Annotated in this window: 58 protein-coding genes and 2 pseudogenes (1 of these 60 only partly in view); 26 read left to right on the top strand and 34 right to left on the bottom strand. The window is 65.5% G+C overall.

What is annotated here, in order from left to right:
- The first annotated feature begins 374 nt into the window (after positions 1–374).
- The 3 genes from IPG63_19780 (at position 375) to IPG63_19770 (ending at position 2,898) form a co-directional block, all read left to right on the top strand.
- Positions 375–791, top strand: coding sequence for a group II intron reverse transcriptase domain-containing protein (locus IPG63_19780; GenBank protein ID MBK6729397.1), 417 nt, complete (start codon positions 375–377; stop codon positions 789–791).
- 982 nt (positions 792–1,773) lie between these two features.
- A complete protein-coding gene (locus tag IPG63_19775; GenBank protein MBK6729396.1) occupies positions 1,774–2,442 on the top strand; it encodes a hypothetical protein in 669 nt (222 codons plus the stop codon).
- 69 nt (positions 2,443–2,511) lie between these two features.
- The gene (locus tag IPG63_19770; protein MBK6729395.1) at positions 2,512–2,898 is read left to right on the top strand and encodes a hypothetical protein; all 387 of its coding nucleotides are present in this window, start codon (positions 2,512–2,514) and stop codon (positions 2,896–2,898) included.
- Here the strand turns inward: IPG63_19770 and IPG63_19765 are convergent.
- Both IPG63_19765 and IPG63_19760 read right to left on the bottom strand, forming a co-directional pair.
- Positions 2,862–3,200, bottom strand: a complete 339-nt coding sequence (locus IPG63_19765; GenBank protein MBK6729394.1) for a hypothetical protein — start codon at positions 3,198–3,200, stop codon at positions 2,862–2,864. The genes IPG63_19770 and IPG63_19765 overlap by 37 nt on opposite strands.
- Before the next feature lie 39 nt (positions 3,201–3,239).
- Positions 3,240–3,836, bottom strand: a complete 597-nt coding sequence (locus tag IPG63_19760) for a succinylglutamate desuccinylase/aspartoacylase family protein (protein MBK6729393.1) — start codon at positions 3,834–3,836, stop codon at positions 3,240–3,242.
- Between the two features lie 383 nt (positions 3,837–4,219).
- Here IPG63_19760 and IPG63_19755 point away from each other — a divergent pair, with 383 nt between their 5' ends.
- Positions 4,220–4,402, top strand: coding sequence for a hypothetical protein (locus IPG63_19755; protein MBK6729392.1), 183 nt, complete (start codon positions 4,220–4,222; stop codon positions 4,400–4,402).
- A 365-nt stretch (positions 4,403–4,767) separates the two neighbouring features.
- On the opposite strand, the pseudogene gltX reads toward IPG63_19755, so the two are convergent.
- The 5 genes and pseudogenes from gltX to queA form a co-directional block, all read right to left on the bottom strand.
- Positions 4,768–6,035, bottom strand: a pseudogene (gltX, locus tag IPG63_19750) (glutamate--tRNA ligase).
- A gap of 65 nt (positions 6,036–6,100) precedes the next feature.
- A complete protein-coding gene (locus IPG63_19745) occupies positions 6,101–6,502 on the bottom strand; it encodes a PIN domain-containing protein (protein MBK6729391.1) in 402 nt (133 codons plus the stop codon).
- Positions 6,489–6,842, bottom strand: coding sequence for a type II toxin-antitoxin system VapB family antitoxin (locus tag IPG63_19740; GenBank protein ID MBK6729390.1), 354 nt, complete (start codon positions 6,840–6,842; stop codon positions 6,489–6,491). Before IPG63_19740 ends, IPG63_19745 begins: the two co-directional genes overlap by 14 nt.
- A 42-nt stretch (positions 6,843–6,884) precedes the next feature.
- Positions 6,885–7,994, bottom strand: coding sequence for a tRNA guanosine(34) transglycosylase Tgt (tgt, locus tag IPG63_19735; protein MBK6729389.1), 1,110 nt, complete (start codon positions 7,992–7,994; stop codon positions 6,885–6,887).
- Positions 7,994–9,027: pseudogene (gene queA, locus IPG63_19730) on the bottom strand (tRNA preQ1(34) S-adenosylmethionine ribosyltransferase-isomerase QueA). The gene tgt and the pseudogene queA overlap by 1 nt, the downstream one beginning before the upstream one ends.
- Before the next feature lie 114 nt (positions 9,028–9,141).
- Between queA and IPG63_19725 the strand changes: the two are divergent.
- From IPG63_19725 to IPG63_19705, 5 genes are all read left to right on the top strand, one after another.
- On the top strand, positions 9,142–9,369 hold the full coding sequence (locus IPG63_19725; GenBank protein ID MBK6729388.1) for an AbrB/MazE/SpoVT family DNA-binding domain-containing protein: 228 nt from the start codon (positions 9,142–9,144) through the stop codon (positions 9,367–9,369).
- Between the two features lie 2 nt (positions 9,370–9,371).
- Positions 9,372–9,779, top strand: a complete 408-nt coding sequence (locus tag IPG63_19720; protein MBK6729387.1) for a type II toxin-antitoxin system VapC family toxin — start codon at positions 9,372–9,374, stop codon at positions 9,777–9,779.
- Positions 9,780–9,786: 7 nt separating this feature from the next.
- Positions 9,787–10,815 carry a quinone-dependent dihydroorotate dehydrogenase gene (locus IPG63_19715; protein ID MBK6729386.1) on the top strand — a complete coding sequence of 343 codons (1,029 nt, stop codon included), beginning with the start codon at positions 9,787–9,789 and terminating at the stop codon, positions 10,813–10,815.
- The gene (murB, locus tag IPG63_19710; protein ID MBK6729385.1) at positions 10,815–11,831 is read left to right on the top strand and encodes a UDP-N-acetylmuramate dehydrogenase; all 1,017 of its coding nucleotides are present in this window, start codon (positions 10,815–10,817) and stop codon (positions 11,829–11,831) included. Before IPG63_19715 ends, murB begins: the two co-directional genes overlap by 1 nt.
- A gap of 69 nt (positions 11,832–11,900) precedes the next feature.
- Positions 11,901–12,455 carry a Uma2 family endonuclease gene (locus tag IPG63_19705; protein MBK6729384.1) on the top strand — a complete coding sequence of 185 codons (555 nt, stop codon included), beginning with the start codon at positions 11,901–11,903 and terminating at the stop codon, positions 12,453–12,455.
- An 18-nt stretch (positions 12,456–12,473) separates the two neighbouring features.
- Here the strand turns inward: IPG63_19705 and IPG63_19700 are convergent, their stop codons facing one another.
- Both IPG63_19700 and IPG63_19695 read right to left on the bottom strand, forming a co-directional pair.
- Positions 12,474–12,911 carry an Hpt domain-containing protein gene (locus tag IPG63_19700; GenBank protein MBK6729383.1) on the bottom strand — a complete coding sequence of 146 codons (438 nt, stop codon included), beginning with the start codon at positions 12,909–12,911 and terminating at the stop codon, positions 12,474–12,476.
- A 57-nt stretch (positions 12,912–12,968) separates the two neighbouring features.
- Positions 12,969–13,283, bottom strand: a complete 315-nt coding sequence (locus tag IPG63_19695; GenBank protein MBK6729382.1) for a hypothetical protein — start codon at positions 13,281–13,283, stop codon at positions 12,969–12,971.
- On the opposite strand from IPG63_19695, the gene IPG63_19690 reads away from it, so the two are divergent.
- Both IPG63_19690 and IPG63_19685 read left to right on the top strand, forming a co-directional pair.
- The gene (locus tag IPG63_19690) at positions 13,273–13,737 is read left to right on the top strand and encodes a hypothetical protein (protein MBK6729381.1); all 465 of its coding nucleotides are present in this window, start codon (positions 13,273–13,275) and stop codon (positions 13,735–13,737) included. The genes IPG63_19695 and IPG63_19690 overlap by 11 nt on opposite strands.
- Positions 13,738–13,863: 126 nt before the next feature.
- On the top strand, positions 13,864–14,220 hold the full coding sequence (locus IPG63_19685; protein ID MBK6729380.1) for an HU family DNA-binding protein: 357 nt from the start codon (positions 13,864–13,866) through the stop codon (positions 14,218–14,220).
- Between the two features lie 79 nt (positions 14,221–14,299).
- On the opposite strand, the gene IPG63_19680 is transcribed toward IPG63_19685, so the two are convergent.
- Genes IPG63_19680 through efp form a run of 6 tightly spaced genes read right to left on the bottom strand, consistent with a single transcriptional unit; the run spans position 14,300 to position 19,336 of the window.
- Positions 14,300–15,274 (bottom strand): GTP cyclohydrolase I FolE2, encoded by a 975-nt coding sequence (locus IPG63_19680; GenBank protein MBK6729379.1) that lies wholly within the window; start codon positions 15,272–15,274, stop codon positions 14,300–14,302.
- 35 nt (positions 15,275–15,309) lie between these two features.
- On the bottom strand, positions 15,310–16,068 hold the full coding sequence (locus tag IPG63_19675) for a hypothetical protein (GenBank protein ID MBK6729378.1): 759 nt from the start codon (positions 16,066–16,068) through the stop codon (positions 15,310–15,312).
- Between the two features lie 4 nt (positions 16,069–16,072).
- Positions 16,073–16,729, bottom strand: a complete 657-nt coding sequence (locus IPG63_19670; protein MBK6729377.1) for an HAD-IA family hydrolase — start codon at positions 16,727–16,729, stop codon at positions 16,073–16,075.
- Positions 16,719–17,423 carry a bifunctional 2-polyprenyl-6-hydroxyphenol methylase/3-demethylubiquinol 3-O-methyltransferase UbiG gene (gene ubiG / locus IPG63_19665; protein MBK6729376.1) on the bottom strand — a complete coding sequence of 235 codons (705 nt, stop codon included), beginning with the start codon at positions 17,421–17,423 and terminating at the stop codon, positions 16,719–16,721. Before ubiG ends, IPG63_19670 begins: the two co-directional genes overlap by 11 nt.
- A 1-nt stretch (position 17,424) precedes the next feature.
- Positions 17,425–18,750: a TRZ/ATZ family hydrolase gene (locus IPG63_19660; protein MBK6729375.1), complete on the bottom strand. Its 1,326-nt coding sequence runs from the start codon at positions 18,748–18,750 to the stop codon at positions 17,425–17,427.
- A 19-nt stretch (positions 18,751–18,769) separates the two neighbouring features.
- Positions 18,770–19,336, bottom strand: a complete 567-nt coding sequence (gene efp / locus IPG63_19655) for an elongation factor P (GenBank protein ID MBK6729374.1) — start codon at positions 19,334–19,336, stop codon at positions 18,770–18,772.
- A 103-nt stretch (positions 19,337–19,439) separates the two neighbouring features.
- On the opposite strand from efp, the gene epmB reads away from it, so the two are divergent.
- On the top strand, positions 19,440–20,447 hold the full coding sequence (gene epmB, locus IPG63_19650; protein MBK6729373.1) for an EF-P beta-lysylation protein EpmB: 1,008 nt from the start codon (positions 19,440–19,442) through the stop codon (positions 20,445–20,447).
- Positions 20,448–20,535: 88 nt separating this feature from the next.
- Positions 20,536–22,608, top strand: a complete 2,073-nt coding sequence (locus IPG63_19645) for an EAL domain-containing protein (GenBank protein MBK6729372.1) — start codon at positions 20,536–20,538, stop codon at positions 22,606–22,608.
- An 88-nt stretch (positions 22,609–22,696) separates the two neighbouring features.
- On the opposite strand, the gene htpX is transcribed toward IPG63_19645, so the two are convergent.
- The gene (gene htpX / locus IPG63_19640) at positions 22,697–23,593 is read right to left on the bottom strand and encodes a protease HtpX (GenBank protein MBK6729371.1); all 897 of its coding nucleotides are present in this window, start codon (positions 23,591–23,593) and stop codon (positions 22,697–22,699) included.
- A 133-nt stretch (positions 23,594–23,726) separates the two neighbouring features.
- On the opposite strand from htpX, the gene gluQRS reads away from it, so the two are divergent.
- The 4 genes from gluQRS to phbB (IPG63_19620) all read left to right on the top strand — a co-directional run bounded on the left by gluQRS (position 23,727) and on the right by phbB (IPG63_19620) (position 26,789).
- Positions 23,727–24,599 (top strand): tRNA glutamyl-Q(34) synthetase GluQRS, encoded by an 873-nt coding sequence (gluQRS, locus tag IPG63_19635; GenBank protein ID MBK6729370.1) that lies wholly within the window; start codon positions 23,727–23,729, stop codon positions 24,597–24,599.
- A 41-nt stretch (positions 24,600–24,640) separates the two neighbouring features.
- Positions 24,641–25,381 carry an acetoacetyl-CoA reductase gene (phbB, locus tag IPG63_19630; GenBank protein MBK6729369.1) on the top strand — a complete coding sequence of 247 codons (741 nt, stop codon included), beginning with the start codon at positions 24,641–24,643 and terminating at the stop codon, positions 25,379–25,381.
- Between the two features lie 80 nt (positions 25,382–25,461).
- Positions 25,462–25,944 (top strand): polyhydroxyalkanoate synthesis repressor PhaR, encoded by a 483-nt coding sequence (gene phaR, locus IPG63_19625; GenBank protein ID MBK6729368.1) that lies wholly within the window; start codon positions 25,462–25,464, stop codon positions 25,942–25,944.
- Positions 25,945–26,042: 98 nt separating this feature from the next.
- The gene (gene phbB / locus IPG63_19620) at positions 26,043–26,789 is read left to right on the top strand and encodes an acetoacetyl-CoA reductase (GenBank protein ID MBK6729367.1); all 747 of its coding nucleotides are present in this window, start codon (positions 26,043–26,045) and stop codon (positions 26,787–26,789) included.
- Positions 26,790–26,798: 9 nt separating this feature from the next.
- Here the strand turns inward: phbB (IPG63_19620) and phaC are convergent, their stop codons facing one another.
- Both phaC and phaE read right to left on the bottom strand, forming a co-directional pair.
- Positions 26,799–27,866: a class III poly(R)-hydroxyalkanoic acid synthase subunit PhaC gene (gene phaC, locus IPG63_19615; GenBank protein MBK6729366.1), complete on the bottom strand. Its 1,068-nt coding sequence runs from the start codon at positions 27,864–27,866 to the stop codon at positions 26,799–26,801.
- A 15-nt stretch (positions 27,867–27,881) separates the two neighbouring features.
- The gene (phaE, locus tag IPG63_19610) at positions 27,882–28,904 is read right to left on the bottom strand and encodes a class III poly(R)-hydroxyalkanoic acid synthase subunit PhaE (protein MBK6729365.1); all 1,023 of its coding nucleotides are present in this window, start codon (positions 28,902–28,904) and stop codon (positions 27,882–27,884) included.
- A 441-nt stretch (positions 28,905–29,345) separates the two neighbouring features.
- On the opposite strand from phaE, the gene IPG63_19605 reads away from it, so the two are divergent.
- The 3 genes from IPG63_19605 (at position 29,346) to IPG63_19595 (ending at position 33,623) form a co-directional block, all read left to right on the top strand.
- Positions 29,346–29,873 carry a dihydrofolate reductase family protein gene (locus IPG63_19605; protein MBK6729364.1) on the top strand — a complete coding sequence of 176 codons (528 nt, stop codon included), beginning with the start codon at positions 29,346–29,348 and terminating at the stop codon, positions 29,871–29,873.
- Positions 29,874–29,992: 119 nt separating this feature from the next.
- Entirely contained in the window at positions 29,993–32,074 is a 2,082-nt protein-coding gene (locus IPG63_19600) for a S9 family peptidase (GenBank protein ID MBK6729363.1), read from the top strand.
- A gap of 61 nt (positions 32,075–32,135) precedes the next feature.
- The gene (locus tag IPG63_19595; protein MBK6729362.1) at positions 32,136–33,623 is read left to right on the top strand and encodes a DUF4139 domain-containing protein; all 1,488 of its coding nucleotides are present in this window, start codon (positions 32,136–32,138) and stop codon (positions 33,621–33,623) included.
- 109 nt (positions 33,624–33,732) lie between these two features.
- Here IPG63_19595 and IPG63_19590 read toward each other — a convergent pair whose 3' ends face one another.
- The 12 genes from IPG63_19590 to IPG63_19535 form a co-directional block, all read right to left on the bottom strand.
- Entirely contained in the window at positions 33,733–34,545 is an 813-nt protein-coding gene (locus IPG63_19590) for a hypothetical protein (GenBank protein MBK6729361.1), read from the bottom strand.
- Between the two features lie 44 nt (positions 34,546–34,589).
- Positions 34,590–35,387, bottom strand: a complete 798-nt coding sequence (locus IPG63_19585; protein ID MBK6729360.1) for a nuclear transport factor 2 family protein — start codon at positions 35,385–35,387, stop codon at positions 34,590–34,592.
- Between the two features lie 105 nt (positions 35,388–35,492).
- Positions 35,493–36,650, bottom strand: coding sequence for a 2-methylcitrate synthase (gene prpC / locus IPG63_19580; protein MBK6729359.1), 1,158 nt, complete (start codon positions 36,648–36,650; stop codon positions 35,493–35,495).
- Between the two features lie 77 nt (positions 36,651–36,727).
- A complete protein-coding gene (locus IPG63_19575; GenBank protein MBK6729358.1) occupies positions 36,728–37,144 on the bottom strand; it encodes a type II toxin-antitoxin system VapC family toxin in 417 nt (138 codons plus the stop codon).
- Positions 37,141–37,362, bottom strand: coding sequence for an AbrB/MazE/SpoVT family DNA-binding domain-containing protein (locus tag IPG63_19570; GenBank protein ID MBK6729357.1), 222 nt, complete (start codon positions 37,360–37,362; stop codon positions 37,141–37,143). Before IPG63_19570 ends, IPG63_19575 begins: the two co-directional genes overlap by 4 nt.
- A 133-nt stretch (positions 37,363–37,495) precedes the next feature.
- On the bottom strand, positions 37,496–38,428 hold the full coding sequence (locus tag IPG63_19565) for a hypothetical protein (GenBank protein MBK6729356.1): 933 nt from the start codon (positions 38,426–38,428) through the stop codon (positions 37,496–37,498).
- A 31-nt stretch (positions 38,429–38,459) separates the two neighbouring features.
- A complete protein-coding gene (locus IPG63_19560; GenBank protein ID MBK6729355.1) occupies positions 38,460–39,482 on the bottom strand; it encodes a hypothetical protein in 1,023 nt (340 codons plus the stop codon).
- A gap of 88 nt (positions 39,483–39,570) precedes the next feature.
- Positions 39,571–40,458: a methylisocitrate lyase gene (gene prpB / locus IPG63_19555; GenBank protein MBK6729354.1), complete on the bottom strand. Its 888-nt coding sequence runs from the start codon at positions 40,456–40,458 to the stop codon at positions 39,571–39,573.
- A 106-nt stretch (positions 40,459–40,564) separates the two neighbouring features.
- Entirely contained in the window at positions 40,565–41,548 is a 984-nt protein-coding gene (locus IPG63_19550) for a malate dehydrogenase (protein ID MBK6729353.1), read from the bottom strand.
- Between the two features lie 18 nt (positions 41,549–41,566).
- Complete coding sequence (locus IPG63_19545) at positions 41,567–41,788, bottom strand: type II toxin-antitoxin system HicA family toxin (protein ID MBK6729352.1); 222 nt, start codon at positions 41,786–41,788, stop codon at positions 41,567–41,569.
- Entirely contained in the window at positions 41,781–42,005 is a 225-nt protein-coding gene (locus IPG63_19540) for a type II toxin-antitoxin system HicB family antitoxin (protein ID MBK6729351.1), read from the bottom strand. The genes IPG63_19545 and IPG63_19540 overlap by 8 nt, the downstream gene beginning before the upstream one ends.
- A gap of 14 nt (positions 42,006–42,019) precedes the next feature.
- Positions 42,020–43,216, bottom strand: a complete 1,197-nt coding sequence (locus tag IPG63_19535; GenBank protein MBK6729350.1) for a pyridoxal phosphate-dependent aminotransferase — start codon at positions 43,214–43,216, stop codon at positions 42,020–42,022.
- Between the two features lie 59 nt (positions 43,217–43,275).
- Between IPG63_19535 and IPG63_19530 the strand changes: the two genes are divergently transcribed.
- The 3 genes from IPG63_19530 to IPG63_19520 are packed head-to-tail and all read left to right on the top strand — an operon-like array spanning position 43,276 to position 45,885.
- On the top strand, positions 43,276–44,109 hold the full coding sequence (locus IPG63_19530) for a hypothetical protein (GenBank protein ID MBK6729349.1): 834 nt from the start codon (positions 43,276–43,278) through the stop codon (positions 44,107–44,109).
- Positions 44,106–45,302, top strand: coding sequence for a M48 family metalloprotease (locus tag IPG63_19525; GenBank protein ID MBK6729348.1), 1,197 nt, complete (start codon positions 44,106–44,108; stop codon positions 45,300–45,302). Before IPG63_19530 ends, IPG63_19525 begins: the two co-directional genes overlap by 4 nt.
- Positions 45,289–45,885, top strand: a complete 597-nt coding sequence (locus IPG63_19520; GenBank protein ID MBK6729347.1) for a hypothetical protein — start codon at positions 45,289–45,291, stop codon at positions 45,883–45,885. Before IPG63_19525 ends, IPG63_19520 begins: the two co-directional genes overlap by 14 nt.
- A gap of 30 nt (positions 45,886–45,915) precedes the next feature.
- On the opposite strand, the gene IPG63_19515 is transcribed toward IPG63_19520, so the two are convergent.
- From IPG63_19515 to IPG63_19505, 3 genes are all read right to left on the bottom strand, one after another.
- Positions 45,916–46,485, bottom strand: a complete 570-nt coding sequence (locus IPG63_19515; protein MBK6729346.1) for a hypothetical protein — start codon at positions 46,483–46,485, stop codon at positions 45,916–45,918.
- A 95-nt stretch (positions 46,486–46,580) separates the two neighbouring features.
- Positions 46,581–47,099 carry a peptidylprolyl isomerase gene (locus tag IPG63_19510; protein ID MBK6729345.1) on the bottom strand — a complete coding sequence of 173 codons (519 nt, stop codon included), beginning with the start codon at positions 47,097–47,099 and terminating at the stop codon, positions 46,581–46,583.
- Between the two features lie 28 nt (positions 47,100–47,127).
- Complete coding sequence (locus IPG63_19505) at positions 47,128–47,787, bottom strand: lysoplasmalogenase (GenBank protein ID MBK6729344.1); 660 nt, start codon at positions 47,785–47,787, stop codon at positions 47,128–47,130.
- A 142-nt stretch (positions 47,788–47,929) separates the two neighbouring features.
- Here IPG63_19505 and typA point away from each other — a divergent pair, with 142 nt between their 5' ends.
- Both typA and IPG63_19495 read left to right on the top strand, forming a co-directional pair.
- Positions 47,930–49,780: a translational GTPase TypA gene (gene typA, locus IPG63_19500; GenBank protein MBK6729343.1), complete on the top strand. Its 1,851-nt coding sequence runs from the start codon at positions 47,930–47,932 to the stop codon at positions 49,778–49,780.
- Positions 49,781–49,893: 113 nt separating this feature from the next.
- Positions 49,894–50,907, top strand: a complete 1,014-nt coding sequence (locus IPG63_19495; protein ID MBK6729342.1) for a DUF3011 domain-containing protein — start codon at positions 49,894–49,896, stop codon at positions 50,905–50,907.
- Between the two features lie 69 nt (positions 50,908–50,976).
- On the opposite strand, the gene IPG63_19490 is transcribed toward IPG63_19495, so the two are convergent.
- A complete protein-coding gene (locus IPG63_19490; GenBank protein ID MBK6729341.1) occupies positions 50,977–51,879 on the bottom strand; it encodes an adenylate/guanylate cyclase domain-containing protein in 903 nt (300 codons plus the stop codon).
- A 182-nt stretch (positions 51,880–52,061) separates the two neighbouring features.
- Between IPG63_19490 and dnaB the strand changes: the two genes are divergently transcribed.
- Positions 52,062–54,048, top strand: partial view of a replicative DNA helicase gene (gene dnaB / locus IPG63_19485; GenBank protein MBK6729340.1) — the 5' portion only. It continues 878 nt past the right edge of the window; 1,987 of the gene's 2,865 nt are visible here — the first part of the coding sequence; its start codon is at positions 52,062–52,064; the stop codon falls past the right edge of the window.

The following is a 54,048-nucleotide window of genomic DNA, read 5'->3' as shown; positions in this document are numbered from 1 at the left end:
GTAGCGATGAAGTCGGCGAACAAGCTCGGGACGAGTGCGGAGTCGATGGAGCGAAGGCTGGGGCCAAGGGGAACGCGCGCGGAGCGATCCACGCCGGACGCAGAGCCGGGAAAGCGTGCAGCGGTCACTCCAACGCGTGCGGCAAAGAGCAAGGCAGGAAAGGCAGGAGCGATTCACATCCGCATCAAGTCACGCCCAAGCTGCTGATGCGGCGTTCCTGACGCTGAAGAAGAATGCGGCGCTGGAATTGATGGCGTGACGTGGCGGGACTACGAGGCCAATCGAGCATCGAATCTGCGCAGCCTGCATGAACGCTTGCATCGCGGCACGTATCGACCGAAGGCTTCCGCGACGGCAGTACATCCTGAAAGCGGATGGACGCACTGCGCCCATTGGGCATCGCGGCGCTGGAAGATAAGATCGTGCAGTCGGCGCTGGTGAGCGTGTTGAACGCTGTGTATGAGGAAGACTTCCTCGGCTTCTCGTATGGATTCCGCCTCGGTCAAAGGCCAACACGATGCGCTGGATGCCTGCGGTCGGAGTGCGGATCGTGCGAAGGTGAACTGGTGGTGGATGCCGATATCGAGCGGTTCTTCGATACGGTGGACCACGACTGGCTGCTGCGTTCCGTGGCGCATCGGATCGGTGACCCCGGTCATGAAGCTGATCCGGCAATGGCTGCGCGCCGGTGTCATGGAAGATGGATCGGTCAGAGAGAGACGTTGGAAGGCACGCTGCAAGGTGGTGATCTCGCCACTGTTGGCGAACATCTATCTGCACTATGCGTTTGACGGGGGCCAGACAGGGGCGGCAACGCCACGCGCAGCGGCCGCATGATCGTGGTGCGCTAGTGCCGATGACATCGTGCTCGGTTTCGAGTACCGCGACGAGGCCGTGAAGCGTTCCGTCGGGCGATGAGCGACCGGTTGGCTACGTGCTTGCTCACGCTGCATCCGGAGAAGACCCGCATGCTCGAGTTTGGTCGTTTCAACCGGCTCGCGCACGGCGGGGCGAGAGCAAACCGGAGACGTTCACGTTCCTCGGCTTCACGCACATTTGTGCAGAGGATTTGCACGGGCGCTTCCAGCCGAAGCTGCAACGACATTCGCGTCGGGATCGCTCGCGGGCGATGCTGGCGCGGATCAAAGTTAAGCGTTCAAACGGCGGCATGCACTGGGCGATCCCTGAGCGCGGGCGCTGGCTGGCGCAGGTCGTGCGCGGGTGGTTCGGCTACCATTGCGGTGCCCACCAACTTCCGGGCGCTGGACGCGTTCCGGCAATTCACGTCGTCGTTCTTTGGCGACGCACTTTGAATCGACGCAGTCAGAAGGCCAACACTACCCGGAGTCGCACGACTCAGATCGCCGCCGACTACCTGCCTGCTGCACGCATCAGCCATCCGTGGCCGAGCGTGCGCTTTGCCGCCAATCACCCAAGGTGGAGCCCGGTGCGTCAATCACGCCCGCCGGATCTGTGCGGGTGTGCCGTGAGGCGCGTCTCTGGTCGCGATCAAGGCTGCACCTTCCCAGACGGAGAGTCTCGATGAGAACCCCGTTACGTTTTCTTCTTCGATCCGCCTCGCCGCGCTGTGCGTGGTGCTCGCCGTATCTGTGTTCGGACTCGCGTGGTTTCGCTCTGAGCAGGCACGCAACCGACATTTCCCATTGGCCTCGCCTGGCGATCGAGGACACCGTCACGCCCGAACGCATCGCTCGTGGCGAGCAACCTCGCGCGCACTCGCGGCTGCACTGGCTGCCACGGCCCGGAGTTGATGTGGGCGAACACATGATCGATGCCGGCCCGGTGGACGGTGGTCTACACGCTGAACCTGACCCCGGGCGGCGTGCCACGCACGACCTTGCCCGCTTCGAGCACGCGCTGCGCCACGCCGTGGCTCGCGACGGCCGTCCCCTGCTGGTCATGCCCGCGGAGGATTTCGCGCTATTTCCGAACGTGGATGTGGTCGCACTGTTCGGGTACCTGAAGCAACTCCCGCCGGTGACCACGACCCAGCCCGCAAGCCGCATCGGACCGTTGGGCCGCGTGCTGTACCTGTTCGGGCAACTGCCGGTGTGGAAGGCAGGGAGCATCGACCACGCACTTGCCAGCCGTGGCGCACCAGCGCCGCCAGCGACAGCAGACGTCGCCTACGGTGCCTACGTCGCCCAAGGTTGCATCGGCCGCCGGCGCCACCTTTTGGTGGGCGGCTGCATCCCGGGCACGCCGCCGGACTTCATCGCTGCGGCGAACCTGACACCACGCGAACGGCCTTTGCTGACCGGTCCGAAGCGGATTTCTTCCGCGCGATACGCGAAGGCAAGCGGCCCGAACGGCAGCGCGATCGACGCGGTCATGCCCTGGCGCGAATTGCGGCACATGGACGACATCGAGTTGAGCGCGCTCTGGGCTTACCTGCGCTCGCTGCCGCCGCGTGCACGCTGACGCCGAGCCGTCTGGCTTGCAGCGGCCACGCGGCGACGGGCATCATGCCACCTCCTGCGGAGATCCCCGATGTCTAGAACCGTACGCAAGTCCACCCCGATCCTGTTCGTCGAGCGCATCGAAGCCTCGCTGCCGTTCTTCGAGGCGGTCGGATTCGTCAAGGTGATGGATGTGCCGGATGGCGACCGGTTCGGCTTCTGCATCCTCGACTGTGCGGGCGTCGAGGTGATGCTGCAGAGCTGCGCGTCGCTGGCCGCGGACATGCGGCGCGCGGCCGCGCGCGGCCGCGGTTTCCTGTTCATGGAAGTGCCCGACCTCGCGGCGGTGGAGGCCGCTCTCGCCGGCCACGCCGTGTACATGCCACGGCGCAGCACCTTCTACGGCTCCGAGGAAACCGGCTTCATCGATCCCGGTGGGCACTACGTCACCTTCGCGCAATTCGCGCAGGGGCACTGAGGCTCAGCGCTCGCCGTCCTCGTCGTCGCGCGGGTCTCGATCGGCGAGGCATCGCCGTCCTCGGTCTCCGCCGATTCATCGCCAGCCGCGGCGGCGGCCTCGGCGTTCTGCGGGTCATTCGTGGCGGCCTCGCGCACCTGCTGCTCGTCGGTCTGCACGCCGATGTGATAGGCAGCAAAACCGGGCAGCACGATCTGATTCAGGGCCATGCCGATGACCTTGCCCTGCACCGGCGACACGATCGCGCGCTCGCTGTTCTGCACCGGGTCGATGACCTTGCCAAGACGCTGGCCGACGCGCACCGGTCGCCAAGATTCACCTCGGAGAACAGCATGCCACGGCTACCCGAGCGCACCCATTTGGCCGCGTAAAACAGCGCCTGCGGCTCGGCCCATGCGAAAGCTGCGGGTCATGCCCATCTTGTGCAGCAGCGTGTGCAGGGCTTGCACCGCATGGTCGATCTCGGCCGGTTCCAGCATCGGCGACCCGACCTCGAAGGTGATGTGGCCGGAATGCCGGCCGCCACCGCGGCATGGCGCAGCATGCCGCGCGAACCCGGCGAATGCAGTACCGCGGTCGCTCCGAAGCCGCGCGAGAACTCGAGCACGGCCGGGATGCGCGGGTCGCCGCGCACCTGCGGCAGATTCTTGCGATCGAAGGATCCGGGTATGGAAATCCACCAGCGCCTGGCAATTCGACACCACTTCAGAGAAGAAACTGTGCGCGATGCGCGAGGCCGAACTGCCGCTCGTCGTGCCCGGGAAATAGCGGTTGAGATCGCGCCGATCCGGCAGGCGCGAGCCGCGCGCGTAGCCGAGGTAGTTCACGATCGGCACGCCGACCACGGTGCCGGACAGGCCTGCAGGATCCAACTCATTCATCAGGCGGCGCACGATCTCGATGCCATTGAGTTCGTCGCCGTGCACCGCTGCAGTCAAGCAGATGCGCGGCCCGCCGTTGTCCCGTGCGCGACGATTACCGGCGTGGTCACCACGGTGCCGTCAAAACTTTGTCCGGACGCCCAGTGCAATTCGGCGCGTGTTCCCGGCGCACCGACTGACCGAGCAGCGATAGCGGCGTGGTTTCGGCCCCGCGGCCATGATCGGCAACAGCGTCACCGCGACTGCGTCCATGGTCGGGCCACCACCGCCATCGGCGTCTTTGGCAACGCTGCGGGTGCAACTGCCGCCGGCGCTGCGGCTGCCTCGCGCGCAGGCTCGCTGGTGCTCTGCGCGGGGCCCGGGCTTGGCGTCGATCGGAAAATCCTGGGCACCCACGGCCAGCCCCGCGCACAACCAGACGCCAGCCAGCACCCGGCCTCATGCGCCCGCCACCCGGCAATGCGCAGACACCGTGCACTTCCAGCGTCTGCGCGTGCGGCGTGAATCCGAGCGAGTCGGCGTGCGCCACCAGCATCGACGCCACCCTGGAATCGCAGAACTCGGTGGCCACGCCGCAGCGGTCGCAGATGAAGAACGGCACCGAGTGCTGCTCCGCCGGGTGATGGCAACTGGTGAAGGCGTTGATCGATTCGAGCTTGTGGATGAAGCCGTGCTCGATCAGGAAGTCGAGCGCGCGGTAGACCCTGGGGTCGGCGCAGCGCGCCCACGTCCGGGCGCAACTGGTCGAGCAGTTCGTAGGCCTTGACCGGGCGATCCGCGGCCCGCGATCAGCTCCAGCACGCGTCGCGCATCGGCGTCAACTTGAGGCTACGCGCAGCGCAGGCCGCCTCCACCGCGTGCACGAACGCCACGGGCGCATGCGCATGCTGATGCCCTCCGTGCCGCAGCGGACTCATCTCAGGCCGCCTGCTGGCGCTGGCAGTGGCGCACCGCGGCGTCGATGCGCGCGAGCGCCGCTTCTGGCCGGTCAGGTACACGGTCTGGTCGATCGACGGGGACACCTGCGAGCCGGTGATCGCGACGCGCAGCGGCTGCGCGATTTGCCGAGGAGGCCGACGCCGATCTTCTCGACCGCGGCGCGCAGCGCGGCATCCACCGTGGCTGGCGACCATTCGCCTTCGCCGATCGCGCCAGCGCGTCGTGCGCAGCTCGAGCGCCGGCGCTGCGCCGCAACCAGATGCTTCGCCGCGGAATCGGCGTCGATCACGATCTCGGCCGGCTTCGGTCCGTGCGCCATCGCGTAGTGGAGGTCCTCCAGGTGCGGGATCAGATGCGCCGCGACTTTCTCCGGCAGGTCGGTCTTGAGGTAGTGCTGGTTCAGCCAGTGCAGCTTGTCCATGTCGAAACGTGCCGGCGCACGGTTCACGTCGCGCACATCGAACAGATGGACCAGTTCCTCGCGCGAGAACACTTCCTGGTCGCCATGCGACCAACCGAGGCGCACCAGGTAGTTCAGCAACGCGTGCGGCAGAAAACCGTCGTCGCGGCACGTTCATCACGTTGACCGCACCAGTGGCGCTTGGAGAGGCGCGCGCCATCCTGGCCGAGGATCATCGGCAAGTGCGCGAACACCGGCGGCTCGTGGCCCATGGCGTAGTAGATGTTGATCTGGCGCGGGGTGTTGTTGATGTGGTCGTCGCCGCGGATCACCTCGGTGATCTTCATGTCGATGTCGTCGACCACGACCGCGAAGTTGTAGGTCGGGAAATCGTCCGAGCGCCAGATGATCAGATCATCGAGTTCCTCGTTCGAAATCTCGATGCGGCCGCGCACCTTGTCCGCGAACACCACCGTGCCGGACTGCGGATTCTTGAAGCGGATCACCGGCACCACGCCTTCGACTGCGTCGGCAACATGGCGGCACTTGCCGTCGTAGCGCGGCTTCTCGTTGTTCGCCATCTGTGCCTCGCGCAGCGTTTCCAGCCGTTCCTTGCTGCACCAGCACCGGTAGGCCTTGCCATCTGCGACCAGGTGCTGCGCGACCTGGCGATAGCGATCCAGACGCTCGGTCTGATAGAACGGCCCCTCGTCGTAATCGAGGCCGAGCCACTCCATCGCGTCCAGAATCGCGTTCACCGATTCCTGGGTCGAACGCTCGCGGTCGGTGTCCTCGATGCGCAGGATGAAGGTGCCGTTCTGCTTGCGCGCTTCGAGGTAGCAGTAGAGCGCGGTGCGCGCCCCGCCAAGGTGCAGCAGGCCGGTGGGACTCGGGGCAAAGCGGGTGCGATAGGTCATCGGGAGGGCTTCCGGAACAAGGCGCGGAGTCTAGCAAGCGCGACCGAACCGGAACCGAATGGCAGCTACACCCGAACCGCCTTCAGTGCGGGCTCGATGCGGGCAATCGCGTCGAAGTCACGATCCGAATGCAGAAGTACTTCCCTGCTCTCGACGCAGGAAGCCGCGATCAAGCAATCAATTGGACTTCGCGGCGTGTGGCCCGACCAGCGGCTTCGCGCATAGATCCAAGCGGCCCTGCGCGCGGTCTCCGCGGGGTCCGCCACGCGCAGGACCGGCAGCTTCGCGAGGATTCCGGCCAATGCGGCCCAGCGCTCGGCATTGTTCGAACCCTGCAGCACCTCCTGAATGATGCAGGGAAGCAGCGAAACCTGTTCGCCGTCCGCCACGACCTCCCTGAGTCGCAAAGTGGCTTCGGTCTGCTTCCTGCTGAGCGCATCAATCCAGATCGAACTATCGACGATCATCAAGCTTTCGCTTTTTCGATGGCTCGACTCGCCCGGAACGATAGTCCGCGGCAGGCTCGGCGACGGCGCTTTGGACGTAGCGATCTTCCGCCGTCGGATCCTCCGGATCGTATCCGGGACGAATGGCATCGAGATCGATCATGGCCTGGAGATCCGCGAGCGTGAATCGAGCGGCCGCTTGCTCCAGCGCACGCTGAACAGCTTCTCGCGCCGTCCTCGCGCCGGTGCGCTCCTTGACCGCGTCCACCAACTCGCGATCGATGACGATGTTCGTGCGCACCTGATGGCTGCGCTTCGCCGCAGACACTGCAGCGGATCTCGGAGTCTTGTTCGTGGCCATGGCCGCCTCTACACATCGGATGTGTAGCGCGAGCCTATCACGCTATCGAGCCTCCCTCCGCGCCGCATAAAACGCCTCGGCGAAGTCGTCGAAACGGTGTTCGGCGATGGCGGCGCGGATGCCCTGCATCAGCTCCTGGTAGTAGTGCAGGTTGTGAATGGTCGCGAGCGTAGAGAACAGCATCTCGCCGCACTTGTCGAGATGGCGCAGGTAGGCGCGCGTGAAGTTCCGGCAGCAATAGCAGGCGCAGTCCTTGTCCACCGGAGCGGTGTCACGCTCGTGCCTGGCGTTGCGGATGCGGACATTGCCGAAACGCGTGAACAGGTGGCCGTTGCGCGCATTGCGGGTCGGCATCACGCAGTCGAACATGTCGACGTTGCGGCGCACGCCCTCGACGATGTCCTCGGGCCGCCCAACGCCCATCAAATAACGCGGCTTGTCGTTGGGCAGGTGTGGCAGGGTCACGTCGAGCACGTGTTCGCGCTCCGGCGCCGGCTCGCCGACGCTCAAGCCGCCGATCGCATAACCGTCGAAACCGATCGCGGCGAGCCCGCTCGCCGAACGCGCGCGCAGCGGTTCGTGCATGCCGCCCTGGACGATGCCGAACAGCGCATTCGGATTGTGCATCGTGTCGAACGCAACGCGACTGCGTTCGGCCCACGCCAGCGACAGCTCCATCGAAGCACGCGCCTGCGCTTCCGTAGCCGGATACGGCGTGCATTCGTCGAAGATCATCACGATGCCGGAGTTCAGCGCGCGCTGGATGCGCATCGACTCCTCGGGCGACAGGAACACCTTGGCGCCGTCGACCGGCGACGCGAAGTGCACGCCCTCTTTCGTGATCTTGCGGCGCTCGGCCAGCGACCACACCTGGAAGCCGCCGGAGTCGGTCAGGATGGGTTTGTCCCAGCCGATGAAACCGTGCAGACCGCCGTGCGCCTCGATGACCTCGGTGCCGGGCCGGAGCCACAGGTGGAAAGTGTTGCCGAGGATGATCTCGGCGCCGATGTCGAGCACCTGCTGCGGCGTCATGCCCTTGACCGAACCGTAGGTGCCGACCGGCATGAACGCCGGCGTCTCGACCATGCCCTTGTCGAACTGCAACTGGCCGCGGCGTGCACGCCGGTCCGTGGTGTGGAGCGTGAACTGCATCAGGAGTCCTTGGGCGGTGTGATGAACATCGCGTCGCCATACGAGAAGAAGCGATAACGCTGGCGCACTGCATGCGCATAGGCCGCGAGCACGCGCTCGCGACCTGCGAAGGCCGAGACCAGCATCAGCAGGGTCGATTCCGGCAAATGGAAATTGGTGATCAGCGCATCCACCGAGCGGATGCGGTAACCGGGAAAAATGAAGATCTGCGTTTCACCGGAAAACGGCTGCACGACACCGTCGCGCGATGCCGATTCGAGCGCGCGCACAACCGTGGTGCCGACCGCGACCACGCGATGGCCGGCCGCGCGCGTGATGCGGATCTGCTGGCACAGCTCGGCACCGACATTCAGCCACTCGGCATGCATGCGGTGTTCGTGCACCGACTCGACGCGCATCGGCTGAAACGTACCGGCGCCTACGTGCAAGGTGACATGGCCGAACTTCACGCCGCGCAGGCGCAGCTCATCGAGTAGCGGCGCGTCGAAGTGCAACCCGGCCGTGGGCGCTGCGACCGCGCCCGGTTCGCGCGCGAACACGGTCTGGTAGCGGCTGCGATCGCGTTCGGCATCGTAATCGTGGATATAGGGCGGCAGCGGCATCTGGCCGATCCGGTGCAACACCGTGTCCAGCGGTTCGGGGGTGTCGAAGCGGATGCGGAAGAACTCGCCATCGCGGCCAAGCACGGTCGCCGGCACGCCGTCACCGAGTTCGAGTCGCGTGCCTTCCTTCGGCGTCTTGCTGGCACGCATCTGCGCGCGCACTTCGTGCGTGCCGAGCACGCGCTCGATCAGCACTCGACCTCGCCACCGGTGCTCTTGCGCCCATACAGTCGCGCCGGAATCACGCGGGTGTCGTTCAACACCAGCAGGTCACCGGGCTGCAGCAGTTGGACCAAGTCGCGGAACTGGCCATCGACGCAACGCGCCGCCGCGGCATCGAGCACCAGCAATCGGCTGGCCGAGCGCTCGGACAGCGGCGACTGCGCGATCAGTTCAGTCGGCAGCTCGAAATGGAAATCGGATTTCTTCACGGCAGGGCCCAGTCGGGCCGCGCATTATCGCGCAGACGGGCGATTCGCGTATTCCGTGATCCGCCCTGCCGTGTATACTTTCGCGACTAGAAGTAGATACGCAAGGAGGTCGCCATGGCCACTGCCAAGGTTTTCAAGTCCGGTAATTCGCAAGCCGTGCGGTTGCCGAAGGAGTTCCGGGTCAAGTCTAAAGTCCTGGAGATCGTCAGGCGTGACGACGGCATCCTGCTGCGCGAACCGTATCGGGGCATCGAGCGCGCCTTCGAAATACTCTCGAACATGCCCGACGACTTCATGTTGGAACGCGATGATCCGCTTCCGCAGAAGCGCTGCCCGCTTTGAATATGCGCTTCCTGCTCGACACCAACATCTGCATCTACATTCAGCGCCACAAGCCGGCCGAAGTGCTCGCTCGATTCAGGAAGTTGCGCCAAGGGGAAGCCGGCATCTCGGCGATCACTCATGGGGAGCTGTTGTTCGGCGCGATGAAAAGCCGCCAACGAGAGCGTGTGTTGGCCGAGATCGCCGAGTTGATCCTTTGGGTGCCGGCACTGGTGCTCCCGGAGGGCGCGTCGCTGCACTATGCGACGCTGCGTGCGGAAGCCGAGGCTGCCGGAAAGCCCATCGGCGGCAACGACCTGTGGATCGCCGCACACGCGCTGGCATCCGAACTGACGCTTGTCACCAACAACGAACGCGAATTCAAGCGCGTGCCCGGCCTGCGTGTGCAGAACTGGGTCAACCCAAGCTGAGCAAACCATGTCCCTCTACGCCCTCACTCGCCCCTTCCTGTTCGCGCTCGACGCTGAAACCGCGCATGGCGCCGGGCTGCGTGCGATCGAACTGGCCTATCGAACCGGGATGAATCCACTGCTCACGAACAAGCCGAAGCCGTTGCCGACAACGGTGTTCGGGATCGAGTTTCCGAATCCGGTCGGGCTTGCGGCCGGGCTCGACAAGAACGCGGCGCACGTCGATGCGCTCGCCGCGCTCGGCTTCGGCTTCATCGAGGTCGGCACGATCACCCCCAAGCCACAGTCCGGCAACCCGAAGCCGCGCATGTTCCGCCTGCCGGAACATCAGGCGGTGATCAACCGCCTCGGCTTCAACAACGACGGCGTCGATGCGCTGCTGCGCAACCTCGATGCCACGCGCTACCGCGGCGTGCTCGGCATCAACATCGGCAAGAACAAGGACACGCCGAACGAGCGCGCGGCCGATGACTACCTGATCGGCCTGCGCGCCGTGTACGAACGCGCCAGCTACATCACCGTCAACATCTCCTCGCCCAATACGCAGGGACTGCGCGACCTGCAGGAAGAAGAAACTCTGCGCCGCTTCATCGGCACGCTGCGCGAGGAACAGGAGAGACTCGGCGCCAATGGCAGGCGCAAGCCGATGCTGCTCAAGATCGCGCCGGACCTGAGCGAAACCGAGATGGATTCGATCGCCGAAGTGCTGATCGCCTCCGGCATCGACGGGCTGATCTGCACCAACACCACCACTGATCGCGCCGCTGTCGCCAAACATCGCTACGGCCACGAGACCGGCGGTCTGAGCGGCGCGTCGGTATTCGCGAAATCTACCGCGGTACTCGCCGGCATGTCGCGGCGACTGGGTGGCAAGCTGCCGATCATCGGCGTCGGCGGCATCCTCAGCGGCAACGACGCGCAGGCCAAGATCGCCGCGGGCGCGAGCCTGGTGCAGTTCTACACCGGCATGATCTACCGCGGCCCGGACCTGATCGGCCAGTGCGTCGAGGCGATCCGCTGCGGACGAGGCGGCTGATGCTGCGCGAACAGGTGTCGCTCAAGGCGCTGAACACCTTCGGCGTCGCGGCCGCGGCGCGTTGGTACGGCGAAGCCGCATCGCCTGCCGAGCTGGCGCTGCTGCTCGCCGATCCGCGGGTCGCCGAGCTGCCGCTGCTGGTGCTCGGTGGTGGCAGCAACCTGTTGCTGACGCGCGACGTCGACGGACTGGTACTGCGTTACACCGACGACCACATCCGCGTGATCGCACCCGGTCGCGACTCGCACCTGGTCGAAGTCGGCGCCGGCATGGGCTGGCACGCCTTCGTCGACTGGTCGCTCGCGCACGGCTACGTCGGGCTGGAGAACCTGGCGCTGATTCCGGGCACCGTCGGCGCCGCACCGATCCAGAACATCGGCGCCTATGGCGTCGAGGTCGAGCGCTTCGTCAACGCCGTCGAGGTGTTCGATCGCGAGCGTCGCTGCACCACGATGTTCAAGCACGATGCCTGCGACTTCGGCTACCGCCACAGCCGCTTCAAGCGCGATGGGGAGCGCGAGCGCTACATCGTCCTCAACGTCCGCTTGCGGCTGCCGCGCGCAGGCGAACTTCGCATCGGCTACCCCGGCGTCCGTGAAGAGCTGACGGCGATGGGCGTCGCCACGCCCACGGCCCGCGACGTGTTCGACGCCGTCTGCGCAATCCGCCGGCGCAAGCTGCCCGACCCGGCGGTGATCGGCAATGCCGGCAGTTTCTTCAAGAATCCCATCGTCGCTGCCGAGGTCGCGCAAGCCCTGCTCGCGAACCACCCGGGCGCACCGAACTTCGACGCCGACGAAGGACGCCGCAAGCTCAGCGCGGCGTGGTTGATCGACCAGTGTGGACTGAAGGGCTATCGCGACGGCGATGCTGGCGTGTCCGCACAACACGCGCTGGTGCTGGTCAATCACGGCGCGGCCAGCGGCGCCGATCTCTGGCGCGTGGCACAGCATGTGCAAGCCACGGTGCGCGAACGATTCGGCATCCTGCTGGAACCGGAACCGGTGGTGGTCTAGGGTCGTCCGCATCGGCCGGACCCCGGCGCGCCGGATGCTGGCCCACGCACTGCGGAGTAAGCTTGCGCCATGAACGCCTTGATCCAGCCTGCCCACTACGAAGCGCTGCTGAGGCTGCCCGAGCATGTGACCGGCGAAGTCATCGCCGGCCAGCTGCACACCCAGCCACGCCCGACCGCGCGGCATTCGCGCATCGAAACCGGAATCGCGCGCGAGGTCTCCGGTCCCTTCGACCGCGGCGGCAGCGGCCCCGGTGGCTGGCTGATCCTGGTCGAGCCGGAGTTGCACCTGTCCGGCCAGGTGCTGGTGCCGGACCTGGCCGGCTGGCGGCGCGAGCGCCTGCCGGTGACGCCCGACGGTGCCGTCGAAGTGGTGCCGGACTGGATCTGCGAAATCCTCTCACCTGCCACCGCAATCAAGGACCGCAAGCTCAAGCTGCCGCTGTATGCGCAACTGGGCGTGGGCCACGCCTGGATCGTGGAGCCGCAGTCCAAGACCATCGAGATCTACCGCCGCGACGGCGCGCACTGGCTGCTGCTCGGCACCCACGCCGACCAGGACGAGATGCGCGCCGAACCCTTCGACGCCGTCGCCATCGGGCTATCGTCATTCTGGGATTGGTAGGCCACGAGCACCCGCCGGCTAGCCGAGGTATCGCCGCACCTGTTCGCCGATCGCACGCAGTTGCGTTGGCAGCGCGCGCCCATCACGCAGCGCATCCGCGCATGCGGGCAGCCAGCGGATCGCCTGCTCCACCGCGCGCACCATCTCCGGCGCTGGCTGCGCGGTTCGATCAAGCAGGCGCGCCATCAACGACTCCAGATGCCGGCACGACTCGGCCAACGCCACCGCACCCACCAGCGGAGCCGAGCCCTTGATCGTGTGAAACCCGCGCCGCAGTCGCTTGAGCGCATCCGCATCCGCGGGATTGGCGCGCCAGTCCGCGCATGCCGTCTGCAGCGAATGCGCGACCTCACGCAACTCGATCAGAAACACCTCGCGGAGTTCCGCATCCGCATCATCACCCTGCGCCAGCCGCGCCCGCCCGCCCCCGACCTGCAACCGGAGCTTGTCGAACAACGATTGCAACCATGCGATCAAGAGACGGCGCACCGAACCCAAACGGAGGCCCGGATGTTAAGCGCTTTCGCCGCCGGGTTTCGAGGCGGGCACTTCCGCGTCCTGCACCGGTGCGTCGGCGGCGCTCGCCGGAGCGTTTGCCCAGCGCCGCTGATCTTCCTGACGCGCACCGGCAAATCGGAGCGAATGGATCAGACGCGCGATACCGCGCGCCCCGAGGCTCATGCACAGTCCAAGCACGAACTGGATGGAACACGAGAACACCTCGGCGCGCTGCTGTGCAGCGAACTCGAGTGCGCCCTCGTACGCCTCGCGCCGGCTGAAAGACCATTTCAGTGCGGCGTAGTACCCGAGGCTGGCAATGTTCTCCACGATCACCCCAGACGCCAATCAGCGCGATGCCAACCGCAAACCACTGCTCGGGATCGATGTGGGACTCGAACGCCGGAGCGTGCCGCGAGGCCAGCCCCCACCCGGCCACGTGATCTGCGAACAGCCACAAGGCGCCGAAGAACACGCAGGAAAACGACTGCACGATCCAGATCGGGCGCGCGAACTCCACCGCATCGGGTTGTGTGAAAAAAAACTGCCCGACCACGCCGGCCATGGTCGTCACCAGGTAACCGGCTGCAACCAGACGCAAGCCGACGGTCAAAATCGAGTGGGAATTGGTTCGCGTCATCACATGGTTCTCCCCGGCGTTCACCGCTCGCGGTCCGCACCCGCCAGCGGGTCGACCGCGGTGGAGGATTGCGGGGGCTTGGAACAAATGGCCCAACTGGCGCTCCGCGAACTGGCAACCCTACCAGCCGCGTGCGGTTTGTAGCAGGCCATTCAGGCAGCGGCCAGGCGCGCAAGCCCGACTCCTTCCGCATCGCCCCCGCTGCTGCAAGCGCCGAAAAATTGCTATTGTCGCGGCGCCAATCAGGCAGACGAGAAAACGGGACATTCCATGGCAATCAAGAAAGCCCCTGCGAAGGCCGCGAAGGCCGCGAAGCCGGTGAAAGAAGTGATGAACAAGTCGACGCTGGTGAATTTTATCGCCGACAATTCCGGCGTCGCCGCCAAGGACGTCAAGGCCGTACTGGCCGGTCTGGAAGCTGCTGCAGTCGGGTCGGTGTCCAGCAAGGGCGCTGGCGAATTCGTGTTGCCCGGCCTGATCAAGGTCACCTCGGTCAAGGTTCCGGCCAAGCCCAAGCGCAAGGGCATCAACCCGTTCACCAAGGAAGAACAGTGGTTCGCCGCCAAGCCGGCGACCACCAAGGTCAAGGTCCGCGCGCTCAAGAAGCTGAAAGACGCCGCGAACTGAGCCACCGACCCGCGGCTGCGCTGCCGCCGCGGGTCAAGTTTGCGACCCGCCTGGCACCGGAAGCGCGATCACCAATGTCTCAGCGCTTCAGATCCCCCACCCAATCCATGCCGGCGTTGTAGCCATTGGCGACGCCTTTGGTGGCGACGGCGACGGCATTGTGGGGATGCAGACTCTCGTAATGGCTGGCACGCACCCAGAAGTCGGCAATGCGTTCGTCGGCATCGAGTGCTTTCTGCATGCGACGCGCGGCGTCTTCGCAGAACATCAGATTCTCGGCGTTGAGGCGCGCAAAAGCCTGTTCGTCTTCGCGCTTGACCGCAGTCTGCACGGGGGTCTTCAGTGCTTCCTCGACGCGATCAATCAATGCCACCAGCGGGAACGAGTCGAAACTCGGCACCAGGCGCACCCGCACCTCGGCGCCGGAGCGCTGGCTGTGCGGTGTCGCGGCGATGCCCTGCTCCGAGCCGAGCCAGGCGACCACGCGTTCGTAGTCGAGGCCGTCGTCAGCCGCGAAGTCGGACTTGAACTGGTCCTGGATGATCTGGCGCGCCAACGCTGCCGAACACGGACAGGTGCTCGAATAGGTGACTTCGAAGCTGGTTTCGATGGTGAACTGGCCGCGGTCGAGCAGGCCCGAAATCACCACCGGATAGGATTTCCAGCCGCTGTGGTCGCTGACCAGGGCCGGACGACGCACCATGTAGTCGAACGCGACGCGCAACAGCGCGCGGCTCGACAGGTCAGCGTGCGAGTCGACGAATTCACGCAGCACCTTGCGCACCGAACACGGCGTCAGCACTTCCGAACCGAGCAGGCGATCGAGCAGCAGGTACAGCCGCGACATGTGGATGCCGCGCGCCTCCGGCTTGTGCAGATTCACATAGGCGGTGACGCGGGCATGCGCATGGATCGGCGTACCGTCGGGCCCGGCCACGCGCACCGGCAGTTCGATATCGCCCATGCCGACCCAGTCGAGTTGGCCGGCGACGCCTGCTCGCGCCTCGTTGGCGATGTCCGGCAGCGATCGCGCCGTCGCGGGTTGGGTGCTCATGCGGATTCCTTCTTCCAGGGCGCCAGTGTATCGGTTCAGCGCAATCCAGCGACGGCGCGCCAAGCACACCAGGCGCTGCGCCAGCCGGCGTGCGGTGGGTCACGCCCCGCCGCCAAGGCTTCGATCAGCGCCAGTGCCTGCTGGTACACCACGCGCAGGCCACGCGCGCCATGCCAGTGCGAACGCGCGGAACTGCGGTAGCGCAACCGCAATTCGTTGTGCCAACGGCTCGCCAGCGTAGCCACCAGCGCCTGCAGCGCTACCCCGGTCTCGGCGCCGGCGACCGCATGGCGCGCGCGCAGGTCGAGCGGTGCCTGCGCGAATGCGCTCGGCTGGCCCTCGCGCAAGGCGAGCAGGTACATGCCGACCAGCAGACTCTGGGTGCATGCCACCGCGATCGGCGGATCCGCTGAGTTCGCGGTCAGACGCACGATGCGGGTGAGCGCTTGCGATGGATCTTCCGGCGCGGACTCGTCCAGCCCAAACAGCGCCTGCCCGGCCAACTCGGGCGACAGTTGCAGGTCACGAGCGGCGGCCAGCAACGGATGCCGCGCCTGACCCTGCCCATGCAGGGTCAGCTCTTCCTGCCACCAGGCGAGTTTGTGCTCGCGCACGGTTGCATCGCGCAGCACCCAGCAGGCCTCGCCGATTTCGAACAGGGCGCCGACGCGTCCGCGCAGCAACGGCCACTCGCCCGGCGAAGCGAACAATCGCGCCAGCGCCAGAGCCGGCCAGGCGTCGGCCCACTTCGCGATGAAGGCTTCGGCATCCAGGTCGACCTTGGCTGCGTCCATGCGCCTAGTCCAGGTAGGCGATCAGCTCGTGGGCGCTGCGCACGACCACATCCGCCCCCCACGCCTGCACGTCGTCGCCGGCGTCGATGTAGCCAAACGCGGCGACCGCAGTGCGGGTTCCGGCGGCACGGCCGGCTTCGATATCGCGGCGATCGTCGCCGAACATCCACGCCTGTGCCGGTGGCACCGCCAGACGCTTGAGTGCGTGCAGCACCGGTGCCGGATGCGGCTTCTTCTCGACCAGCGTGTCGCCACTGACGATGGCGTCGAACTCGCGGTGCAGATCGAGTGCATGCAACACCGCGTCAGTCAGCCAGCCCGGCTTGTTGGTCACGATCCCGAGCTCGATGCCCTGCGCGCGGCAGATGCTCATCAGGTCGAGGACGCCATCGAACGGCCGCGTCGCCACGGCGATGTGCTGGCGATAGCAATCCAGAAAGGGTTGCAGCAATGCTTCGCGTTCTGCCTCGCCAAGGTGTGCGAACGCGACACCCAGCAATGCGCGCCCGCCCCTGGACACGAATGGCCGCAGCCGCGCCAGCGGCAGCGCGTCGAGCCCGGCGTCGGCACGCAGTGCGTTGGCGGCGGCGATCATGTCCGGCGCGGTGTCGAGCAGGGTGCCGTCGAGGTCGAACAGCAGCGCGCGCGTGCTAGCCGGCAACGGCTTTCTCCGCGTGCGCCAGATAGTTCACGCCGACGTCCGCGCTGCGCCAGGACTTGCGTCGGAAGGGGTCGTACTGCAGTCCTTCCAGCGCGCGCAGCTCGAAACCGGCGAGACGCAATCCGGCCGAGAGTTCGCTGGGACGGATGAACAACTCATGCCGGTGCGTGCCTTTCGGCAACAACTTGAGCACCTGTTCGGCGGCGACGATGGCAAGCGCAAAGCTGCGCGCAGTGCGGTTGATGGTCGACAGGAACAGGTGTCCGCCGGGCTTCAACAGGGTCGCGCAGGCGCCCAGCACGCGGTCGGGTTCGGCGACGTGTTCCAGCATCTCCATGCAGCAGATGGCGTCGAAGGCGCCCGGCAGTTCCGCCGCCAGTTGCTCCGCATCGACATGCCGATACTGCACGTTGGCGCCGGATTCGAGCGCGTGCAGCTTGGCGATCTCGATCTGCTCGGCGGCGGCGTCGATGCCGAGCACGTCCGCCCCGGCCGCGGCCAGCGCCTCGGCAAGAATGCCGCCGCCGCAACCCAGATCGAGCACGCGCGCACCGGCCAGCGGCATACGCTCGCGCACGAACGCCAGCCGCTCGGGATTCAGTTCATGCAAGGCACGCGACGGTCCCTGCGGGTCCCACCAGCGGTGCGCCTGCTCGTTGAACCTGGCGATCTCGCGCGGATCGGCGGTCTGCATGTCAGTTCCGCGCGCGCATGCGCACGCCCCAGCTGCGCGCCGTGGCGGCGAGGCGTTCGGTGTCGAAGCCGGTGAGCCGGCCGCCGTCCAGTTTGCGCTCGCCGCGCACCCAGACATCGCGCACATCGCGGCGGTTGCCGGCATAGACGATCTGCGAAATCGGGTTGTACACCGGCAAGGTGTCGAACTGGTCGAGGGCGATCAGGGCCAGGTCCGCGTCCTTGCCAACCTCGATCGAGCCGATGCGCTCGTCCCAACCGAGTGCGCGTGCGCCACCGAGCGTAGCCATGTGCAAGGCTGCTGCCGCATCGAGCGCGGCCGCGTCCTGGGCCACGGCCTTGGCCAGCTGCGCGGCGGTCTTCATCTCGCCGATCAGGTCGAGGTCATTGTTGCTGGCAGCGCCATCGGTGCCGATGCCGACGTTCACGCCGGCGCGGCGCAAGGCCTCGATCGGCGCGAAGCCGCTGGCCAGCTTGAGGTTCGACTCCGGACAATGCGCGATGCTGACGCCGGCTTCGGCGCACTGGGCGATCTCGGATTCGCTCAGCTGGGTCATGTGCACCGCGATCAGGTTGCGGTTCACCAGACCGAGCCGCTTCAAGCGTGCGAACGGTCGTTCCTTGTGCTGGCGCAGCGCGTCCTCGACCTCGAACGCGGTTTCGTGCAGATGCACATGCACCGGCAGATCGAGTTGGTCGGAATACAGTCGGATCTTCTCGAAACTGGCGTCCGACACCGTGTACGGCGCATGCGGCGCCCACACCGCGCGCAGCATCGGTTCATGCTTGAGTTCATCGGCGAGCGCGAGGCCCTTGTCGATGTACTCGGCAGCGTGGCTGGCCCACGCAGTCGGGAACTCGATCACGGTCAGGCCGATACCCGCGCGCAGTCCGACGCGCTTGAACGTCGCCGCCGCCACTTCCGGGAAGTAGTACATCTCGTTGACGCAGGTAACGCCGCCGCGCAGCAGTTCGGCGGCGGCGATCAGGGTGCCGTCGGCGACCATCTCGGCACCGACGAAGCGGGCCTCGGTCGGCCAGATGTGGTCCTGCAACCAGGTCATCAGCGGCAGATCGTCGGCGAGACCGCGCATCAACACCATCGCCGAATGGCAATGGCTGTTGACCAGACCCGGGATCAACGCGTGGCCGGGTCGTGCCACGACTTCGCGTGCGGCGTAGCGCGCGCGCGCATCGCCGAGCGGCAACACGGCGGCGATGCGGCCGTCGTGCACCGCCACCGCATGCTGCTCCAGCACCACGCCCTGCGGCTGCACCGGAATCACCCACTCGGGCTCGATCAGCAGGTCGATCGCGATCTGGTCCATGCCGACGCTCGCTGCAGGACTACTTGACGCGCGAGACGTATTCGCCGGTGCGGGTGTCGCACTTCAGCACTTCGCCGTTCTGCACGAACAGCGGCACACGCACCACGGCGCCGGTTTCGAGCTTGGCCGGCTTGCCGCCGCCACCCGAGGTGTCGCCACGCACGCCTGGATCGGTTTCGACGATCTGCAGTTCGACATAGGTTGGCGGCGTGACCACCAGCGGTGCGCCATTCCACAACGTGACCATGCACATCTCGTTGCCCTTCAACCATTTCACCGCCTCGGTCATTGCCGATGCGTCGGCGCTGACCTGTTCATGACTGGTCGGGTCCATGAAATGCCAGAATTCGCCATCACCATAGAGGTATTCCATGTCGGTATCGAGCACGTCGGCCGCTTCGAGCGAATCGGTCGCCTTCATCGTCATCTCGACGACGCGGCCGCTCTTGATGTTGCGGTACTTGACGCGGGTGAAAGCCTGACCCTTGCCCGGCTTCACGTACTCGGTGGCGGTGATCACGCACGGATAACCGTCCACGATGATCTTCATGCCGTTCTTGACGTCGTTCATGCCATAGCTGGCCATGCCAATACTCCAGTGCGAAGAGCCGCATCGGGAATGCGGCTAGAATGAAAAGTCCCGAGAGTTTCAAAGGTCCGTACGCTGAGCGTTCGGCGACAGGGCGCGCATGATACCGACAACCCCCCGCTCCTTGCAGCCTACGGGCTGGCAACAGCTCTGGCGCGAAGCCATCACCGATCCCGACGAACTGCTCGACGTGCTCGGCCTGCCGGCACTGCGTGGACGATTGGCACAGATGGGCCGCGCCGTCTTTCCGTTGCGCGTTCCGCGCGGCTATGTCGCGCGCATGCGTCCGGGCGACGCCACCGATCCCTTGCTGCGTCAGGTGTTGCCGCTCGACGACGAGGACCGCGTTGCACCGGGCTTCAGCTTCGACGCGGTCGGCGACCTGGCTGCACGCGATGCCCCCGGCGTGCTGCACAAGTACCAGGGCCGTGCGCTGCTGATCACGACCGGCAGCTGCGCGATCCACTGTCGCTACTGCTTCCGCCGCCACTTTCCTTACGCGGAGGAACTGGCGGCGCGCGGCGGCTGGCGCGAGTCCGTCGCCGCCATCGCCGCTGATCCATCGATCCACGAGGTGCTGTTGAGCGGCGGAGATCCACTCGCGCTCGCCACTTCCAAGCTGCGCGAACTGACGCTGCAACTGGCCGCGATCCCGCATCTGCGCCGCCTGCGCATTCACACAAGGCTGCCGCTGGTGTTGCCCGAGCGTATCGACCGCGAGCTGCTGGACTGGCTGGGCGGGCTGCCGTGGCCGGTCGCCTTCGTGATCCACGCCAACCATGCCCGCGAGATCGATGCCACGGTACGTTCTGCCCTGAGCGCGCTGCGCGACAGCGGCGTGGCCCTGCTGAACCAGAGCGTGCTGCTGCGGGGCGTCAACGACTCGTTGCCGGCGTTGGCCGCGCTCAGTGAAACATTGTTTGCCGCTGGCGTACTGCCCTATTACCTGCACCTGCTCGACCGCGTCCACGGCAGTGCCCACTTCGAGGTGGACGACGCCGTGGTCCGCGACCTGGCCACCGGCCTGCGCGCGCAGTTGCCCGGCTATCTGGTGCCGAAGCTGGTGCGCGAGATCCCGGGACGGTCGTCGAAAACCGCGTTCGACTGAACCCAGTCAAGCCCGCCCATCGGCAAAACGCTGGCCTCGGGCGGCGCGAATACGGTAAAAAGGCGCCTGAGAACGTTTCGGGGACGTCATGGCGCAAAAAGATCAGGTCGTTCGGCTGCTGATGGTCGAGGACTCGATGGAGATCGCCGAGCAGCTGATCAGCGCGCTGCGCAACGGCGGTATCCCCGTGCGCCCAGTGCGTGCCGAGACCGCCGCTGAGCTCGCGAACCAGATCGAGGAACACCTCCCCGACGTGATTCTTGTCGATGCCGCGAACAAGTCGCCCACGCTGATCGAAACGGTCGCAGCGGTGCGCAAGTCGAGCAAGGACATCCCGGTGGTGGCGCTGGTGTCGGAGGTGACCGAGAAATCGATCATCGACGCCTCGATGGCCGGGGCTCGCGCCTGCGCGCTGCTGTCGCGCGCCGAACACCTGCAGATGATCGTGCGTCGCGAGTTCACCGACGTCATGACCCGGCGCGCGGTGCGGCGCCTGGAAACCAGCCTGCGCGAGGTCGAGAAGCGCTGCGACGCCCTGCTGGATTCCTCGCGCGACCCGATTGCCTTCGTCCATGAAGGCATGCACGTGCGCGCCAACAAGGCGTATCTGGAAATGTTCGGCTACGACGAGTTCGAGGAGATCGAAGGCACGCCGATCCTGGACATGCTTGCCCCGACCCATGGCGAAAGCTTCAAGGCCCTGCTGCGCAAGATGTCGAAGGGCGAGAAGCCGCCGGAACGACTGGAAATCAAGGCGCGGCGTCTGGACGGCGGCGAGTTCGACGCGGTAATGCAGTTCGAGGAAGCGACCTTCGAGGGCGAACCCTGTACCCAAATCACCTTCCGCCGCCAGGAGATCGATGCCGAGCAGGCCGCCGAACTGGACCGCTTGCGCTCGCAGGATCTGGTCACCGGTCTCTACAACCGCAGCAGCTTCATCAGCGAACTCGACCGCGTCGCAGCCGAAGCCGCAAGCGGCAAGTCCGACCTGACCCTGTTCTTCATCGAACCCGACAACTTCCGCAAGGTGCTCGACACCGTCGGCATCGGCAATGCCGACCTGCTGCTGGCAGACATGGCCAAGCTGCTCAAGTCGCAACTGCGTGACAACGACATCGCCGCCCGCGTCGGCGAATTCAACTTTGGCGTGATCCTGCCGCGCCTATCGCACGAGAAGGCGGAAGCCATCGCGCAGAACCTGCGCAAGGCCTTCGAGGAGCACGTTTTCGAGCTGAATGGCAAGTCGGTGAACCTGACCATCTGCAATGGCGTGGTCTTCATCGGCGAGAAGATCGCCAACACACAGAACATGCTCGCGGAAGCCGCGGGGGCGCTCAAGACCGCGCAGACCGAAGGCGGCAACCGCTACAGCATCTTCGACCCCGCCGCGCAGGACAAGGCCGATGCCGAGAAGCAACGCGCCTGGCTGAACCTGGTCAAGGACGCGCTCGCGCACGACGGCTTCACCCTGTACTTCCAGCCGATCATCAGCCTGATGGGCGAGGAAGGCGAGTTCTACGAGATTCTGCTGCGCCTGAACAGCCCCAAGGGCGAGATCTCGCCCGGGCACTTCCTGCCGATCGCCGAGAAGAACGGCCTGATGCCGGCAATCGACCGCTGGGTCATCGGCAAGGCGATCAAGACGGTCGCCGAACGCGAGCGCGAAGGCCGCAAGTGCACCTTCTTCATCAAGACCACACCGCAGACCATGGACGACGCCGCGATCCTGCCGTGGATTGCGACCCAGCTGCAGGCTGCGCGCCTGCGTGGCGACGCCCTCGTCTTCGAGGCGCCCGAGAGCAAGGTGGTCACCAACCTCAAGGCCGCGCGTACGTTCCAGAAAGGCCTCGAACAGTTCCACGCCAGCTTCGCGATCGAGCAGTTCGGCTCCGGTCTGAACTCGATGCAGTTGCTCAAGCACGTCGACGCCAAGTACCTGAAGATCGACCGCACCTACATGGCCGAACTGCCGAAGAACAAGGACAACCAGGCCAAGGTCAAGGAACTTGCCGACCAGGCCCGCAGCATGGACAAGCTGACCGTGGCCGAGTTCGTCGAGGACGCCGCATCGATGTCGATCCTGTTCTCCTGCGGCGTCAACTTCGTGCAGGGCAACTTTCTGCAGGAACCCGAAAAGGTCATGTCCTACGACTTCGGCTGATCCCCCTGCAAGGCGTCCGGCTGAAGCCGGACCCACGGTGAAGCCGGCACCCCGTGGGTTCGGCTTCAGCCGAACGCTCTACCAGCCATCAACTGACCACACCCGCCCGCGGCATCTGCTCCAGCGCGGCGATGCGATCGGCAATCGGCGGATGGGTCATGAACAGCGCGCGCAAGCCGCTGCGACGGGCGCCGGAGATACCCATCGCTTTCATGTCGTCGGGCAGCACGTGCTCGTTCGAGTCGCCGGCGAGACGGCGCAGGGCGCCGATCATGTGCTCGCGGCCGGACAGCTCGGCGCCACCTGCGTCGGCGCGAAACTCGCGGCGGCGCGAGAACCACATGACGATGATCGATGCGAACAGGCCGAGCACGATCTGCAGCACGATGTAGATCAGCGTGTGCGCGATCGAGTCGAGCACGCCCGGGCCATCGTCATCATTGCGCCGCAGCGCCGAACTGATGATCGAGGCAACGATGTTGCTGATGAACACCACGAAGGTGTTGAGCACGCCCTGGATCAGGGTCAGCGTGACCATGTCACCGTTCGCGACATGCGAAATTTCGTGGCCGAGCACGGCTTCGACTTCGCGTCGATTCATGTTGCGCAGCAGGCCGGTACTGACCGCGACCAGCGCGTTGTTGCGATTCCAGCCGGTCGCGAAGGCATTCATCTCGGGCGCCTCGTAGACCGCCACTTCCGGCATGCCGATGCCAGCGCGCTCCGACTGGCGCCGCACGGTCTCGAACAGCCATGCTTCGGTTTCACTGCGCGGCTGCGCGATCACCTGGGCGCCGGTACTGCGCTTGGCCATCCACTTCGACAGGAAAAGGGAGATGAACGAGCCCGACATGCCGATCACCGCCGACATCAGCAGCAAGCCGCCCAGGCCGCTGTTGCGGTCGATCCCGAAGATGGCGCCGATCAAGCCGAGCAGCACCATGATGGCAAGATTGGTGCCGATGAAGAGCGCGATGCGTAACATGTGCCGGTTCCGTGCAACGCTGCCGAGATTGGCAGCGTTGCAGATGGTGCGGATTCGGGCCCGTTTTTCAAGCCGACGACCACTGCCGTTTCGCGGTCGGGCGGCATCGTGATCGTTGCGTGAGGACATGAGCATCCACTACCGCGGTCGCTTCGCCCCCTCGCCCACCGGCGATCTGCATTTCGGGTCGCTGGTCGCTGCGCTCGGCAGTTGGCTGCGCGCGCGCACAGAGGGAGGCGCCTGGCTAGTGCGCATCGAGGACCTGGACCCTCCACGAGAGGTGGCGGGCGCCGCCGGCCGCATCCTCGCCACGCTGGCCGCATTTGGCATGTACTCGGACGAACCGGTGCTGCGCCAGAGCGAACGAGCGCTTCACTACGAAGCAGCGTTGGCACGTCTGGTCGAGCGCGGCATCGCCTTCCGCTGCGCCTGTAGTCGCCGGCAACTTGAGGCCAGCGCCGGCCTGCATCTGGCCGCGTGCGCCGATCCTGACCCGCAGACTGCGCACGCGTGGCGCGCGCGCGCGCCCGAGCTGACCGTCGAGTTTGACGATGCGCTCGTCGGGCGCTATCGGCAGCATCTGCGCCAGGAGGTCGGCGACTTCGTGCTGAAGCGCAACGATGGACTGCACGCCTACCAGCTCGCGGTTGTGGTTGACGACGCCGCACAGGGCATCAGCGAGGTCGTGCGCGGCGCCGACCTGCTCGACTCGACGCCACGCCAAATCTGGCTGCAGCGCCAACTCGGGCTACCGACACCGGGCTACTTGCATCTGCCCCTGGTGCTCGACGAACACGGCCACAAGCTCGGCAAGTCGCTGACCAGCCAGCCGGTGAGCGCCGATGATCCACTGCCCGCACTGCGCGCCGCACTGCGCTTCCTCGGCCAACCCGACCCGGTCAATTGCACCGCAGTCACCTCGCTCCTGCAGGTGGCCGTCGCCGCATTCGATATCGCCAAGATCCCTGTTTCCATACCCTCCCGCACGCCACCGGACAACGTCTAGAATCCCGGCATGTCCGCGCCCGCGGAACTTGGAGAGGGAACATGACGCAACGTATTGCATTCGTCACCGGTGGCACCGGCGGCATCGGCACCGCCATCTGCCAGCGGCTGGCCAAGCTCGGCCACCGCGTCGCCACCAACTACCGCGACGAGGGCCGCGCGCAAGCATGGCAGGCGGAACAGAAACGACTCGGCTACGACATCGGCATCGTTCCCGGCGATGTCGCCGAGCCGCACACCGCCGCAGCCATGATCAAGGCGCTCGAAGCCCAAATCGGACAAGTCGACATCCTGATCAACAATGCCGGCATCACCCGCGACACCACCTTCCATCGCATGAGCGCATTGCAGTGGCAGGAGGTGATCAATACCAACCTGAACTCCTGCTACAACGTCACCCGCGCGGTGATCGACGGCATGCGCGCGCGCCAGTGGGGCCGCATCGTGCAGATCGCCTCGATCAATGGCCAGAAGGGCCAGTACGGGCAGGCGAACTACGCCGCGGCCAAAGCCGGCATGCATGGCTTCACCATTTCGCTGGCGCAGGAGAGCGCCAAGCTGGGCATCACCGTGAATACCGTCTCGCCCGGCTACGTCGCCACCGACATGGTGATGGCGGTACCCGAGGAAGTGCGCGCCAAGATCGTCGCGCAAATTCCCACCGGGCGCCTCGGCAAGCCCGAAGAGATCGCCTACGCCGTGGCCTTCCTGGTCGACGACGAAGCCGCGTGGATCACCGGCGCCAACCTGTCCATCAACGGCGGCCACTACATGGGCTGGTAGCGTCGAAAAGCTTTGTGCCGCGCACCGGATTGTCGAACTGCCTCTGGTGCGCCGCACAAGCCTTCTGCTAGGTTCGAGCCATGACCAAGAGCACGCGCATCATCAAGAAGTATCCGAATCGTCGGCTCTACGACACCGAGATTTCGAGTTACATCACCATCGACGAAGTGCGCCAGCTCGTCGTCGACGGCGAAGACTTCGAGGTGCGCGACGCCAAGACCGGCGACGACCTGACCCGCACCGTGCTGCTGCAGATCATCAGTGAGCACGAGGAAAAGGGGCAGCCGCTGTTCAGCACCAAGCTGCTGTCGCAGCTGATCCGCTTCTATGGCGACTCGCTGCAGGGATTCATGGGCAGTTACCTCGAGCGCAGCATGCAGGTCTTCCTAGACCAGCAGACGCAGTTCCGCGGCCAGATGAACAATATCCTCGGGCAGACGCCGTGGTCAGTGTTGAACGAGATGACCGAACGCAACCTCGACCTGTGGAAGCAGATGCAGTCGAAGTTTGTCGGCGAGGTCGCGCCCAAGGCACCCCCCAAGCCAGGTGATCGGAAACGCTGATTTTCAATTGCGTCGCGGTAGTGGACGTTCGCCGTATGGCTTTTTCTGCGGCGCAGCAATAGATTCCACTTTCTCCATTTGAATCAGGGGTTCAACTCATGTCGCAGCGCGTCGCCATTGTCACGGGCGGGATCGGTGGTTTGGGCTCGGCGATCTGCCGCAAGCTGGCGCAGGCGGGTCGCAGGGTGATCGCCGCCGACCTCGATGCGCGCGCCGACCGCATCGCCGCGTTTCGTGAGGAGATGGCGGACCTGGGCGAGCGTGTGGCGTTCGAGCCGCTGAATGTCGCCGACGAGCAGTCCTGCTCTGATCTGGTGGCACGCGTCGTTGCCCGCCACGGTCAGGTCGACGTGCTGGTGAATGCCGCCGGCATCACCCGCGACGCCACCCTGCGCAAGATGACCACGGCACAGTGGACCGACCTGATGCGGGTCAACCTCGACGGCGTGGTTTTCATGACGCGCGCGGTCGTCGACGGCATGTGCGACCGCGGCTTCGGCCGCATCGTGAACATTTCCTCGGTGAACGGCCAGACCGGCCAGTTCGGCCAGACCAACTACTCGGCCTCGAAGGCCGGCCTGCACGGCTTCACCATGGCGCTCTCGCGCGAAGTCGCGCGCAAGGGCGTTACCGTCAACTCGGTCTCGCCCGGTTACTGCCGCACCGCCATGGTCATGGCGATCCCCGAGAACATCCGCAACCAGATCGTCAACCAGATCCCGGTCGGCCGCATTGGCGAGCCCGAGGACATCGCCCGCGCGGTCGAGTTCCTCACCGCCGACGACGCCGGCTTCCTCACCGGCGTCAACCTGCCGGTCAACGGCGGGCTGTTCATCAGCTTCTGACCAACTCGCCTACCCGCGCTTGCGCAACCACTGGTCGATCGCCGGCGGGACTTCGCGCTGGGCACGGCCGGAGACGTAGATGCCGATGTGGCCGCCCTTGAACGACAGTTCGGTGTAGTCGCGGGTCGAGGTGGCGCCTTTAAGCGCGCGCGACGCGTTCGGCGGCACGAGATGGTCCTGCTCGGCGAAGATGTTCAGGATCGGCAGCTTGATTGCTTTCAAATCAATGTCTTTCGATCCGATCTTCAAGCCGCCTCTCATCAGCTTGTTGCCCTGATAGAAGTCCTTGATGAACTGGCGGAAGGCTTCGCCGGCCTGATCGGGCGAGTCGAAGATCCACTTCTCCATGCGCAGGAAGTTCTCCATCTCGGCCGGGTTGTCGAGGATGTCGGTCAGGCCGACGTACTTCTGCTGCAGCAGGCGATAGGGTTTCAGCGTCAGGTAGCACCAGTTCATCAGGTCGGCCGGCACGTTGCCGAGCGTGTCGACAAACAGGTCCACGTCCATGCCGCGGGTCCAGTGGCTGAGCATGTTGTCCGGGGTCTGGAAGTCGACCGGCGTGACCATCGTGATCAAGTTCTGCAGCGTTTCCGGGTAGATGCTGGCGTAGCAGAGGCTGAAGGCGCCGCCCTGGCAGATGCCGAGCAGGTTGATCTTCGCCACCCCGGTGTGTTTCGACACGGCCTTGACCGAACGGCGCAGGTAGCCGTTGATGTAGTCATCCAGGGTCACGTAGCGATCGGACGGATCGGGATAACCCCAGTCGATCAGGTACACGTCATGGCCGGCTTCGAGCAGGCTCTTCACGATCGAGCGGTCGTCCTGCAGGTCGACCATGTACGGGCGATTGACCAGCGCATAGGCGATCAGCAGCGGCGTCTTGTGCGTCACCTTGTGCTTGCTGGTAAAGCGGTACACGACCACCTTGTCTTCGCGGTAGATCTCCTGCTTGTCGCTGGCGCCGTAGTGCACCTCAGGAACATCTTTCAGTACTTTCATGCCCTTGGCGAGCTTTTCTCCAAAACGCGAGAGCTCGGCGGCGACCTGGTTCGGTTCGAGTTGGATCGGACCCATGATGTTTCAGCTCCCTGATCAGCGCGAGCGACGGGCCGCAGCTTTCTTGGCCGCAGGCTTGGTCGATGTGGGGGTGGACTTGCGTGCGACGGTCTTGCTGACTGCCTTCGGCGCCGACTGCACGGCCGGCTTCGCGACGGATTGGCCGGCTTCCAGCGCTTCGAGGCGTTCCTGCAGCGTTCGCATCTCGCGGCGCATTTCCTGCATGCGCCGCGCGGTCGAGTTCACCTCGGTGCGCGTCGGCATGCCGAACTGGCCGGTCGCGCGTTCGACTTCGCCCTGGACCAGACTGCGCAGCGTCATCTGCTTGTTGACCAGATCACCGTAGGCGCTGCGGAACTCGGGGCTGAGTGCGACCTCGGCGTAGCCGTCCTCGGCTGCATCCACCCAGAGGTCATACACCTGACGCAAGGACTTCAGTTGCCGCCCCGGCTCCTCGCGCTCAGCGAGCAGCGTCTGGAACTTGCTGACCGCGCGCTTGCTCGCTTCGAGCATCAGCCGGTTGTAGGCCGACATCGCGTCCTGGTACTGCAGAACCGCGGCCATCAGCCGCTGCTGGCGTTCCTGCGATTCGCGCGTGTAGCCGAAGGTCGGCATGCCGAGCAGGCCCTGGACTTCGCCCTTGAGCAGATCGGCGGGATTCGTCCAGCCCGAAAACATCTGTTCGAAGCCGCGCGCATCCGGGCTGGCCATCGCCGCGAACAGGTCGCGCAACGGATTCTGGGTCTCGCCCATCGGGCCGATCGCGCCCTGGAACAGTTGCGTCCACTGCACCGCGTCCTTGGGAAAACCGGAACCGTTGGCGAGTTGCCCGGAGAACTTCTCGACCCAGTCCAGATACTGCTTGGTGCCCTGGATGAAGCGCTCGGTGGCAGCGTCGGTGTCATCCCCGAGCTTGCCGCCAAACAGATCGCCAAAGGCCTTGCCGGCATCGCGCCAGTCACCCTGCACGAACCGGTTCGCACCCTCCGAAACCGCACTCCACCACTGCTGGTGCAATGCCTCCCAGTCCTTGAATCCACCTTGCGCGGCCTTGGCCATGTTGCCCCCTCCCGAATGAGGTCGCCATGCTAGCCCTGCGCATGGTGCGGTGCAACAACAGAGCACCCGCGTCTGTATTCGGGCTTCCATCCCGAACAGGTGGTCCAATCCAAGTGGTCGAGTTCTAGCCATGTGTCAAGCCGACCGCTGAGGAAGTTGCTCGTATCATCCACGCACCCCCGCCGAGCCACCCCATGTCGCATACCTCTCCACCCTCTCGGCCACTTCTGTTCCTCGCAGGTGGCATGGCGATTGGAATGTTCAGCTGGCTGGCAGCACTCGCCGTCTCGGGCCGGTTCGAGCCATACGATTCAGGCGTGGGCCTCCTGGCGAATCAGTTCGTTCTTTCCGTGCCGGCCGGCTTCTTCGCCACGCGCTACCGGCCATCAGCGCCATGCCTTTTTCTCTGTGGTGCATACGTCGGGATGACTGCCTACACCTATGGCTTCGGTGGCTCCGAGGCGAGGGCCTGGGCGGCGCTCGGCGCGGTCACGAGTCTGTCTCTGCTGCTCCTGCCCGCGGTGCTCGTCACCGTCATCACCGTCATTCGCCGCATACGTCGGGTGCAGCCACCACGCACCGAAGGCGGTTCACGTTCTGGTCAACCGTAACCGCCGCTCGGGAGATCCATTCACCGATTGGATCAAAAGCGTCCAGAAATTCGTGGTGTCAGATACCCTCACGGCGAACGATGCGATATATAACCCAACCACGATCATTCATGGTGCCGACTTCTTGAGGACGGTATCTGAACTGCGCGCGCGGCCGGGTGGCTACATCTACTTCTATGGCAGCGCGACCATGGTCAGATCGCTGCTCGCCGCTGATCTTGTTGATGAGTTGCTGCTCACGATCGAACCGATCGTTCTCGGGGGCGGAAAAACGATCTTCGCTGAGAACGGAAAGACACTACCCTTCGCGCTGGAGTCGACAGCCAAAGCCAGCACGGGCGCGCAGGTTTGCCGATAGGTTCGTGCACGGTGACCACCGTGTCCCACCTAACAACCGGTTGCGGCGGACGGCCGACTGCGCGGCCCGCCGCCGAACCTGAGCGCTACCACGCAATCCGACAGAGACCTGAGGACACCATGACCTTGACGAAACCCCTACTCGCTTTGGCCCTGCTGACAGGCATCCCGATGACAACGCACGCGGTGGACGAGGATCCGTATCTCTGGCTGGAGGACGTCGAGGGCACCAAGTCGCTCGACTGGGTCAGGGCGCGCAACGCGGAGAGCCAGAAGGCGCTGGAAGCCGATCTCTCGTTCAAGCCGTTGTACGAGCGCCTGCTCGCGATCAACAACGCCAGCGACCGCATTCCCTACGTGCGCAAGCTCGGCGAGCACTTCTACAACTTCTGGAAGGACGAGCAGCACGTGCGCGGCATCTGGCGGCGCACCACGTTGGCCGAGTACCGCAAGGCCGAGCCGAAGTGGGAGACGGTGCTCGATCTGGACGCGCTCAACAGCGCGGAGCAGGCGAACTGGGTATGGAAGGGCGCCGACTGCATCGAGCCGGCGCAGGACCGTTGCCTGCTCTCGCTGTCGCGCGGCGGCGGCGATGCCGTCGAAATACGCGAGTTCGACCTCGGCACGCGCGAGTTCGTCAAGGACGGCTTCGTGCTGCCCGAAGCAAAATCGGCGCTCGGCTGGAAGGACCGCGACACGCTGTACCTGGGCACCGACTTCGGCAATGGCTCGATGACCGAATCCGGCTACCCGCGTACCGTGCACGAATGGAAGCGCGGCACGCCGTGGAAGGACGCGCCGCGCATCTTCGAGGGAAAGCCCGCGGACGTGTACGCGTTCGGCTTCAGCGCCTACAGCAGCGGTTTTCGCCACGATGGCGTGACCCGCGTGCCCTCGTTCTTCGAGAACGAGACGCATCTGTTGCGCGATGGCCAACTGGTGAAGCTGCCCAAGCCGGACGATGCCGATGTCGGCTTTTTCCAAGACCAGGCGCTGATCACCCTGCGCAGCGACTGGAAACCGGGCAAGCAGGCGTTCACCGCCGGCAGTCTGCTGGCGATCCGGATCGACGATCTCTATGCCGGGAAGGACGCTTTTAGCGTGCTGTTCAAGCCGACCGAGATACGGTCGCTGGCCGGCTACTCGACGACGCGCAATGCTGTCCTGCTGAACATCCTCGACAACGTCCGCGGACGCCCTGAAGCGATGCAGCGGAAGGGCACGAAATGGGAGCGCCAGTCGGTCACCGTGCCCGCAAATGCCGAGGTCAGCCTGAGCGGCATCGACCCCGAGCACAGCGACGACTACTTCATGACCGCCACCGACTTCCTGACCCCGACCACGCTTTCGCTCGGGGCCGTTGGCAAGCGCAGGCATGAACTCCTGAAACGCCAGAAGGAACACTTCCGCTCCGAGGGACTGGTGGTCGAGCAGCACGAGGCGCGGTCGAAGGACGGCACGCGCGTGCCCTACTTCCTGGTGCTGCCCAAGGCGCGAGCGCGCGACGGCAAGATTCCGACCCTGCTCTACGGCTACGGTGGTTTCGAGGTCTCCGAGACCCCGGCCTACTACGCCGCAGCCGGCGCCGGCTGGCTGGAGCGCGGTGGCGCCTTCGTGCTGGCCAACATCCGCGGCGGCGGCGAATTCGGCCCGAAGTGGCACCAGGCGGCGCTGAAGTCGAAGCGGCAGAACGCCTACGACGACTTCATCGCCATCGGTGAAGACTTGATCGCGCGCAAGATCACCTCGACCGCGCACCTCGGCATCCAGGGTGGCAGCAACGGCGGCCTGCTGATGGGCGTGATGTACACGCAACGCCCGGACCTGTGGGGCGCAGTGCTGTGCGAAGTGCCGCTGCTCGACATGCGTCGCTACAACACGCTGCTCGCGGGCGCGAGCTGGATGGGCGAATACGGCAATCCGGACCTGCCCGAGGAATGGGCGTTCATCTCGAAGTACTCGCCCTATCAGAACATCGACCCGGCGAAGACCTATCCGCCGATCCTGTTCACCACCTCGACCCGCGACGACCGCGTGCATCCCGGCCACGCGCGCAAGATGGCGGCGAAGCTGCTGGATCTGGGCAAGAACGTGACCTACTACGAGAACATCGAAGGCGGACACGGCGGCTCGACCAACAACCAGCAGGCCGCGTTCATGGATGCGATCGGCTACGTGTTCCTGTGGGAGCGGTTGAAATAACCCCGGCGCGGTGCCTGTGCCGTTTCCCGGCTACGCTTTCACCACTGTCAGGAGAACTGCCATGCGCCGCACCCTCATCGCCACCGGAGTCGCCCTCGCCATGTCCACCGCTGCCGCCTCCGAACCGGATTTCTCACTCACGGTCTATTCCTCCGCTGCGCCCGGCGCGCTCACCTCCGAGCAGCTCGCGAACTACGGCCTGCAACTGCCCGGCTACGCGCTGGTGCGCGACCGCCGCGAACTGGCACTGCCAAATGGCATGGGCGAAGTGCGCTTCTCGGACGTCGCCACGCGCATCGACCCGACCACGGTCAGCTTCGCGTCGATCACCGACCCGCAAGGCACGCGCGTGATCGAGCAGAACTACCAGTTCGACCTGGTCGACGGACAGAAATTGCTGAACCGTTATATCGGCCAGACCATCAGCGTCGACCAGATCCGCGGCGACAAGGTCGAGAACGTCACCGGCAAGCTGCTCTCGGCCACCGGCGGGCTGATCCTGATGCAGCCGAACGGCGAAGTGCAGACACTCAGCCACTACGCGAACATCGCGTTCCCGTCCCTGCCCGGCGGCCTGATCACCAAGCCGACCCTGGTCTGGCTGGTCGATGCCAAGCGCGGCGGCAAGCACGATGCCCAAGTCTCGTATCAGACACAGGGCATGACCTGGTGGAGCGACTACAACGTGATCCTCAAGGGTGATGCGAATGCCTGCAGCATGGACCTCGCGGCCTGGGTCACCGTGGTCAACCAGAGCGGCGCCAGCTATCCGAATGCGCAGCTGAAACTGGTCGCCGGCGAAGTGAACCGGGCACCGGCAGCACCCGCACCGATGGCACTCGGCATGGCCAAGCGCAGCATGGTCGCCGAGGCGGCTGCACCCGGCTTCCAGGAATCGGAACTGTTCGAATATCACCTGTACACGCTGGGACGCCGCACCGAACTGCCGAACAACTCGACCAAGCAGCTGGAGCTGTTCCCGTCGGCGGTCGGCATGAAGTGCAAGCGCGAACTGGTGTTCACCGCCTCGCCGCAGCCCTACGGCTTCTGGGGCTCGCCGATCAGCGACCAGGGCTATGGCTCGACCAACAGCGGCGTGGTCGGCGCCTGGCTCGAGTTCGAGAACAAGGAAGCGAACGGCCTCGGCCTGCCGCTGCCCGCCGGACGCGTGCGCGTGAACCAGGCCAGCCGCGACGGCAGCCTGGAGTTCATCGGCGAGGATGTGATCAAGCACACGCCGCGCAATGAGACGCTGCGCATCAAGCTCGGCGAAGCCTTCGACGTGGTCGGCGAGCGCAAGCAACTCGACTACAAGATCGACACCTCGGCCAAGCGCATCGACGAGACCTTCGAAATCAGCGTGCGCAACCGCAAGAAGGAAGCCGCGACCATCCGCGTACGCGAATACCTGTATCGCTGGAGCACATGGGCGATCACCGACGAGAACGTGAAGCACGACAAGCGCGACGCGAACACCATCGACTTCGTGGTGAACATCCCGGCCGATGGCGAGCAGAAGATCCGCTACTCGGTCCGATACACCTGGTGAGGTTTGCGCTTGGAGCGTTCGGCTAAAGCCGAACCCACACAAGATCAAGCCGAACCCACATCAGATTCCTTGTGGGTCCGGCTTCAGAAGGTGCTTTGTGGGTCCGGATTTATCCGGACGCTTTTGCGGCCAAATGCTTCGCCAGCCATTCGCGCTCGCGCCACATCAGCCACAGTCCGAACAGCGACAGCAGGCCGACCGCAAGGGTGGCGCCGTTGATGAAGACGACCAGATTGTCGACACCGTCCTTCATGTCGCCGAAGAACATCAGCGCGAAGGTCACGATCAGCAGACCAAGCCCGCGCCCGCCGGCCTGATAGTCGATTTCGGCATCACGCGAGGCGCCGAGCGTCGCCAGCGCGGACAGCAGGCCGAGCAGCGGGGCCGCGACCACCGCCATCAGCGTCCGCTGCAGCGCGACGTCGCCTTGTACCGCGGCCAGCACGTCGATGCCTTGGTGTCGGAACCAGAGCGCGAACAACAACGTTGCCAGTGCGCCGAAACCCAGATCGAAGGCGATGCCGACGCCAGGACGGTGGACATGCACCGCCTCCTCGCGCAGCCGCTGCTCCCCGTGCTGCATCGCCGCCACCATGTGCCAGACGAACTGGTCGTCGCTGAAGGTCTGCAGTTGCCGGACCAGGCGCGCGCGCGCGAACAGCCATTTGGCGAGGTCGACCACGATGCCGACCGCGATCCCGGCGAGCCATACCAGCAGCAGCTTGACCGCGGACCACTGCCACACGTAGACCCCCAGCAGACCGATGCCGCCGATCAGCAGCCACTGCAGCATCGCCAGCGTCAACCCGAGCAAGCGCCCATTCGAGCGCCGCCCAAGCGCACCCGGCGCGCACCCCGTGAATCGCGCGCGCATGGCTGCGGTGATGTCGATATAGCGGATCTCGCGTTGTTTGCTCGCCATGCCCTGCTCCCCGGCTGTCGCGATGATAGGACCTGACGTCCGCGCTAGTCCCCGACCTGATCCACCACCAGGCGCCAGCCTTCGGATTGGTGGCGCCAGACGCGTTGGTAGGACTGCGGCCGGTCGCCGGTGGTGACGCCGGCGGTTGCTGCGAGGCGGCCGTCGCCGGAGCGGCGAAGCAGGACGCGTTCGGCGCGGGCGCGCATCGGTGCCGAGTCGCGGAGGTCGACGGCGGCGCGTGGCGGTTGGCCAGAGCGCAGCTCGATCGCGTCCGCAGCCGACAGGGCACGCCAGGCCGCGAGGTCGAAGGTCGTGGCGCGCAGCGCGTTCAACTGGTCGTCTGCGCTGCGCAATGCGGCTTCGTCGCCGCCTTCGACGGCGCGCGTACCGGCCGCGCGATCCTTCGCCTCGCCCGGCAATTCCTGCAGCGCGTGCTCGATGCCGTTGTCGAGCAACAGCCGCCAGCGGCCCTCGCGCAGCACCCAGACCGAGAAGAACTGGCCGCCCGCGGGCGCGCCGTCGCTGCCATCGGCCCCGATCGGGGTCAGCCGGTAGGGTCCGAAGGTGTAGCCCAGATCATCCGCCGCCTCGGCCGCGGCCGGAGCCCATTCCAGCCGGAACGGAGCCGTGTCGGGGCGACCGGCGTACCAGGTGCGCGCATGGGTCGCGCCGGGACGGAACACGATCGCGTCATCGGCCAGCACGCCAAGGAATGCCGCCTTGACCCCGAGCTTTGGCGAGCTTGCGGCGAATGCACGTTCGGCGGCGACCAAGGCATCAAGATCGCTCGCATGCGCGCCGTTGGCCAGCAGCAACATCGTGAACATCGCGAAGGCACGCATCAACCTGCTCCCATCCGTTACGGCGATTTTGGCGAGCGCAGAAGCAAACAACCCGTGCCGATGGTCGGGCACGGATTGCTTTGGGAGCCGCCGCTGTAACGGCGATCAGCGCCGGTCGATGGCCACGTAGTCGCGGTCGTCCGGGCCGATGTAGTTCGCGTTCGGGCGGATGATCTTGCCGTCGATGCGCTGCTCGATCACGTGCGCGCTCCAGCCGGAGGTGCGCGCCATCACGAACAGCGGCGTGAACATCGGCGTGGGCACACCCATCATGTGGTAGCTCGACGCGCTGTACCAGTCGAGGTTCGGGAACATCTTCTTCAGGTCCCACATCAGCGTCTCGATGCGCTCGCTCACCTCGAACAGGCGACGGTTGTCGCCGGCTTCGCACAGTCGCTTGCTGATCGACTTGATGATCGGGTTGCGCGGGTCACCGATGGTGTACACCGGGTGACCGAAGCCGATGATGATTTCCTTGCGCTCCATGCGCGCACGGATATCGACCTCGGCCTCGTTCGCGGAGCGGTAGCGGGCGATGATGTCCATCGCGACCTCGTTTGCGCCGCCGTGTTTCGGCCCGCGCAGCGCGCCGATCGCTCCGGTGACCGCTGAATACATGTCCGACCCGGTGCCGGCGATCACGCGCGCGGCGAAGGTGCTGGCGTTGAACTCATGCTCGGCATACAGCACCAGCGACTGGTCGAGCGCGCGCGCGTGCAGCTCGCTGGCCGGCGCGCCGTGCAACAGGTGCAGGAAGTGCGCGGCGATCGAGTCGTCGTCGGTCTCGGTGTCGATGCGGCGGCCGTGGTGGCTGTAGTGGTACCAGTAGAGCAGCATCGACCCGAAGCTCGCCATCAACCGGTCGGCGATGTCGCGCGCCTCGTTGACCGGGTGCGCTTCCTTCTCCGGCAACACCGTGCCGAGCACCGAGCAACCGGTGCGCATCACATCCATCGGATGCGTGTTCGCCGGCAGCAGCTCGAGCGCGTCCTGCACCTGCGGCGGCAAGCCGCGCAGCCGCTTCAGCTTGGCCCTGTAATGCGCCAGCTCGTCGCGCGTCGGCAGGTGCTCGTGCACCAGCAGATGCGCCACCTCCTCGAACGTGGCCTGCTCGGCCAGATCCTTGATGTCGTAGCCGCGGTAATGCAGGTCATTGCCGGACCGGCCAACCGTGCAAATCGCGGTGTTTCCCGCCGCCACGCCGGACAGCGCGACGGACTTCTTGGGCTTGAAGGTGCTGGGGGTGGATTCGGGTTCGGACATGGTTGCAGCCGCCGGTTGGAAACGCGAATGATACTTCGCCGGCCGGCACCGCCGCTCGAAGCTTCAGGTTGCCCGCATTATTCCATCCAGTCCTGCAGCTTCAGCCCGCGCACCCGCGCGAACTCGCGCCGGTTGTGGCTGACCAGCACCAGATTCTCAGCCAGCGCCTGCGCCGCAATCCAGAGGTCATTGCCACCGATCGGGGTGCCGTCGCGCTCCAGTTCCGCGCGGATCACGCCGTAACGAACTCCGGCCGCATCGGTCAGCGGCAGCACCGGTGCAACTCGCGTCAACGCGGCGAGTCGCAGCAACGCATCGTCGCGACGCTGGCTCTTCTCGGCGCCGAAACGCAATTCGCCATAAGCGGCGGCGGCCAGCGCGGCCTCGCCCGGCTTGAGCCGATCGAGACGCCGGGAAAGCTCGGGATGGCGCTGCGACAAGGCATAGATGCAGGTGTCGGAATCGAGCAGGAATCTCGCCTTGGCCGGGCTCACGGCAGCGGTTCCGGCGGCGGATCGGCGATGTCCTCGGGGAAGTCGCTCGGCCAGGGCGGGAGGCCACGCAACAGCGCACCCAGCCGTACCGGCACCTCGCGCAACACCACCTCACCATCGCGCCGGAGGATCTCGACTTCGTCGCCGACAAAACGGAATTCCTTGGGCAACCGCACCGCCTGACTATTGCCGGACCTGAACACACGCGTCGTCGTCATGACCCCTCCGAAGTATGCACCGGAAGTATATACGCATCGGGATCTTCGGAGGCTCCGCCGGGCAATCCTGCTGCCGGACCCAATGGGGCCACCTGTCGCCGGAATGGCATCTTGGTTCCAGCACCGGTACGTCCTACTGACCAACCCGGGACCGCGCCAGAGCGCGAACTGCAAACAACGCGATGCCTAGCAGCAGTGCGAGCAGTGACCACGGTTGCAGCGCCGGGATAGAAGCAGCAGCAAGAAAACCGATTGCGAACGACGCGTCGTCGTTGTCCAGCCCAGGATCGGACACCCAGTAGCCGGCATCGGACCGAGCAGAAGCGGACTCGATGAACACGTTCGTACCTGCACCCGCAACCAATCCGACAAGCCTGGATGCCCGGCGCACGCACGAGGACTCGCCGCGCGCTGGCACGGCCGGAATCGCGAATTCGAATTCGGCAGCGGAGAAGCACAAGACGCCGACGTCCGGATCGCCACATCCACCTTGGATGGCGGAATCCACACGGAACGGCGAGACCCCGAAATCAGCACAGCGCCCGAGGACGACGCCGCTGACCAGCGCGTCCGAAGGGTTGCTCACGACGACGCGGAACAGCGCTTCCGTCGCGCCCTGTGGCGGCAAGGGCAGAACTGGCTCCACCCGCAAGCGAAGATCAGCCACGCTCCCCAGGATCCAGGTCGATGGCGCCATCAGCAACGCGGGATCCCCGGATCGGGCCCGAAAGTCCAAGCCCGTCGTGGGTATCGGTGCTGCCGAGTCGCGGGCAAAGGTCAGCACGCAGGAGATCGAGGCTCCCGCAGCAAGCGCCGGAGTGGCCAGGCGGATGTTGTACGCGGTCTGCGTCAACAGACAAGGCGGCGACGCCGTGGCCGTCGTATGCACGAAGTACAGCGGTGAAGCAATCCATTCCGGTTCGGCGATTGCAACTGCACCCGCATTAGAAAGGGTCACGTTCAGCGATGCCGAGGATGATGGCAGGGGCGCAATCACTACTTGCTGTGCACGGGTCGAGCCCAGGCTGGCGAGAGCAATCAGAAGAAACAGCAGGCGACGCAGCATGAGTCGGCTCTCCCGCTGCTACCGGCAGCGCTCACTGCCAGGACGCGCCGCCGCAAGCACTCCCCCAGTGACTCCTCGAAAACGTCGATGCCTGCTTTGCTCGATGAAGACCGACCAAGGCCGAAGCGAAAATGACGAGCGCCAGCAAGGCGAACAACTGGGCTCGCCCGGCCGGAATCGCCTGCGCGGGCGCCCCGAATGCGACGTCAGCATAGGTTGAATTGTTCATCCAATTCGAGTCGCCCACGCGATAGCCCGATGCCGTTTCGGCGTCGCGCAGGAAGTACAAGTCGAATGGCCAACCGGTACCCTCGACCAACCCCGATGATCGACGCGCTCGCACGAGGCAAGATTGTTGCGAGTGCGCCGGCACGTCGGGAATCGGAGCGCTGAAATCGACCAAACCAGTGAAACAGAAGACGTAAGGCAGCGACGACCCTGCACATCCGCCGGGAATGTGGGTATCCATCGTCACCATTGCACTGGAAACGAATTGACAGCCGCCCGCTTCAACATCCGTCAGCGGAAAGTCTCCGGGATTCGTCACGGTAATCCGGAACAATGCTTCGGTCGCCCCGGCCATCGGCAACGGATGCACGGGTCCCACCGAAATCGACGGATCGTCGAACACACCGAACTCCCAACGAGAAGGCGCCAGCGTCACCGTCGCCGAACCGGGTGCCGGGCTGGGATGGATCGCAAAGGATGAAATCGGCGTCACGCTCGTGCGTGCGAAGGTCACCGTACACGATACCGACTCACCCGCAGCCAGGGGCGGCGCCTCGAGTGACGGGATGATCGTCAGCGCCAAGTTGTGAATGTGGCACGGTGCAGCTGCGGTGATCGAATACGGACTCGACGGAAAGAAAGCCAGATGAAAGCGCGGCTGAGCCACCGAAGCACTGCCGGTGTTCGCCAGTGTGATGGCGAACGATGCCGAACCCGAAGGAGGCGGCGCGACTGTGACTGTCGACGCCCGCACCACCGCGCACAGCGGTCCAACCATCGCCAATACCAGCGCGTTCACCCACCACAAGCGAACCATCCGAGTCATGTGAGAATCCTCCCCGCGTCTGCGACACGACCGCGTCGGAGTCTCGTTTCCCCCAGTGACTCCTCGAAAACCGCCGGACTCTGCCGTTTCAGCGTTGTTTCGCGAACAGCGCATCCAGCGCGCGCTCGTAGTCGTGGTAGCCGATGCGATCGTAGAGTTCTTCGCGGGTCTGCATCGAGTCGATGACCGATTTCTGGTGGCCGTCGCGGCGGATGGCGGCGTACACGGCTTCGGCGGCCTTGTTCATGGCACGGAATGCGGACAGCGGATAGAGCTGGATGGCGACACCGACCGAGGCCAGTTCATCGCGCGAGAACAGCGGGGTCTTGCCGAACTCGGTGATGTTGGCGAGCACCGGCACCTGCACCGCATCGACGAAGCGCTGGTAGGTCGGCAGGTCGTAGGCGGCCTCGGCGAAGATGCCGTCGGCGCCGGCTTCGACGCAGCGCTGCGCACGTTCGATCGCGGCGTCAACGCCATCGACGGCGATGGCGTCGGTGCGTGCGATCAGGAAGAAGCCAGCATCGGTCTTGGCGTCGGCAGCGGACTTGACGCGATCAGCCATCTCCTCGGCGGTCACGATCTCCTTGCCGGGACGATGGCCGCAGCGCTTGGCACCGACCTGGTCCTCGATGTGGCAGGCCGCCGCGCCGGCCTTGATCAGCGCCTTCACCGTGCGCGCGATGTTGAGCGCGCTCGGGCCGAAGCCGGTGTCGATGTCCACCAGCAGCGGCAGATCGCAGACATCGGTGATGCGCCGTGTGTCGATCAGCACGTCGTCCATGGTGTTGATGCCGAGATCCGGCATGCCGAGCGAACCGGCGGCGACGCCGCCACCCGACAAGTAGATCGCCTTGTAGCCTGCACGCTTGGCGAGCAGGGCATGGTTGGCATTGATCGCACCGATGACCTGCAACGGCTTCTCGGCGGCCAGTGCGGCGCGGAATCGGGCGCCAGCGGATACTTGAGTCGTCATCGGAATCCTCGCGGAAGCCCCTCTCACACCGGGACAGGGGATGCGGTGAGGGAGCTATCCCTCATCCGCCCTTCGGGCACCTTCTCCCGGTGGGAGAAGGAAGGAGTTACAGCAAGTGCGCCACGCCGGCACGCTCTTCTTCGAGTTCGGCGAGGGTCTTGTCCATCATCGTGCGGCTGTAGTCGTCGATGGCGAGGCCGCTGACGCGGGTGTACTCGCCATTGGCGCAGGTGACCGGCACGCCGTACATCACGTCCTGGGGGATGCCGTAGCTGCCGTCCGACGGGACGCCCATCGTGACCCACTTGCCGTTGGTGCCGAGCACCCAGTCACGGATGTGATCGATCGCGGCATTGGCGGCGGAGGCGGCGGAGGAGAGACCACGCGCTTCGATGATCGCAGCGCCGCGCTTGCCGACTTTGGGAATGAAGGTCTCGCGGTTCCAGCTCTCGTCGTTGATCAGGTCCTTGAGCGACTTGCCGCCGACGCTGGCGAAGCGGTAGTCCGGATACATCGTCGGCGAGTGGTTACCCCACACGACCAGCTTGTCGATATCGGCCACCGCGATGCCGGCCTTGCCGGCCAACTGCGACAGCGCGCGGTTGTGGTCGAGGCGCAGCATCGCGGTGAAGTTCTTTTTCGCCAGATCCGGCGCCGACTTCATCGCAATATAGGCATTGGTGTTGGCCGGATTGCCGACCACCAGCACCTTGATGTCGCGGCTCGCGGTTTCGTTCATCGCGCGGCCCTGCTCGGTGAAGATCTTGGCGTTCTCGAGCAACAGGTCCTTGCGCTCCATGCCCGGTCCGCGCGGACGCGCGCCGACCAGCAGCGCGACATCGGCGTCCTTGAACGCCTCTTTCGGATCAGCCGTGCCGACCATCCCGGCGAGCAGCGGGAAGGCGCAGTCCTCAAGCTCCATCATGCAGCCCTTGAGCGCCGCCTGGGCCTTGTCCATCGGCAGTTCCAGCATCTGCAGAATGACCGGCTGGTCGCGCCCCAGCATTTCGCCGGAGGCGATGCGATACAGCAGCGAATAACCGATCTGACCGGCAGCGCCGGTGACGGCAACACGGACGGGCTTCTTCATCGGGTGGACTCCTCGGATCTAGTGAAATAGGTGCTTGGACAAACCGCTCTGACGAATGATCGACATCAGCGTGCCGTTCGCCAATTCGTTGTGCTGTGGGACGGGAACGGTCACGGTGCCGCCTTCCCCCAGCGATTTCTGCATGACCACGTGGCTTCCGCGCTGGCGCACCGCCGCAAACCCATGCCTGGCGAGGATCGCGCATGCCTGCGCCCCCGACAGCTTGGGCAGCTTAGGCAACAGCCACCTCCAGGTGCGTGACATACACCTCCTGGTGCAGGCGCGCCTTCACTTCCTCCACCGATGCCGTTTCAAGGAAGATCTCGACCGCTTCCTTCAGATTGCGCCGCGCGTCTTCGACGCTTTCGCCCTGGCTGGCGACGTCCAACTCGGCGCAGTGCGCAACGTACAGATCGGCTTCCCGTTCGATCACTGCCGTCAACCGCAGGTTCCGCATCGTCCCTCTCCCACCTATACGAGTTCTGCAAAGAAATCCTGGATGCGCTTCAGCCCATCGGGCAACTGCGCAGTCGGGCAGGTGTAACTGATGCGGATCGCGCGCGGCTCGCCGAAGGCCGAGCCCGGCACGCAGGCCACGCCCTTGGCTTCCAGCAACGCGTTGCAGAAATCGACGTCGTTGCCAATGCGCTTGCCGGCGTGCGACCTGCCGAATGCGCAGGACACGTCCGGGAACACGTAGAACGCGCCGGCGGGTTTCGGGCAGGCAACGCCGGGGATGGCTGCCAGCGCCGCCATGACCTGGTCGCGCTTGTCCTGGAACTCGCGGTTCTTCTGTTCCGGTACGTCCTGCGGCCCGGTGAAGGCGGCGACCGCGGCCGCGGTGACCACTTCCGGCAGGTTGGTGATGTGGTTGGAGTTGAGGTTCACCAGCGCCTGCGCCACCGCTGTGGGTGCGGCCACCATGCCCACGCGCCAACCGGGCATGCCATAGGTCTTGGAGATCGAATCAAGCAGGATGCAGCGGTCACGCAGTTCGGGGCGCGCCTTGACCAGATGCGCGTAGCCGATCCCGTCGAAGATCATGCGGTTGTAGATGTCGTCGGAGATGATCCAGGTTTCGGACTCGACCAGCACGTCGGCGAGCGCGCGCACCTCGGCGTGGTCGTAGACCATGCCGGTCGGATTCGACGGGTTGTTGAACAGCAACGCCTTCGGCTTCGACTTCAGCGCGTCGCGCAACTGGTCCGGCGTCAGCTTGTAGTTCTGTTCGGGGCCGCAGTAGAGCAGTGTCGAGCGGGCACCGAGGATGTCGGCGATGTCGGCATAGCTGGTCCAGTACGGTGTCGGGATCAGGATCTCGTCGTCCTCGTCGAGCAGCGCGTACATGACGTTGAACAACACGTGCTTGGCGCCGACGCCGGCCACGAGATTTGCGCGTTCGTAGCCGTCTAGCCCGCCTTCACGCAGGTGCTTGAGGAAGGCATCGAGCAACGCCTCGCTGCCGCGATTGGAGCCGTAGCTGCCGGAGTCCTTGGCGAGCGATTCACGCGCCGCGGTATAAACATGCTCGCCCGGCAGAAAGTTGGGTACGCCGATCGAGAAGCTGATGATGTCGCGACCTTCGGCTTTCAGCTTTCTGGCTTTTTCCGCAACGATCATGATCGCACTGGCTTTCGCTCGCCCCATGCGTTCCGCTAGCTTCAGCATCGCTGTCCCCGTCGATGAATCAACCGGCCCGCGCGGCGGGCGAACTTTGGAAGTCTACCATGCCGCAATGCAGCAACCGCGCCTCTCCCACGCCTTTGGCAGGCCCCGACGGCTGCCCCGAAATCCGCCCAAGTCGGCCTCTGCCGTCCCGGTCGCTGCGCGCAAAGTCCGTCGCCCACGCCCTGCGACAGCTGCTGCCGATCGCGCTGATCCTGCTGCTTGGTGCGTGCAGATCGAGCCATGTCCGTACCACGCCCGACTTTGCCCAGAACGTGGCCCTGAGCGGCAAGACCATCGTCATGGCCGAGCCCTCCATCCAGCTCTACGAGATGCAGGCCAGCGGCATGCTTGAACCCCGCGCCGACTGGACACGTGCGGCGCGCGGCCACTTCATGGCCGCGGTCGAAGGCTTCCTGCAGCGGCGCAATGCCCGCCTCGCGCCGACGTTCCAACCGGGGGCAGATCTCCCGGCCGAGCACCGGGTACGCCAGCTGCTGGCGCTCAACTGGGTGGTGATGGGCACCATCTACACCCACAGCTACCTGCACGTTCCGCTGCCGACGCGCGGCACCGCGCGGCGCAAGCCACTGAGCTGGACGCTCGGCCCCGGCGTGCGGGAGATCGCCAGCCGCACCGGCGCCGATTACATGCTCACCTTGCAGATCAACGATTCCTACTCGAGCAAGGGCCGAGTGGCGATGATGTTGCTCGGCGTGGCGTTGCAGGTGGCGCTGCTGCAAGGAGGACAACAGGGCGGCATCGCCACCCTGGTCGATCTCAAGACCGGCGACGTGGTCTGGTTCAACGTCATGACCGACCAGATGGGCGACATGCGTGACGCCGAGGGCGCTGCCGCCACCGCGGGGCGTCTGCTCAAGGGGCTGCCGCTGTGAGCCGCCTGCCGCGGTGGTTTGCGCTCGTGGCCGGTGTGGCCTTGCTCGGCGGCTGCGCTTCGCAACAGCCCTTGCGTGACATGGCGCCCGGGGAACGTCCGGCCGAGGACACCGACGAAGCCGGGTTATGGCTGGCGCTCGACCAGGCCGAACTGTCGCTGCAACGCTCGCCGCTGCTGGTGCGCGACCCAGCACTCAATGCCTATGTCCGCAAACTGGTCTGCGACATCGCCGGCGACTACTGCAACGACATCCGCGTCTATGTCCTGCGACGCCCCTACTTCAACGCCAGCATGGCACCGAATGGCGTGATGCAGGTCTGGACCGGCGCCCTGTTGCGCTCGGAAAACGAGGCCCAGATCGGCTTCGTGCTCGGCCACGAGATCGGCCATTTCACGCACCAACATTCGATCAAACAGTGGCGCCGCGCCAAGGACATCATGAATGCACTCAGTCTGCTGCAGCTGGTCGCGGCGCGCAGCGGCACCCAGGACGCCCACGACATCTTCGATGTCACCCAACTTGTCGCCTACGCCTCGCTGTACAAGTACGGCCGCGACGCCGAGCGCGAATCCGATACCGAGGGTTTCGACCGTGCCGTCCGCCTTGGCTACCGCGCCGACCAGGGCGCCACGCTGTGGCAGGGACTGCTCGCCGAGGATAACGCCCGCGACCGTACCAAGCCTTCCGGCATCTTCGCCACGCATCCGGCGACCGAGGAACGCATGACCACGCTGCGCGAAGCGGCGGAAGCGTTTGTAGATGCCGGAACGCGCACCGGCGAAGCCGAGTTCCGCGCCGCCACCGCACCCTTCTTCGCCAGTTGGCTCGAAGACGAGATGGGACGCCGGCACTATCCGCAGACCATTGTCCTGCTCGATCGTCTGCAACAGCGCGCCCAGGGCGCGCATCTGGCCTGGATCGAGTACTACCGCGGCGAACTGTTCCGCAAGCGTCGCGCCGGCGGCGACGATAAGCGCGCCATCGACGCCTACCGTGCCGCCATGCGCGTGCCCGGCTACCCGCCGATCGCGCATCGCGACCTCGGTTTCATGTACCGCAGCATACAGCTGCCACAGCAGGCCGCAGTCGAATGGCGCGAGTATCTGCGACAAGTTCCCGATGCGGCCGATCGCGCCACCATCGAGCACTACCTGGCGCAAGCCATCGGAGCCGACCATGCGAACCATTGATCTCCGTCCTCTTCGCTGGCTCGCGGTCGCCGCGTCGCTGCTGCTGGTCGCCTGCGGTGGACCTCCGGGACTGGTGCGCGCGGACGAACCGACGCGCGTGGCGCGCATCATCGAAGTGACTGCACCGAACGAGTGGGCACGTTACCGCTTCTACGACGGTGAACTCTGGACCATCGACGGCAGCGCGTTGAACCGCCTGCTGTACCTCGGCAACATCCGCGACAGGTACCACGTTTTCGGCGCCGGTCGCGCGAGCAAGCGCCACCCCGACGGGGCCTTCTACCGCACCGGCATGGACGCCCCCGAGATCGAGGCGGTGCTGCGCGACGCCATCACCGAACTCGGCGTGGCCAACGTGCGCACCAGCAACCTGCACCCGCTCACGATCGGTGACACCACCGCGTTCCGCTTCGACGTCGCTTTCGACCTCGGCAACGGCCTGCACTACCTCGGCAACCTCACCTTCTTCGAGCGCAAGAAAAAACTGAACCTGATCTGGTTCTCGGCGCCGGCGGAGTACTACCACCCGCGCGATGCCGCCCACGTCGATCAGTTGCTGGCCAGCCTCCGCATCCGCAAGTAGCGGGTGTTGCTCGCGAACCCGCAGCACCGCCTACTTGAGGTTCTGGATGGCGGACATGGATGTGTCGGACTGCTTCTTGAGCAGGTTCGCCAGCACCTCGAGTGCCTTCTCGCGTCGATCCATCGCCTGCTGCAGCTTCAGCTGCTGCAGACTTTCGCGGTCCACGCGCTGAACCGACTGGACGGATCTCGCAGTCGGCGTGATCGCGTTGTCCGGCTGGCGGGCACTGCCGCGGCGCTCCTTTTGCGCCTGCATCGCCGCGGTCAGGTCACGCAGATCCGCCTCCGCCTGCGCGGCACACTGCACCAACACGAGTTGCACCAGGGCCTCGACATCGACATCCGAAAACGACTGGCCCTGCAAACGCTCGCGTACCGCGGCACGCAGCTCGTCGGGGTGCGGTTCCGCCTCGCTGCGCGCGCGCCGCTGCCCCTCGCTCTCCACCCACTCGCGCAAACCGGGTGCCAGCACACTCAGGTCCTGCACCGGCTGCTGAACTTGCAGCGGCAGCGGTTCACGCCGGATCTCTGCCGGCTCTGCGGCGGAAACCAGCGAACCGGACAGCACCCCAACCATCAGCACAACGGCAGAAACGCGCACGGGCAACTCCTTGGACGCGGCGACGAACCGCCGCCAGGCGAGCACAAGCATAGCGAGCCTCGACTCGCCCCCACTGGAGCCCCGCAGATGCCGAATCAGCGCTGGTCGAGAATCGCGTTCCAGGCGTCGAGCTGGGCACGGGTCTTGTCGAATAGCGCGCTGTAGTCGCCTTCGATGGTGATCGAGCCGATCGTGTCGCCCTGACGAACGGCGTCGACCAGGGTCTGGTCGGCGGCACCGACGACCTTGCCGAACACGGTGTGCTTGCCATCCAGCCACGGGGTGGCGACGTGGGTGATGAAGAACTGGCTGCCATTGGTGCCCTTGCCGCCGAAGGAACCGGCGTTGGCCATCGACAGCACGCCCTTCTCGTGACGCAGCGCGGGCACGATTTCGTCGTCGAACTTGTAGCCGGGGCCACCGCGACCGCTGCCCTCGGGGCAGCCGCCCTGAATCATGAAGTCCGGGATCACGCGGTGAAAGCTGAGTCCGTCGTAGTACTTGCGACGCGCGAGGTTGACGAAATTGGCGACGGTGAACGGCGCCTGGTCGGCAAACAGCTGGACGTGGATGGTGCCGCGACCGAGGTTGATCTGGGCTTGCAGGTTGGACATGACGGGCTCCTTGGGTTCGGGGCGCGCATCATAGCCGCGCCCGCAGCCCGGCACGATGCAGCACCACCGACGCGGCGATGCCCCACTGCCCGGCCCAGTACAGCAGGATGTTGAGATAACGCAGCGCCGGTTCGTGATCGACGAAACGGTTCCAGGCCAGCACCGCATCGCTGGCCACAAACAGGACCGCGCCGATCAGCGCCCAGCGACCAGCGCGGTCGAGCGCGGCCAGTGCTGCGGCACGCCACAACATCACGCCGATCACGAGCGCATAGATCGTCACTGGCAAACGCATCGGCCCGAGTTCGCCGAAGCGGTGCAAGGCCAGCAGGATGCCGACGACCGCGAGTGCGGCCGCGCCCAACCAGCTTGCTGCCGGCGCGCGCGATCGCCCGAGATAGGCGGCGATGTACACCACATGCGCGAGCAGGAACGCGACCAGCCCGGCGATGAAGCGGTCCTCCGGCAATGCCAACAGGGCATCTCCGAGCAGGGACCAGCCGAGACCGACTGCGATCCAGAACCGATATCGACCGGGTTCGCCCTGCGCGCGCAGCCAATCCAGCGCCAGCGCGACCGGCACCAGTTTCAGCACCAACATCAACCGCCAATCCAGGTCGATGGCGAAGCCGATGCAGAACAGCGTGGCCGTGACTGCGGCGAGGAAGATGCGGAGCTTGGCGTTCATCCGCGGATGATGCCTGAACGGGTTTCACCGATGCGAGTCGGATTGTCATCCGGCTCGGCTATACTCCGCCGCCTCTCGGCGCCCCGCGCCCCCCGTTTTCCCTACCCAACCACCGGCAATCCCTGTCCGGAACGGATCTCCGATGTCCATCGAAAAGCTGCGCAACATCGCCATCGTCGCCCACGTCGATCATGGCAAGACCACCCTCGTCGACTGCCTGCTGCGCCAAAGCGGCACGTTGAGCGATCGCCAGATCGTGCCCGACCGGGTGATGGACTCGAACGACATCGAGAAGGAACGCGGCATCACCATTCTCGCCAAGAACACCGCGATCCGCTGGACCGACAAGCGCGATGGCAGCGAGTACCGCATCAACATCGTCGATACCCCGGGCCATGCCGACTTCGGCGGCGAGGTCGAGCGCGTGCTGTCGATGGTCGACTCGGTGCTGATCCTGGTCGACGCCTTCGATGGCCCGATGCCGCAGACCCGCTTCGTGACCCAGAAGGCGTTCGCGATGGGCTTCAAGCCGATCGTGGTGGTGAACAAGGTGGATCGCCCGGGCGCGCGTCCGGACTACGTGCTGAACGCGACGTTTGACCTGTTCGACCGCCTCGGCGCAACCGACGAGCAACTCGACTTCACCACCGTCTACGCCTCGGCCCTGAACGGCTACGCCGGCATGAACCCGGACGTGCGCGAAGGCAACATGGATCCGTTGTTCGAGGCCATCGTGCAGCACGTGGAAGCGCCCAAGGTCAATCCGGACGGGCCGTTCCAGATGCGCATCAGCCAACTCGACTACAACAACTACGTGGGATTGATCGGCATCGGCCGTGTCCAGCGCGGCAAGATCAAGACCAACACGCCGGTCTCGGTGGTGGATCGCAACGGCGTCAAGCGCAATGCGCGCGTGCTGCAGGTGCTCGGCTTCATGGGGCTCGAGCGCCGTGAAGTGCCGGAAGCGGAGGCCGGCGACATCATCGCCATCAACGGCATCGAGAACCTCGGCATTTCCGATACCGTGTGTGCGCTCGACACCCCGGAGGCGTTGCCGGCGCTGACCGTCGACGAACCCACCATCAGCATGACCTTCCAGGTCAACAACTCGCCGTTCGCCGGCAGCAAAGAACACTCCGGTGGCAAGTTCCTGACCAGCCGCCAGTTGCGCGATCGCCTGAACCGTGAGCTGATGCACAACGTCGCGCTGCGCGTCGAGGACACCGACGAAGCCGAGAAGTTCAAGGTCTCCGGTCGCGGCGAATTGCACCTGTCGATCCTGATCGAGAACATGCGTCGCGAAGGCTACGAACTCGCAGTCTCGCGCCCGGAAGTGATCGTCAAGCAGATCGATGGCCAGGCCATGGAGCCTTTCGAGAACCTGGTCTGCGATCTGGAAGAACAGTTCCAGGGCGGCGTGATGCAGCGTCTCGGCGAGCGCAAGGCACAGCTGCGCAACATGGAACCCGATGGTCGCGGCCGCGTCCGTCTCGAATACATGATTCCCGCGCGCGGCCTGATCGGCTTCCAGACCGAATTCCGCACCATCACCGCTGGCACCGGATTGCTGTTCCACGTGTTCGATCACTACGGACCGAAGACCGAGGGTGCGATCGGCAAGCGCTCGAACGGCGTCATGATCTCGAACGGACAGGGGCCATCGCCCGCCTACGCGCAGTTCGCGATGCAGGAGCGCGGGCGCTTGTTCGTCGAACCGAACCAGGAAATCTACGAAGGCCAGATCGTCGGCATCCACGCCAAGGACAATGACCTCACCGTCAATGCCCTGCGCGCAAAGCAACTGACCAACTTCCGTGCCTCGGGCAAGGACGACAACCTGATGCTGACGCCGCCGGTGCGCTTCTCGCTGGAGCAGGCACTCGAGTTCATCGAAGACGACGAACTGGTCGAAGTGACGCCGGTGGCGATCCGCCTGCGCAAGAAGGCGCTGACCGAGAACGATCGCAAGCGCGCCACCCGCCAGGCTGCGTAGGCCATTCGGCGCGCGTTGCCGTTGCGCAACGCGCGCTGAGCCAGCGCATCCGGGCGCATTGCCCGAATGCCGCGTTCGTCGCACACTTCGGCCTCCTCAAGCGGAGAGCGACGATGCGATACCGAATGCTGCAACTGGCCGGACTGTTCAGCGCGGGGCTGTTGGCGCTGCTCGCAGCCCCGACCACCCAGGCGCAACCGCAGGCGAAGCACACGTCCTATGGGTTGATCGTGTGCGAATCACCCAATGGCCGCGAGAGCTTCTGTCCGGCGGAAACCCGCTACGGCGTACGCTTGACCGAAGAACTTTCCTACGGTCGCTGCACCCAGGGTCGCACCTGGGGCACGCGTGCGGGGGGCATCTGGGTCAGCGGCGGCTGCGCCGGCAAGTTCGAAATCGGCTCGCAATCACCGGCGCACCCTGGGGACGGCTATGGCGAGCATGACGGTGGCGGCCAGCCCGGCTACGCCGATTCGGTGGTTTGCGAATCCATCGACAGCCGCTACGCGCGCTGCGCGGCGGATACTCGCGGTGGCGTCGAGCTGATCCGGCAAATGAGCCGTGGCGTCTGCGTGGCCGGCCGCACCTGGGGCTACGACAACGGTTTCATCTGGGTCGATCGCGGCTGCCGCGGCGAATTCCAGACCGGCGGATCCGGCTACGGCCCGCCCGGCTACGGCCAACCCGGTTACGGCGAGCCCGACTGGGGTCTGGAAGACGAGTACCTGATCCGCTGTGAATCGATCGATCTGCGCCAGGCATTCTGTCCGTTCGACATCGGCCGCGGCCGCGTTGAACTGGAGCGCCAGGTGAGTCGCACCCGTTGCACGCTCGGCAGCAACTGGAACTTCAACCCCCGCGGGATCTACGTTTCCGGCGGCTGCCGCGGCGAGTTCCGCGTCGATCCAGGCTACCGCCCGCCCGGCGGCGGCTATGGCGGCTACAACGTACTGCGCTGCGAATCGATCGAGGGTCGTCGGCGTGTCTGCCCGGCCGACATCCGCTACGGCGCACGGCTCGACCGCCAGGTCAGCAAGACGCCGTGCCAGGAAGGCGTCAGCTGGGGCTGGGACCGCCGTGGCGTCTGGGTTGACCGCGGCTGCCGCGGCGACTTCGTGATCGACTGAACCCGGAAACGCATTGCGCCGGCACGAGGCCGGCGCAATCGCGATCGGAGAACCAGTGCGCGAACCTGGTCAGGGCGTGCACTGGTAGTACAGGATGTGCTCGGTATTGATCGCTCCGGCCTGACCCAGACTGATCGTGCCGGACTTGCGCAGATGGATCTCGTCGCGGTGCAGGCGCAGTTCTTCGTCTTCTCCGAGGCGCACGAAGGTGCCATTGGTGCTGCGGTCACCGATCATGAAGTAGCCGCGTTTGAACTCGATCGAGGCGTGGTTGCGCGAAACCCACTCGGCGTCGATCACCAGGCTGGAGTTCGGATCGCGACCGAGCGTGAACGGCTGCGAGGCCGCGCCCAGCTCCATCATCCGACCCTTGTAGCGCAGCGTCAGCTTGGCGCCCCCGGCTCCGGGAATGTCGTCGAGGCGGATCGCGCGCTGCACCGTGGTCACGTTGGACAGGTCTTCCTGCCAGATCACGTCGACGATCTCGATCGGTTCCATCTTGCCGGCGACGCGCACCGCGCCGAGCTGGCGCGTCTTGATGCTGCCGACGTTGGTCATGCCGCGCAGACTGCTGGCGGTGGTGACGATCTGCTCGCGCTTGGCGGTCGAGGCCATGCGCGCGGCGGTATTCACCGCGTCGCCATAGACATCGCCGTCCTCGACCAAGGCGTCACCGTGGTGCAGACCGATGCGGATGCCGACGTTGTCCTTGACGAAGATGGCGTCGTGCGAGACCCGCTTCTGCAGGTCGACGGCGGCGAGGATGCCGTTCAGCGCGCCGGGGAAGGTGCACATGATCTCGTCGCCGATGGTCTTGATCAGCTTGCCGCCATGGATGCCGGCAATGCCGGTCAGGGCTTCGAGCACACGCGCGATGATGGCGCGCGCCTCGACGTCGCCGCGCAGCTCGAACAGCTTGGTCGAACCGCTGACGTCGGCGAACAGGATGGTGAGGGCACGGGTCTCGGACATGACCCGGCGATGATAGGCGAACTGCGGCGATGCGACTACCGGTGCGCACCGAATCGTTGACATTCCGGCACCGTCGCCACGGTCGCAGCCCCTGAGATGTCCAGAATCTATCCACAACCTTGTCTGCAACGGTACCCACACTGCAGCCACTACCATCCACGCCTGCCCGAGGAAGTACCGCCATGGCCGCCCGTCCCGAATCCTTCCCCGCCGCGAAGAAAGTCGATGCACTGCGGGTTCCGCCGAATTCGGTCGAGGCCGAACAGGCCGTGCTCGGTGGACTGATGCTCTCGGCCGAGGCCTGGGACAAGGTTGCCGACCGTATCAACGAACAGGACTTCTATCGTCGCGACCACGCGCTGATCTTCCGCGCCATCGGCGAACTGTCGAACAAGGGCATGCCGGCCGATGCCGTCACCCTCGGCGAATGGTTCGACGCCCAGGGCATCGCCGAACTGGTCGGCGGATCGCGCTACATCCTGGAGCTCGCCAACACCACGCCGTCCGCGGCGAACATCGTCTCCTATGCCGATATCGTTCGCGAGAAGTCGGTGCTGCGACAGCTGATCGACGCCGGCACCGAGATCGCCGGCGACGCCTTCGTGCCCGAGGGCCGCTCCAGCCACGAACTGCTGGAAACCGCCGAGCAAAAGGTGTTCCGCATCGCCGAGGCCGGCGCGCGCGGGCGCAAGGGCTTCGTCACCATGGGCGCGGCAGTCAAGGAAGCCTTCGCGCAACTGCAGCACCGCTACGAGAACCGCGGCGCGGTCACCGGCATCGCCACCGGACTGCGCGACTTCGACGAGATGACCGCCGGTCTGCAGCCCTCCGACCTGATCATCCTCGCGGCGAGACCGTCGATGGGAAAGTGCCTGTCGCACGATGCCGAACTGGTTGCCGACGACGGCAGCATCGTCACCATGGCCGAAATCGTTGCGCGTCGCGATACCGGCCTCGCCACGCTAGGCGACGATTTCCGGCTGCACCGCACGCTGCCCAGCGACTACATCGACGACGGCATGAAACCGGTGTTCGAAGTCGGCACGCGGCTCGGTCGCAGGGTCGAGACGACGCTGCCGCATCCTTTCCTCACACCGGAGGGATGGAAGCCGCTCGCCGAACTGCAGGCCGGCGACTGGATCGCCGTGCCACGGGTACTGAATACCTTTGGCGATGCAATCTGGCGGGAGTGCGAGGTCAAGCTGCTCGCCTACCTGATCGGCGACGGCGGCCTCACCGGCAGCACGCCGCGCTTCACCGATGGCAACCCGGACATCGCTGCGGACTTCGTCGCCAGCGTCGCCGAGTTCGGCGGCGTCCGGGCGTCGCCGGAGCACGCGCACGAACGCATCCGCACACCGACCTGGCGCATCTGCGCCGACAGCGAATGCGTGATTGAAAAACGTCGCACTTTCGCCGCGGGATTGCAGCAAGCGCTCGCGGCACAAGCATTGCCGCAGCGGCAACTGGCGCACGCGGTCGGCGTGAGCGCGGCCAGCGTCACGCACTGCATGCAGGCGCGCACGGTGCCGAACGCGGCCACTGCGGAACGACTGGGCGCACTGCTCGACTGGGATGTTTCCACGGCGCAGGCCGCCCGCCACAACACGCCGAATGCGCTGACGCTGTGGCTGCGCCAACTCGGCCTGGAGCGCCCGTCGGCGCACGGCAAATTCGTGCCGGCGCCGGTGTTCCGACTGCAGCGCGAACAGCTCGCGCTGTTCCTGAACCGGCTGTTCGCGACCGACGGCTGGGCGAGCGTGCTCAGCAGCGGCCAGCCGCAGGTCGGCTATGCCAGCGTCAGCGAAAAGCTGGCGCGCCAAATCCAGCACCTGCTGCTGCGTTTCGGGATCGTCGCCAAGCTTCGCCAGCGCTGGGTGCGCTATCGCGACGCGCGCCGCTCGAGCTGGCAGCTCGAAATTACCGATGCCGGGTCGCTGGCGCAGTTCGTGGACGCCATCGGCATCCACGGCAAAGCCGCCGCCATCGCGCGGGTTCGCACCGCCCTGCTTGGCCGCAACCAGCGCAGCAATGTCGACCTGATCCCGGCCAGCATCTGGCAGCAGATTGCAGCGGCCAAGGGTGCAATGAGCTGGGCCGAGCTCGCACGCCGCGCCGGCTACAACGATTCCAACAGCCATGTCGGTCGTCGCGCGCTGACGCGCCCGC

Source organism: Lysobacterales bacterium (assembly GCA_016703225.1).
GTDB lineage: Bacteria > Pseudomonadota > Gammaproteobacteria > Xanthomonadales > Ahniellaceae > JADKHK01.
The sequence above is the reverse complement of the archived record's forward strand: the minus strand, read 5'-3'. Positions and strand labels throughout refer to the sequence as shown.

Coding starts and splice junctions, on each gene's coding strand:
- IPG63_19780 (MBK6729397.1), top strand. CDS start 375: ATGGACGCACTGCGCCCATTGGGCATCGCGGCGCTGGAAGATAAGATC.
- IPG63_19770 (MBK6729395.1), top strand. CDS start 2,512: ATGTCTAGAACCGTACGCAAGTCCACCCCGATCCTGTTCGTCGAGCGC.
- IPG63_19755 (MBK6729392.1), top strand. CDS start 4,220: ATGCGCCCGCCACCCGGCAATGCGCAGACACCGTGCACTTCCAGCGTC.
- IPG63_19745 (MBK6729391.1), bottom strand. CDS start 6,502: ATGATCGTCGATAGTTCGATCTGGATTGATGCGCTCAGCAGGAAGCAG.
- IPG63_19740 (MBK6729390.1), bottom strand. CDS start 6,842: ATGGCCACGAACAAGACTCCGAGATCCGCTGCAGTGTCTGCGGCGAAG.
- tgt (MBK6729389.1), bottom strand. CDS start 7,994: ATGCAGTTCACGCTCCACACCACGGACCGGCGTGCACGCCGCGGCCAG.
- IPG63_19725 (MBK6729388.1), top strand. CDS start 9,142: ATGGCCACTGCCAAGGTTTTCAAGTCCGGTAATTCGCAAGCCGTGCGG.
- IPG63_19720 (MBK6729387.1), top strand. CDS start 9,372: ATGCGCTTCCTGCTCGACACCAACATCTGCATCTACATTCAGCGCCAC.
- IPG63_19715 (MBK6729386.1), top strand. CDS start 9,787: ATGTCCCTCTACGCCCTCACTCGCCCCTTCCTGTTCGCGCTCGACGCT.
- murB (MBK6729385.1), top strand. CDS start 10,815: ATGCTGCGCGAACAGGTGTCGCTCAAGGCGCTGAACACCTTCGGCGTC.
- IPG63_19705 (MBK6729384.1), top strand. CDS start 11,901: ATGAACGCCTTGATCCAGCCTGCCCACTACGAAGCGCTGCTGAGGCTG.
- IPG63_19690 (MBK6729381.1), top strand. CDS start 13,273: ATGTTCTCCACGATCACCCCAGACGCCAATCAGCGCGATGCCAACCGC.
- IPG63_19685 (MBK6729380.1), top strand. CDS start 13,864: ATGGCAATCAAGAAAGCCCCTGCGAAGGCCGCGAAGGCCGCGAAGCCG.
- IPG63_19680 (MBK6729379.1), bottom strand. CDS start 15,274: ATGAGCACCCAACCCGCGACGGCGCGATCGCTGCCGGACATCGCCAAC.
- IPG63_19675 (MBK6729378.1), bottom strand. CDS start 16,068: ATGGACGCAGCCAAGGTCGACCTGGATGCCGAAGCCTTCATCGCGAAG.
- ubiG (MBK6729376.1), bottom strand. CDS start 17,423: ATGCAGACCGCCGATCCGCGCGAGATCGCCAGGTTCAACGAGCAGGCG.
- IPG63_19660 (MBK6729375.1), bottom strand. CDS start 18,750: ATGGACCAGATCGCGATCGACCTGCTGATCGAGCCCGAGTGGGTGATT.
- efp (MBK6729374.1), bottom strand. CDS start 19,336: ATGGCCAGCTATGGCATGAACGACGTCAAGAACGGCATGAAGATCATC.
- epmB (MBK6729373.1), top strand. CDS start 19,440: ATGATACCGACAACCCCCCGCTCCTTGCAGCCTACGGGCTGGCAACAG.
- IPG63_19645 (MBK6729372.1), top strand. CDS start 20,536: ATGGCGCAAAAAGATCAGGTCGTTCGGCTGCTGATGGTCGAGGACTCG.
- htpX (MBK6729371.1), bottom strand. CDS start 23,593: ATGTTACGCATCGCGCTCTTCATCGGCACCAATCTTGCCATCATGGTG.
- phbB (MBK6729369.1), top strand. CDS start 24,641: ATGACGCAACGTATTGCATTCGTCACCGGTGGCACCGGCGGCATCGGC.
- phaR (MBK6729368.1), top strand. CDS start 25,462: ATGACCAAGAGCACGCGCATCATCAAGAAGTATCCGAATCGTCGGCTC.
- phbB (MBK6729367.1), top strand. CDS start 26,043: ATGTCGCAGCGCGTCGCCATTGTCACGGGCGGGATCGGTGGTTTGGGC.
- phaE (MBK6729365.1), bottom strand. CDS start 28,904: ATGGCCAAGGCCGCGCAAGGTGGATTCAAGGACTGGGAGGCATTGCAC.
- IPG63_19605 (MBK6729364.1), top strand. CDS start 29,346: ATGGCTTCGGTGGCTCCGAGGCGAGGGCCTGGGCGGCGCTCGGCGCGG.
- IPG63_19600 (MBK6729363.1), top strand. CDS start 29,993: ATGACCTTGACGAAACCCCTACTCGCTTTGGCCCTGCTGACAGGCATC.
- IPG63_19595 (MBK6729362.1), top strand. CDS start 32,136: ATGCGCCGCACCCTCATCGCCACCGGAGTCGCCCTCGCCATGTCCACC.
- IPG63_19590 (MBK6729361.1), bottom strand. CDS start 34,545: ATGGCGAGCAAACAACGCGAGATCCGCTATATCGACATCACCGCAGCC.
- IPG63_19585 (MBK6729360.1), bottom strand. CDS start 35,387: ATGCGTGCCTTCGCGATGTTCACGATGTTGCTGCTGGCCAACGGCGCG.
- prpC (MBK6729359.1), bottom strand. CDS start 36,650: ATGTCCGAACCCGAATCCACCCCCAGCACCTTCAAGCCCAAGAAGTCC.
- IPG63_19570 (MBK6729357.1), bottom strand. CDS start 37,362: ATGACGACGACGCGTGTGTTCAGGTCCGGCAATAGTCAGGCGGTGCGG.
- IPG63_19565 (MBK6729356.1), bottom strand. CDS start 38,428: ATGCTGCGTCGCCTGCTGTTTCTTCTGATTGCTCTCGCCAGCCTGGGC.
- IPG63_19560 (MBK6729355.1), bottom strand. CDS start 39,482: ATGACTCGGATGGTTCGCTTGTGGTGGGTGAACGCGCTGGTATTGGCG.
- prpB (MBK6729354.1), bottom strand. CDS start 40,458: ATGACGACTCAAGTATCCGCTGGCGCCCGATTCCGCGCCGCACTGGCC.
- IPG63_19550 (MBK6729353.1), bottom strand. CDS start 41,548: ATGAAGAAGCCCGTCCGTGTTGCCGTCACCGGCGCTGCCGGTCAGATC.
- IPG63_19540 (MBK6729351.1), bottom strand. CDS start 42,005: ATGCGGAACCTGCGGTTGACGGCAGTGATCGAACGGGAAGCCGATCTG.
- IPG63_19535 (MBK6729350.1), bottom strand. CDS start 43,216: ATGCTGAAGCTAGCGGAACGCATGGGGCGAGCGAAAGCCAGTGCGATC.
- IPG63_19530 (MBK6729349.1), top strand. CDS start 43,276: ATGCCGCAATGCAGCAACCGCGCCTCTCCCACGCCTTTGGCAGGCCCC.
- IPG63_19520 (MBK6729347.1), top strand. CDS start 45,289: ATGCGAACCATTGATCTCCGTCCTCTTCGCTGGCTCGCGGTCGCCGCG.
- IPG63_19510 (MBK6729345.1), bottom strand. CDS start 47,099: ATGTCCAACCTGCAAGCCCAGATCAACCTCGGTCGCGGCACCATCCAC.
- IPG63_19505 (MBK6729344.1), bottom strand. CDS start 47,787: ATGAACGCCAAGCTCCGCATCTTCCTCGCCGCAGTCACGGCCACGCTG.
- typA (MBK6729343.1), top strand. CDS start 47,930: ATGTCCATCGAAAAGCTGCGCAACATCGCCATCGTCGCCCACGTCGAT.
- IPG63_19495 (MBK6729342.1), top strand. CDS start 49,894: ATGCGATACCGAATGCTGCAACTGGCCGGACTGTTCAGCGCGGGGCTG.
- IPG63_19490 (MBK6729341.1), bottom strand. CDS start 51,879: ATGTCCGAGACCCGTGCCCTCACCATCCTGTTCGCCGACGTCAGCGGT.